Annotated in this window: 38 protein-coding genes and 1 pseudogene (1 of these 39 cut by a window edge); 7 read left to right on the top strand and 32 right to left on the bottom strand. The window is 39.2% G+C overall.

Annotated features, from left to right (window positions below):
- The 12 genes from V7164_RS01475 to V7164_RS01420 form a co-directional block, all read right to left on the bottom strand.
- Positions 1 to 88: the start of a glycosyltransferase gene (locus V7164_RS01475; RefSeq protein WP_335353286.1), read on the bottom strand. It extends 995 nt beyond the left edge of the window; only the first 88 of its 1,083 coding nucleotides appear in the window; its start codon is at positions 86 to 88; its stop codon lies beyond the left edge, outside the window.
- Positions 89 to 123: 35 nt separating this feature from the next.
- Complete coding sequence (locus V7164_RS01470) at positions 124 to 1,230, bottom strand: glycosyltransferase (RefSeq protein ID WP_335353285.1); 1,107 nt, start codon at positions 1,228 to 1,230, stop codon at positions 124 to 126.
- 342 nt (positions 1,231 to 1,572) lie between these two features.
- Positions 1,573 to 2,949 (bottom strand): O-antigen polymerase, encoded by a 1,377-nt coding sequence (locus V7164_RS01465; protein ID WP_335353284.1) that lies wholly within the window; start codon positions 2,947 to 2,949, stop codon positions 1,573 to 1,575.
- A 10-nt stretch (positions 2,950 to 2,959) separates the two neighbouring features.
- On the bottom strand, positions 2,960 to 4,018 hold the full coding sequence (gene wecB / locus V7164_RS01460; RefSeq protein ID WP_335353283.1) for a non-hydrolyzing UDP-N-acetylglucosamine 2-epimerase: 1,059 nt from the start codon (positions 4,016 to 4,018) through the stop codon (positions 2,960 to 2,962).
- Positions 4,015 to 5,607, bottom strand: a complete 1,593-nt coding sequence (locus V7164_RS01455; RefSeq protein WP_335353282.1) for an asparagine synthase C-terminal domain-containing protein — start codon at positions 5,605 to 5,607, stop codon at positions 4,015 to 4,017. Before V7164_RS01455 ends, wecB begins: the two co-directional genes overlap by 4 nt.
- Positions 5,608 to 5,626: 19 nt before the next feature.
- Entirely contained in the window at positions 5,627 to 7,051 is a 1,425-nt protein-coding gene (locus tag V7164_RS01450; RefSeq protein WP_335353281.1) for a lipopolysaccharide biosynthesis protein, read from the bottom strand.
- A gap of 1 nt (position 7,052) precedes the next feature.
- Complete coding sequence (locus tag V7164_RS01445; RefSeq protein WP_335353280.1) at positions 7,053 to 7,784, bottom strand: acyltransferase; 732 nt, start codon at positions 7,782 to 7,784, stop codon at positions 7,053 to 7,055.
- Positions 7,785 to 8,016: 232 nt separating this feature from the next.
- Positions 8,017 to 9,330, bottom strand: a complete 1,314-nt coding sequence (locus tag V7164_RS01440; protein ID WP_335353279.1) for a nucleotide sugar dehydrogenase — start codon at positions 9,328 to 9,330, stop codon at positions 8,017 to 8,019.
- Between the two features lie 61 nt (positions 9,331 to 9,391).
- A complete protein-coding gene (locus V7164_RS01435) occupies positions 9,392 to 10,402 on the bottom strand; it encodes a Gfo/Idh/MocA family protein (protein WP_335344507.1) in 1,011 nt (336 codons plus the stop codon).
- Positions 10,395 to 11,138 (bottom strand): hypothetical protein, encoded by a 744-nt coding sequence (locus V7164_RS01430; protein WP_335353278.1) that lies wholly within the window; start codon positions 11,136 to 11,138, stop codon positions 10,395 to 10,397. The genes V7164_RS01435 and V7164_RS01430 overlap by 8 nt, the downstream gene beginning before the upstream one ends.
- 157 nt (positions 11,139 to 11,295) lie before the next feature.
- Entirely contained in the window at positions 11,296 to 12,408 is a 1,113-nt protein-coding gene (locus tag V7164_RS01425) for a DegT/DnrJ/EryC1/StrS family aminotransferase (RefSeq protein ID WP_335353277.1), read from the bottom strand.
- 149 nt (positions 12,409 to 12,557) lie between these two features.
- Positions 12,558 to 13,616 carry a glycosyltransferase family 4 protein gene (locus tag V7164_RS01420; protein WP_335353276.1) on the bottom strand — a complete coding sequence of 353 codons (1,059 nt, stop codon included), beginning with the start codon at positions 13,614 to 13,616 and terminating at the stop codon, positions 12,558 to 12,560.
- A gap of 380 nt (positions 13,617 to 13,996) precedes the next feature.
- On the opposite strand from V7164_RS01420, the gene secA2 reads away from it, so the two are divergent.
- Positions 13,997 to 16,351 (top strand): accessory Sec system translocase SecA2, encoded by a 2,355-nt coding sequence (secA2, locus tag V7164_RS01415; protein WP_335353275.1) that lies wholly within the window; start codon positions 13,997 to 13,999, stop codon positions 16,349 to 16,351.
- 85 nt (positions 16,352 to 16,436) lie between these two features.
- Positions 16,437 to 17,279: an accessory Sec system S-layer assembly protein gene (locus V7164_RS01410; RefSeq protein ID WP_335353274.1), complete on the top strand. Its 843-nt coding sequence runs from the start codon at positions 16,437 to 16,439 to the stop codon at positions 17,277 to 17,279.
- 173 nt (positions 17,280 to 17,452) lie between these two features.
- Here the strand turns inward: V7164_RS01410 and V7164_RS01405 are convergent, their stop codons facing one another.
- From V7164_RS01405 to V7164_RS01315, 19 genes and pseudogenes are all read right to left on the bottom strand, one after another.
- Positions 17,453 to 18,184, bottom strand: coding sequence for a C40 family peptidase (locus V7164_RS01405; RefSeq protein ID WP_335344501.1), 732 nt, complete (start codon positions 18,182 to 18,184; stop codon positions 17,453 to 17,455).
- A 408-nt stretch (positions 18,185 to 18,592) separates the two neighbouring features.
- Positions 18,593 to 19,000: a hypothetical protein gene (locus tag V7164_RS01400; RefSeq protein WP_335344500.1), complete on the bottom strand. Its 408-nt coding sequence runs from the start codon at positions 18,998 to 19,000 to the stop codon at positions 18,593 to 18,595.
- 293 nt (positions 19,001 to 19,293) lie between these two features.
- Complete coding sequence (locus V7164_RS01395) at positions 19,294 to 21,768, bottom strand: phosphodiester glycosidase family protein (RefSeq protein WP_335353273.1); 2,475 nt, start codon at positions 21,766 to 21,768, stop codon at positions 19,294 to 19,296.
- A gap of 279 nt (positions 21,769 to 22,047) precedes the next feature.
- Positions 22,048 to 22,626 carry an anthrax toxin lethal factor-related metalloendopeptidase gene (locus V7164_RS01390; RefSeq protein ID WP_335353295.1) on the bottom strand — a complete coding sequence of 193 codons (579 nt, stop codon included), beginning with the start codon at positions 22,624 to 22,626 and terminating at the stop codon, positions 22,048 to 22,050.
- Positions 22,624 to 22,902, bottom strand: a pseudogene (locus V7164_RS01385) (bifunctional 2',3'-cyclic-nucleotide 2'-phosphodiesterase/3'-nucleotidase); the annotation flags it as partial. The pseudogene V7164_RS01385 and the gene V7164_RS01390, both read right to left, overlap by 3 nt.
- 470 nt (positions 22,903 to 23,372) lie before the next feature.
- Positions 23,373 to 26,834, bottom strand: a complete 3,462-nt coding sequence (locus V7164_RS01380; protein WP_335353272.1) for a S8 family peptidase — start codon at positions 26,832 to 26,834, stop codon at positions 23,373 to 23,375.
- 100 nt (positions 26,835 to 26,934) lie between these two features.
- Positions 26,935 to 28,134: an efflux RND transporter periplasmic adaptor subunit gene (locus tag V7164_RS01375; protein ID WP_335353271.1), complete on the bottom strand. Its 1,200-nt coding sequence runs from the start codon at positions 28,132 to 28,134 to the stop codon at positions 26,935 to 26,937.
- A 16-nt stretch (positions 28,135 to 28,150) separates the two neighbouring features.
- Positions 28,151 to 28,813, bottom strand: a complete 663-nt coding sequence (locus V7164_RS01370; RefSeq protein ID WP_335353270.1) for a hypothetical protein — start codon at positions 28,811 to 28,813, stop codon at positions 28,151 to 28,153.
- A gap of 301 nt (positions 28,814 to 29,114) precedes the next feature.
- Positions 29,115 to 30,254 (bottom strand): glucosaminidase domain-containing protein, encoded by a 1,140-nt coding sequence (locus V7164_RS01365; RefSeq protein ID WP_335353269.1) that lies wholly within the window; start codon positions 30,252 to 30,254, stop codon positions 29,115 to 29,117.
- Positions 30,255 to 30,440: 186 nt separating this feature from the next.
- Positions 30,441 to 32,306: a bifunctional metallophosphatase/5'-nucleotidase gene (locus V7164_RS01360; RefSeq protein ID WP_335353268.1), complete on the bottom strand. Its 1,866-nt coding sequence runs from the start codon at positions 32,304 to 32,306 to the stop codon at positions 30,441 to 30,443.
- Positions 32,307 to 32,494: 188 nt separating this feature from the next.
- A complete protein-coding gene (locus V7164_RS01355) occupies positions 32,495 to 34,750 on the bottom strand; it encodes a YncE family protein (RefSeq protein ID WP_335353267.1) in 2,256 nt (751 codons plus the stop codon).
- Positions 34,751 to 35,081: 331 nt separating this feature from the next.
- Positions 35,082 to 36,701, bottom strand: coding sequence for a right-handed parallel beta-helix repeat-containing protein (locus tag V7164_RS01350; protein ID WP_335344492.1), 1,620 nt, complete (start codon positions 36,699 to 36,701; stop codon positions 35,082 to 35,084).
- Between the two features lie 455 nt (positions 36,702 to 37,156).
- Positions 37,157 to 39,100, bottom strand: coding sequence for a WD40 repeat domain-containing protein (locus V7164_RS01345; protein ID WP_335353266.1), 1,944 nt, complete (start codon positions 39,098 to 39,100; stop codon positions 37,157 to 37,159).
- A 134-nt stretch (positions 39,101 to 39,234) separates the two neighbouring features.
- Positions 39,235 to 41,142 (bottom strand): N-acetylmuramoyl-L-alanine amidase, encoded by a 1,908-nt coding sequence (locus V7164_RS01340; protein ID WP_335353265.1) that lies wholly within the window; start codon positions 41,140 to 41,142, stop codon positions 39,235 to 39,237.
- Positions 41,143 to 41,332: 190 nt separating this feature from the next.
- Positions 41,333 to 41,689 carry a hypothetical protein gene (locus V7164_RS01335; protein WP_335353264.1) on the bottom strand — a complete coding sequence of 119 codons (357 nt, stop codon included), beginning with the start codon at positions 41,687 to 41,689 and terminating at the stop codon, positions 41,333 to 41,335.
- Positions 41,690 to 41,776: 87 nt separating this feature from the next.
- The gene (locus tag V7164_RS01330; protein WP_335353263.1) at positions 41,777 to 42,907 is read right to left on the bottom strand and encodes a plasmid pRiA4b ORF-3 family protein; all 1,131 of its coding nucleotides are present in this window, start codon (positions 42,905 to 42,907) and stop codon (positions 41,777 to 41,779) included.
- A gap of 284 nt (positions 42,908 to 43,191) precedes the next feature.
- Positions 43,192 to 45,006 (bottom strand): ABC transporter substrate-binding protein, encoded by a 1,815-nt coding sequence (locus V7164_RS01325; protein ID WP_335345204.1) that lies wholly within the window; start codon positions 45,004 to 45,006, stop codon positions 43,192 to 43,194.
- A gap of 27 nt (positions 45,007 to 45,033) precedes the next feature.
- Complete coding sequence (locus V7164_RS01320) at positions 45,034 to 46,548, bottom strand: ABC transporter permease (protein WP_335353262.1); 1,515 nt, start codon at positions 46,546 to 46,548, stop codon at positions 45,034 to 45,036.
- 16 nt (positions 46,549 to 46,564) lie between these two features.
- Positions 46,565 to 47,941, bottom strand: coding sequence for an ABC transporter permease (locus V7164_RS01315; RefSeq protein WP_438824697.1), 1,377 nt, complete (start codon positions 47,939 to 47,941; stop codon positions 46,565 to 46,567).
- A gap of 462 nt (positions 47,942 to 48,403) precedes the next feature.
- On the opposite strand from V7164_RS01315, the gene V7164_RS01310 reads away from it, so the two are divergent.
- Complete coding sequence (locus tag V7164_RS01310) at positions 48,404 to 50,110, top strand: ABC transporter ATP-binding protein (protein WP_438824696.1); 1,707 nt, start codon at positions 48,404 to 48,406, stop codon at positions 50,108 to 50,110.
- Positions 50,111 to 50,283: 173 nt separating this feature from the next.
- Here the strand turns inward: V7164_RS01310 and V7164_RS01305 are convergent, their stop codons facing one another.
- Positions 50,284 to 50,790, bottom strand: a complete 507-nt coding sequence (locus tag V7164_RS01305; protein WP_335345208.1) for a hypothetical protein — start codon at positions 50,788 to 50,790, stop codon at positions 50,284 to 50,286.
- A 394-nt stretch (positions 50,791 to 51,184) separates the two neighbouring features.
- On the opposite strand from V7164_RS01305, the gene V7164_RS01300 reads away from it, so the two are divergent.
- The 4 genes from V7164_RS01300 to V7164_RS01285 all read left to right on the top strand — a co-directional run bounded on the left by V7164_RS01300 (position 51,185) and on the right by V7164_RS01285 (position 57,376).
- Entirely contained in the window at positions 51,185 to 53,746 is a 2,562-nt protein-coding gene (locus tag V7164_RS01300) for an Ig-like domain-containing protein (protein ID WP_335353260.1), read from the top strand.
- Positions 53,747 to 53,910: 164 nt separating this feature from the next.
- Positions 53,911 to 54,462, top strand: coding sequence for a signal peptidase I (locus V7164_RS01295; RefSeq protein ID WP_335353259.1), 552 nt, complete (start codon positions 53,911 to 53,913; stop codon positions 54,460 to 54,462).
- 109 nt (positions 54,463 to 54,571) lie between these two features.
- Positions 54,572 to 55,765, top strand: coding sequence for a hypothetical protein (locus tag V7164_RS01290; protein ID WP_335345212.1), 1,194 nt, complete (start codon positions 54,572 to 54,574; stop codon positions 55,763 to 55,765).
- A gap of 339 nt (positions 55,766 to 56,104) precedes the next feature.
- Positions 56,105 to 57,376, top strand: coding sequence for an erythromycin esterase family protein (locus V7164_RS01285; RefSeq protein ID WP_335353258.1), 1,272 nt, complete (start codon positions 56,105 to 56,107; stop codon positions 57,374 to 57,376).
- The last annotated feature ends 295 nt before the right edge of the window (positions 57,377 to 57,671 follow it).

The following is a 57,671-nucleotide window of genomic DNA, read 5'->3' as shown; positions in this document are numbered from 1 at the left end:
CCTTAACCTCTATCCCGTTATTTTTATAAAATAAGGCCCACTTATGCGTGTGTATCGACCTGCTTGGAGCCAAAATTAATACTTTCATAAATCCTCCTGTAAATGCGCTTCAGCGCCTCGAAACTACTCTTTTACTAAGGCATTCTTAATTTTTTCCACCCTAGCAGTCCATGAATGCTTTTGCAAAAAGGTGTTTTGAATGTTTTCCCGATATCCTGTAGCCTTAAGGGCCATCTCTTTAATGGCTCTTGCCATATCCTCGGGCTTATCCTCGCAAATAATTCCGTACCCATCTGACTCTATTATCTCTCTTTGCGCCTGACAATATGTGGCGATCACTGGCAGTTCATTAGAGAGATACTCAACAAGCTTAACAGGAACAGCGAAATCATTGTACGTGCTCCGATATCTAGGAATAAAGGCAAAATCCATTTCACGATAAAGATCATTTAATGCTTCGCCGCTTACATGCTGAATGGTTACATCCATCTCTTGCAGGCGAGCCTTTTTCTCTTCGGGCAATTGTTTGTATTCATCCTCACGGCAAACAATCGTCAATTCGGACACTTTTTCCTGCTTGTTCGCAATTTCTAGTGCATCAAGCAGCAAAAATAATCCGTAATCTTCATTATTAATACCGCCGACATAAAGACCTTGCGCGAACTGAGTATCCTTTTCCTTCTTCACTACGTCCACTTTTTTGCCGCCTGGCGGTAGGGATATTTTCTCTCTTTGAATGTCAACATACTTCCCCATCGCATCGCTAGGCAAGAAAATAACTTGGCAATACTTATTGTAAAACCTTTCCTCCATACGATAAATGGTTTGCATAACCGGCTTTTTAACACCTTTTAACGGATAAAGCTCATCAAACTTCCAATATACATCACGATAGAAAACGCCAACAGGGACTTGACGCTGCTTTAAATAACTCATCACCTTTTTATCAATAAACGGCTTTTTCGGAATATGCCCTTTATCTGTCAGCCAAAAAGGAATCGTTTGATTTTCCATATAGCAAAACCAAACATTTTCAAGCTTCCCTTCTGCCTTCCATTGTTCAAAAAGGGTTTCCCGCGCAGAAGAATTTCCTGCCAAAAGCAGAATTTCGACATTCTCCTTCGCTCCCCATTCCTGAAACGCCTTATACATTTCCTTAGGTCGAAGCTTGGAACCGCTATTCGCATTTTCAGCTATTTCAAAAGGATAATAAAGCAAAACTGATTTCATTATATGTTCTCCTTATCGTTCGTCGCCTGCTTTTCAAGTGTGCTTTAGATAAACCCCATGGAAAAATGGGGGTATCACCATAGCGTGGTCCTTTAACTGGGTTTAAAGGACACAAAGTGAGAATAACCGCCATTGCGTGTCCTTTAACTTGGGTTTAAAGGACACATAATGTGAATAACCGCCATTGCATGTCCTTTAACTTAGGTTTAAAGGACACATAATGTGGATAACCGCCATTGCATGTCCTTTAACTTGGTTATAAAGGACATAAAGAGGTGATAAACGCCAAACCGTGTCCTTTAACTACACTTTAAAGCAAGTTCGCCCAACCAGAATTTTACATTAAGACTTAACAGACCCTCTTTTTGAAAAGTAAGCGAACAAATCCAAACGAAGTCTAATAAACAATAGAATTCCCGCGAATAAGCAAGTGATAAAAATCCAAATGGGATTGAATAGAAAATCCGTAAATCCACCTACTAATGTCCGCGGAATATTAATGGAAAAATAAATAAACAGGCATAAAAAGACAGGATTTTTTGGCAGTCTGATAAAAATGATATAGATAAGCTGAACGAGAACTCCTACGTAAATCGTGCCTAGGATAATCCCCAAATATCCGAAATTCGCATAAGCTTCAGCAATAAATAACGTATTCAGCACTCCGCCAGTCCCATCTTCAATCCGATTCGGGAAAGCATTGGCCATCACCAATCTCGCGGAACGGACCTGCTCTATATCAAACCTTTCGATAATAATGGATGGAAGGCTCCTGCCATTAAGAAATGGGATGGAATGGCCAAAAAGATCCAAATGCAAGAAAGTAGGCGAAATTTGAGCAAGAATAATTCGTCCGATTGGTCCGGATGAATAGTTAAGAAAACTGTCCAGATCATTTACACCTTGGATAAAGACATACATAACAACAATGACTGCTGCTCCACTAATCGTGTAGCCTACTATTTTCTGCCACTTTAACACTAGTTTGCCAACATACAGTCTGACAAATATAAACATAATGATGTAGAAAATAATCGGTGATTTCGATAAGTCATATACGCTAATCACTATTGCACTTACAAAAAGGGCGAAGAATAAAAAGATCCATTTCAAATGCCTTGTTTTTACCGCATATACATACGCAATTAACGATAGAAGCGGTGTCAAAGCAATCGCGAAAATATTTCTTATTAATACATTCCCACCAAAGTTCCTTGCTGCTTCAATCCGCTGTAACCCTAATTCCGAAAGATTCCCTTTTAAAAGGGAGATGATCGGTACTTGATTCGTCTTTAAAAGCGTATAGGCAACGGCCAGCATACAAATCATCGAGAGGCCTAGAAATAACAAGTAAAATTCATTTTTTTGATTAAACGTTTCTTCAATTGGTTTTTTCAAATAGTCATTGAATTCCTTTTTTGCATCAAACCCAGCCAGCTTGCTGACAAGAAACATCGTAAGCGGCAGCATAATCATGACAAAGGATACCGCTCCGAAGCCGATATAGCGATAAACATCATGATCAAGCTTGTTAATCATATAATAATGATCGATGTCTAAAGCAATCAGCAGGCTTCCGATATAACAGGAAACAAACAAGGAGTAATAAAAGATTAATGAATTTAAATTGGGTTTCGTAAAGGAAAGGCTCCCAGACACGCTAGAAAATAGTTTGATGGAAACAATTAATACGATCACCCATATCGTGAAAGCCAACATTCGTCAGCACCTACTTTTTGTTAAGAAGTTCAACAATTTTTTCTGAAGCCTGACCATCACCGAACACTTTTTTATATTCAGGATGAACCTCTTTTTGAACGGCAGCTAAGATTTTTTCAGTATCTGTGCCTGTAAGGATATTGGCTTCCCCTGTTAAGGTCTCTACCCATTCCGTTTGCTCACGGATTGTCACACAAGGTACTTGCATGAAATAGGCTTCCTTCTGAACGCCGCCAGAATCGGTTACAATTTTCTTCGCATTAGCTTCTAAAGTTAACATATCTAAATAGCCAACAGGATCAATGACTTTTAAGTTTGTAACATCTTCGAGATTTAAACCATAGTCAGCCAATTTATGTTTCGTTCTTGGATGAATTGGCCACACCTTAACCTCTTCAATTTTCGAAAAGGCTTCTAAAATATTTTTCATATTTTGCAGATCATCGGTGTTTTCTGCTCTGTGAATCGTAATTAAATGATAATTTTTCGAAGTTAATCCAGCTTCCTCAAGGATATTTGATTTTTCCTTCGCTAGCTCACGGTTATACAGAACAGCATCATACATCACATCCCCGATGTTAAACACATTGCGGGTAATATTTTCGTTTGTTAAATTTTCAACCGCTGTATCTGTTGGGCAGAATAGGAATTCTGAAACATGATCCGTCATAATGCGGTTAATTTCTTCCGGCATTTTCTTATTAAAGCTTCTTAGTCCAGCTTCAATATGAACAACAGGAACGTGCAATTTAGCAGCCACAAGTGCGCCCGCTAGCGTAGAGTTCGTATCCCCATAAACCATTAAATAATCTGGCTTCTCGCTCAATACGATTTCTTCAATTTTCGCAAGCATTTCACCTGTTTGCTTGCCATGGTTACCAGATCCGACACCAAGATGATAATCCGGCTTTGGAATATGAAGCTCTTCGAAGAAAATATCAGACATATTTGCATCATAGTGCTGACCTGTATGAATGATTTTCTCATCCATATGCTTTCTTAAAACCCTTGATACCGGTGCTGCTTTAATAAATTGTGGCCTTGCGCCAAGAATCGTTAATATTTTCATTTAAATTCACCTTTCAAGCTTTGAATATAGTCTTTTGCTAAAAATGAATTAATATTATAAGGCTGTGAATATTTGTATCCATTATGTTTGAAAGACAAAGCCATCACGTACTCAGGATAAGTCTTATAAATTCCATACCATTCCATAGGCTCTGTATAGTATTGCTGGTAAAGCTTTTTCTTGTTATAGAGCTTTTTCGCGGTATTATAGAAGACACCATATTTCTGTTTTAAAGATGTCTCCTTCCCAACTGGCTTTACAGGCTCAGGGAAATAATCCGGATACATTTTGTTCAATGTGTAATCATATAAGTACTTCTTGAAGCGATATTCAACAGGGACTGTTTTGAAAAACTCCATTAACCGGTCATCCCATAACGGAATATCCCATCCCTTTTCGTAAAACTCATACACGCGAATAGAGTTGATAATAAACTTTGCCTGCCGCTCTCGCCAATCCCAGTATTCAAATAGGGCGCTTGCCTGCTCATTTGTTTGATACGGAAGGTCTTTAAACGACCTTTTCATTTCAGCTATAACGTCTGTGGCAGATGAGTGAAGCCCTTGTCCCATTTCCCATAACTTGTGATGCTTATTAAGGTTAAACTGCACAACATCGTCAGCCGTAAATTCACGGTCCACCGTGATTTCATAGGCTAAGTGGCTACCTGCTACAAAGTCGCCGGAATGTCCTGGAATGAAGACATAATCTGCATCCTGTTTCGTAACGATCTCCCTTACTGCCGGCCAATCCTGAAGATGGGCCATGGACGAACCATTCACAGCAAAATCAACATAGTCCTTCCATTCCTGAGAATGATACCAGCGATGCCAATCATCCTTTTTGTACTCAATAAAGTCCCACTTTAATCCAAGTCGCTTGGCGATATCACGGCTTACCTGTGCTTCTTTATTTTCCCTTTTTCCATATGTGAAGGAAGCAATATGTTCAATCCCATATTCCTTCAGCAAAATGGCAATAATCCGCGAATCATATCCGCCGCTCAATGGCAAAATCGGAACCTTATTAATCAAACGTTTGATTAAATCGTTGAATACCTCATGGAAAACCGCCTGAAGCTCTTCACTGAATTGCTCTAGCTCCTTGTTTTCAGGATGGTGGTAAAATTGGTAGTATTCATGATTATCGACTGTTCCCGCTTCATCGATTTGAAGATAAGAGCCGGCTTCAATTTGATATACCTCTTCATAAAGCGTTTTTTCATTCGCGGTAAACCCTGTAAGAATGAACTCTTTTGCAGCGGTCTTCTGGAGCATCCGATCTTGCTGATGAGCAATTTTATCTGTCACAATCCAGCGAGATCCTTCTTTATAGTAGAAAAGCGGAATACTGCGCTTCCGATCGACAATCGCTGTTATTCCATTTTGGTCAGCTTGAATAAAAACAAACTCCCCAATTAAATCTTGTAAATGTTTTTCAAAAAAGTTTGCCTCTAGGATATCTTGAATATTATCCTGATGATAATATTTTCCCTGATAAATCACATAGCCGCCAAAATAAGCATGGCCAAAGGGAACTGAAATTTCTTTTATGAGCCTGTTATTGGTAATTCTAACTTCATAGAACAAACGGATCACCTATTTTACATTAAATTGCCCTTGATCTTTTTTTCAATAAATCTTTGTCCACCCGCGATAACAGGATGGCAACGATAAATCCAAGCCAAGCAAAAATGATATTGAGATCAGGGATGCTGCTCTCTTGAATATAGACAATCGCGATCACAGCTAATAGAGAGGTTATGAATAAAAAAGTCATTTTGCCAAATGAAACAGGCACATGGTATAGCTTTTGGCTTTTAAAGAAAATATACGTAATGGCCACGATATAGGAAATCAAATAAGCCGCAACGCTTCCCCAAATCGAAAACGATGGGATTAATACTATGTTTAAAATAATATTCACAACGGCTGCCATTCCAAACGCGTACGAAATAATTTTCGTTTGTTTCGTAAAGAAAATGCCAACTGAAATAATCATATAGAAAAAATTCAGGAAGGTAACAGCCGACAAAATCGCAACATACTGATAGGCTTCATGATATTCGCTGCTTAACATGCGAATAATCCACGGCATAAGTGTGGCAACCATTAAAACACCAATGGTTCCTACTAACAGGATACCATAGTAGAGCTTCGCAAATAAAACGGGACTGTCCTTTTTGTCCTTTAGTGACATTGAAAAAGGTCTCCAAGCCATTTGCACACCGCTCGTAAGTAGCGTTATTAAAGAAGCAAACTTTACCGCTGACCCGTAAATACCTACTTCGTGAAAAGAAGTAAACTTTTCTAATAGAAGTGAATTCGCGTTGACGATCACCCAGAATGCGAGAGATGCCGGAACAAGCGGTGCCGCATAGATTAAGATTTCCTTTAATAGCTTTTTATTAAAGGTAAATTTAATGAATTTCAATAAAGGCTTGATTAACAGCACAGCAACGATGGCTACACTGATCAGCCGTCCATATAAAATGCCATCGATTGTAGGGCTGACATAAGCTAAAAATCCGTAGGAAAAGACTGCAATTAAGAGCATTTTCAATATCGTAAAGATAACGACCTTTTTTGTAAAAAAGTCGTACCGAAGAACCGTTAAGATTAAGGCGATGACGGTATCCAAGGCCATAACCCCAATGGCAATGTAGAGCAAATTATAGAGGGCGGCATCATCTAAAAGCAGTTGAGCCAGCCATTGGCCGCCGATAAGAAAGACGATAGCAATAATAAGAACAATCAGGAGTCTAAAGGTCATGACGGACCTAACATAATCAAGCTTCTTCTTTTTATCCTCCGATTCGAAGTAATAAAAAGCGAGAGCCGAATCGGTGCCAAAGATGACTAAGAAGGTAAGCATCGAGGTAATCCGATCCAAATAATCTATTACCCCATATTCCGCAGGGGCAAGAAAAGAAGTATAGATAGGAAGCATGATAAAGGCAATCAGCTTCGTACCAACGTTCATAAATGCGTAAAGGAGCGAATCCGCTCCTAAACGCTTAATTTGGGCGAACACCCTATAATAGCTCCCGCTCGTCTACCATTTTGGTGAACTTAGCAGGAACTCCTTTAATCAATGTCTTAGGCTCTGTATCCTTCGTGACTAATGCACCTGCAGCCACAAATGTTTCTTCTGCCACTGTGATTCCAGGCAGGATAATGGAGGCTCCGCCAACACGAGCTCCTTTTTTCACATGGGCGCCCTTGATCTTATCAAAGCGCTCTTCCGTTCTGCCCATAAAATTGTCATTTGTCGTTGTTACGCATGGAGCAATGAATACTTGCTCTTCAAGAGTCGTGTAAGCTGTAATATAAGAGTTAGATTGAATTTTTGTCCGGTCGCCAATCTTCACATAATTCTCTACGGTTACCCCTCTGCCCACAATGACAAGGTTACCGATTTCGACATTTTCTCTAACGCTTGCAAGGTCCGCAATCAGCGTGCTCGAACCAATTTTGGCGCCGCGATAGATCACGCAATTCGCCCCAATTGTCACTTCTTCCCCGATTTCCAGTGCCGGGATTGAAGCCGAAAGCTTAACCGTACTAGTCTTAGCAGGCTTTGGCGGCTTCCCAACAACTGCACCATCGGCAATTGTCGTGTTGTCGCCAATGATTGTACCTTCGTGAATCGTTACACGGTTACCGATGATGACATCTTTACCGATTTTCACATCTTTTTCAATGACCGAAAAATGTCCAACTTGAACGGATGGATCTACTTGAGCGGAAGGATCAATATAATTCATATTCGAAAGTCTCCCTTTACCTTTTATAATATGAGTTGCGGATATATCACTGAAGTGGCGGATATCTATGCCAATGTTGCGGATATAACGCTAGAGTCGCGGATATCTACACTAATGTCGCGGATATATCGCTAGAGTGGCGGATATCTATGCCAATGTCGCGAATATATCGCTAGAGTGGCGGATATCTACGCCAATGTCGCGGATATATCGCTAGGGTGGCGGATATCTATTACAATTTAATATACTTATTTGGCTTTTCAATACCTTTCAATGCATTACGCGTATCAAAAATGACTTTGCTCTCTTGAGCAATCATGCTGTAATCGAAATCAGTGTGATCGGTCGTTACTAATACGAGATCTGCCTCGTTTAATAGCTCTTTAGACAGCTCGACTGTTTCAACTTGCTGATCACATGATCTGAATGATTTTACGTATGGATCAACCACAGTATAATCAGCGCCATGGTGCTCTAATTGCTCAACAATTTTAAGAACTGGTGATTCACGAACATCGTCAATGTCCTTTTTGTAAGCTACACCAAGGACAGCTACTTTTGCACCGCGAAGAGCTTTACCGTCTTCATTTAGAACTTGCATTGAACGTGTAATGACGTATTCTGGCATGCTGTTATTAATTTCGCCTGCAAGCTCGATTAATTTTGTATGGTAATTATATTCGCGCGCTTTCCATGTTAAATAGAATGGGTCGATTGGGATACAGTGACCGCCTAAACCAGGACCTGGGTAGAATGCCATGAATCCGTAAGGCTTTGTTTTCGCTGCATCAATTACTTCCCATACATCGATGCCCATTTTATCACATAAAATCGCCATTTCATTCGCTAAGGCAATGTTAATGTGGCGGAACGTGTTTTCAAAGATTTTCTCCATTTCAGCAATAGCTGGAGAAGATACTTCGTGTACATCCCCTTCAAGGACATTTCGATAAAGGGCAGCTGCCACTTTCGTACAATTTTCGGTAATACCGCCTACAACCTTTGGGGTATTCTTCGTTTTAAATTGCTTGTTACCTGGGTCAACACGCTCTGGTGAATACGCAACAAACACAGTTTCTCCAACTTTAAAGCCTTTCTCTTCAAGAGTTGGCTTTACAATTTCCTCTGTTGTTCCTGGGTAAGTTGTGGACTCTAATACAACAAGCATGCCTTCATGTGCATATTTCGCAATCTCTTTAGATGAGCTTTTCACATAAGAAGTATCCGGCTGCTGATAAATATCAAGTGGTGTTGGCACGCAAATAGCTACAGCATCAACCTCTTGAATTCGAGCGTAATCAGTAGTAGCTTCCAAATGACCGTTCTTGATCATATCCGCTAAATCTTGATCCACAACGTCTCCAATATAGTTAATTCCCATATTTACTTGCTCAACACGCGCTGCCTGCACATCAAAACCGATTACTTTATAGCCGGCTTTTGCTTTTTCAACTGCTAGCGGCAGACCAACATAACCTAGTCCGACTACTCCAATGACAGCTTCTTTCTTTTCAATTTTATTTAATAATGATGTATATACGTCCATCTTTATTTCTCCTTTTAGAGCAGATTACGGGCAGCAAGGCTGCCACTTAATGAAGTTTCACTTATAGAACGACTTTTTTCCCTGTTTCGGCTGATTCTAAAATGGCCAGTATTAATTTTACAGGAGCAAGACCGTCTTCGCCAGTTACAATTGGATTACGATTTTCTTGCACAGCAAGCACCATATCTTCGATGATGCATTGATGCCCTGGCTTCCCAAATGGATCTGCTTTAATTTCATTTTTTATTTTGTCCGCATCCTCTTCAGATACTCCCTCAATGTCCCATGTTTCAATGAAATTAGCATTTCGACCGCTAATTTTCACAGATGCAGTTTCGCCGAAAATCGCAAGGGACTCTTCCAAGTTTTTCGGATAAATGGTTGTCGCTGCTTCAATGACGCCTAGTGCGCCATTTTTAAATTGGACAACAGCCGCCGCAACGTCCTCTGTCTCAATTTTTCGCAGACGGGTTGCTGCCATAGCCTGTACAGATTCAACAGGACCCATTAGCCAAAGCATTAGATCAAGATCATGAATGGCCTGATTCATTAGAACACCGCCATCAAACTCCTTCGTTCCTCTCCATTCAGCCTGATCATAATAAGCTTGATTACGATTCCATCGAACTGTTGCATTTGCATGGCTTAGTTTCCCGAAAGCACCTGCATCCATTTGCTCTCTTAACTTCTGAATCGCTGGTCTGAAACGGTTTGGATGAACGACAGCTAACTTCACACCGTGGTCATTCGCGTATTGAATCATATCTTCAGCATCCTGAAGCTTTAATGACATCGGCTTTTCTACAATAATATGCCTTCCGTTTTCTGCCACAATTTTCGTCAATCTAGCATGCAGGCCGGATGGGACACAAATATTGACTACATGAATTTCCGGGTTTTCTTCTAGCATTTTTTGAAGATCGGTATACTTTTTCACATTCGGATTGTCCATTTCCAAACGTGCTGGATTCGTATCGCAAATAGCAAATAAATTTGCATTCTCTGCTTTTTCAATTGCCTCAATATGTTTGTTTGCTATATGCCCCATTCCTACGATGGCAAAATTAATCATGTTTGTAATACCTCCGGGCCTCGTTAATATAGTTCCAAAGCATAAGGATTAGAAAAGTTGCAAAAACCCCCAAAATTAGACCTGCTAATGAAAACTCCAATTTATAGGTGTCCATTGTCTTCACGTCTTGACTAACAATGGAAGGCGGCTCGAAAAAGGTTAAATCAGTGCCCATTTTTTGTATTGAAGCTGCAGTTGCAGATGCTTCAAATTCTGTGTATTCAAGTAAACTAGTAATATTTGACGTTTCATCAATTGTCAGGTTATTGCTTTCTAATTTCGCGCTGCTTGATTCTAATACACCTTCAAGTGCAGCAAACTTTTTTTCATTAAGTTTTATTCCCTCTTCTGTCGCTTTATATCTTAGGTCAAAGTTTTCCACAAGCGCCTTTTCAACACCCGCCGTCATCTTTTGAAGATCCTGCTCAAGGCGTTCTTTGTTATCATCGTAAATTTTAATTTTTATATAGCTTTCACTTGATACATAAGTATCAATGACACCATGGACATCCTTGCCAAAATCAGCCTCAATACTGACCGGATTCGTTAACGCCTTTAATTTTATAGATCCAGTAAAAACCGTTGCACTCCCTACATATTTTCCCTCTTTAGGAATTAAATATGAGCCACCGAATCCTAATAAGGTAAAAATCAGAGGAATAATTAAAAAGAAAACCTTCTTTTTCCAAAAGAATACGAGGTATTCATATAATACAAACCTTTTCTGTTCTGCCAACAGGACCACCATTCCTTTTAAAATTTATCAATATTCTTTGATTCCCAGCTAAAAATGTTCCAACCGATCTCTATGAGTTAGAAGAAAGCCGGGAATTAGCCAGCCTTACTGGCAAGTAAAGAAACGCCCCCTTTTCGGCGACGTTTCATTCGGTTTTTTATTTGTTGTAAAACTCCTTGATTTTAGCTACAACATATTCCTGCTGCTCCTGTTTTAGTTCTGGGAACATTGGAAGTGATAACGCTTCTTTTGCAGCCTTTTCGGATTCAGGCAGATCTCCTTCTTGGTAACCTAAATCTTTAAATACAGGCTGAACATGAAGCGGAAGCGGGTAGTAAATCATCGTTTGTACGCCTTGTTCTTTTAAAAACGCTTGAAGCTCATCACGTTTTTCTACACGGATCGTATACTGATGGAAAACATGGTAATTTCCTTCTTTTACGACTGGAGTTTTTACAAGATCACCTAATTGATCATTAAGTAGCTGTGTATAGACAGCCGCTTTTTCTCTTCTAAGCTCGCTCCATTTATTTAAATGAGGAAACTTCACATTTAGGACAGCCGCTTGAAGCTCATCTAGACGGCTATTATAGCCTAATACATGATGGTAATATTTCGGTTTGCTTCCGTGCACGCGGATGACACGGCAATTCTCAGCTACTTGATCGTCACTTGTCACGATCATTCCAGCATCACCGTAAGCACCAAGATTTTTTGTCGGGAAGAAGCTGTATGTAGCAGCAGTTCCTAATTCACCGACCGTCTTTCCATTTTGTTTTGCGCCAATCGCTTGGGCAGCATCTTCGATAATGGCCAGATTATGCTTGTCCGCAATTTTGCGAAGCTCTTCCATATCTGCCATTTGTCCATATAAATGAACTGGAATAATCGCTTTTGTCTTGTCTGTAATAGCTTGCTCTACCTTCGCAGGATCGATATTAAATGTAACCGGGTCAATATCTACATATACAGGTGTCGCACCTGCACGAACAATAGATCCGCCTGTAGCAAAGAATGTGAATGGAGTAGTGATGACTTCATCACCAGACTTGATACCTGCAGCCTGAAGAGCAATATGTATCGCATCACTGCCATTTGCACAGCCAATCCCATGACTAACATTACTAAATTCAGCTACATCAGCCTCGAGCTTTTTAACGTTATCACCCAAAATAAATCGGGAAGAACTCATAACCTGGTCTAAGGCTGTTAACATTTCTTCTTTTAATTCTTGATACTGTTCACTTAAATCTAACATTGGAATGTTCATACTCATTTCCTCCAGCTTTCTAGATGAAATACTAAATTATATTATCACATAATAGACGATATGCAGACAAATTTCGTTACTGTTTTTTGACACTTTTCGATTTTTCTTTTCAAAAAAAGCCGTTTGCGGGCGTCCACAAACGGCCTATCCTATTGTCGTCCAGTAACCTTACGATACATTTTAATAACAGGCTGATACTTTTCATGGACTAAACCAATCGCTTCAGCCAGCAGTTCAAAAATTAGCAGCAGGCCGAAGATGAGGAAAATACTAACCCAAAGTGTTGCTGTTGAGAATAGTATGGCACTTACGCTGAAAACAATTCCGAAACCGTAAATACATAATACGGTTTTTCTATGAGATAGCCCTAATGCAAGCAGACGATGGTGCAAATGTGATTTGTCTGGCGCAGAAATCGGCTTTTTATTGACAATCCTTCTAATGATTGCATAAGTTGTATCGAAAACAGGAACACCTAATATGATGATTGGAACAATAAAGCTAAATAACGTTACACTTTTGTATAGTCCAAGCAAAGAAAGGACGGAAATCGAATAGCCCAAAAATAAGGCTCCCGTATCTCCCATGAAGATCTTTGCCGGATGAAAATTATGGAACAAGAAGCCTAACGTACTGCCTAGTAAGATAAGCGATAGCATTAAGATCATCGGTTTCCCTGCAATTCCAGCCATAAAAGCAATTGTACCAATTACAATGGCTGAAATTCCGGCAGAAAGACCATCAAGTCCATCAATTAAATTAATCGCATTCGTGATGGCCACAATCCAAAAAACTGTAATTGGATAGGTCCATAATCCAAGATCATACGTTCCGAAAAACGGGATCGTTAAATGATCAATAGTTAAGCCGCTTCCCACAACAGCACCAGCAGCAAGAAGCTGGCCAAGAAGCTTATACTTTGCTGATAATTCATATTTATCATCAAGAATGCCGGTAATCACAATAATAATGGCACCAACTGTAATTCCGGTAATTTTTTCATTGTATAGCCCACCGACAAAATAGCCTGCAACTACCCCTCCAAATATGGCCAAACCGCCAAGTCTAGGCATAATTTTTGAATGCACTTTCCTTTTGTTCGGTTTGTCTATAGCGCCAATCTTAATGGCTAATTTTATGACAAGGGGCGTTATCAGTAAGGATGTAACTATAGCCGCTAGAAAGGCAGCGATAAATTTTATCTCCAATAGTATCACCTTGTATTCGTAGTAATCCTGCTAGAGGCAAGTATTATCCCTCGAAAAAGCAAGTTTTATTCTATACCAATTCAGATTAATCCTAACATATATACAAAAGAATTCAATTAATTTCATTTTTACAAATATTACAGAATAGCAACATTTGATAACTTTACTATATTATCACCTTTTTCATAAAAAAGTCTTTATAACATTTCGCCCTAAAATGGCATTATCCTCTAAAATTGACGACTATTCTCGAAAAAGGTTTCAAATAATAGAGAATAATAGAATCTGTAAAAATTTAACTGCCGTTTTTCGACCAAATTATATTATACTACATTATATGTTATAATTTAGCTAGAAAAAAAGTTTTAGGAGAGAACAACATGCTATCTTTAATGAAGCGAGTATTTAATGAAGATTCTGCCGAACTAAAACGTCTATATAAACATGTTGCAAACATTAATGAATTAGAGGCGAATGTCTCAAAACTCAGTGATGAAGAACTTAAAGAAGCTACGCAATACTTTAAAGAGAAAATTGCGTCAGGCGTTTCGATATTCAATTTAAAAGAAGAAGCCTTTGCAATTGTCCGTGAAGCATCCAAACGCGTTCTCAACCTTCGTCATTATGATGTGCAATTACTCGGGGGACTTGTCCTCTTAGATGGCGGCATTGCTCAAATGGCAACAGGTGAAGGAAAAACACTTGTCGCAACACTTCCAAGTTACTTAAAAGCACTTGAAGGAAAAGGCGTTCATGTGATCACCGCCAATGAATATTTAGCAAATCGTGACTTTGAGCAAATGGGAAAAGTTTTTAAATTCCTTGGACTAACAGTTGGTTTAAACATTTCCCAAATATCAGAATCCGAGAAGAAAGATGCCTATAATGCAGACATTACATACGGAACAGGCACGGAGTTCGGATTTGATTATTTACGGGACAACATGGTCACACGTCTTGAAGATCAAGTGCAGCGACCATTACATTATGCAATTGTCGATGAAATCGATAGTATTTTAATAGATGAGGCTAGAACGCCATTAATTATTGCTAGTAAATCTGATATTGCTACCGAACTCTTTCAAATTACTTCTGAAATTGTCAGAGACTTTGAAGATAGCAATCACTATGAATTTTACCCTGAAACGAAGCAAATCGTATTGGCTGATAATGGAGCGAATGTATTCGAGGAGGCTTTCGGAATAGAGAACCTTTATGATGCTGAGCACCGCGAACTGCTTCATAACATTATGCAGTCATTAAGAGCCCATGTGGTCATGCGCAAGGACGTAGACTACATTGTTAAAAAAGATGAAGTGATGCTTGTTGATCAATATACAGGCAGAATTATGGAAGGCCGTACATTCAGCGATGGACTTCATCAGGCAATTGAAGCAAAAGAAGGCGTAACGATTAAGGAAGAAAATCAAACACAAGCTTCGATTACCGTTCAAAATTACTTTAGAATGTACACGACCCTCTCTGGCATGACGGGCAGTGCGATTCCTGCGAAGCAAGAGTTCTGGGAAACGTATAATTTAAGGGTTGTCGCGATTCCAACGAATAAACCGAATGCTCGCCAAGATGAAGAACCATTAGTCTATAATGATTACGAATCGAAAGTGAAGAAGATTGTTGAAGAAGTTAGCAAGCATAATAAACTGGGACGCCCAGTCTTAATTGGAACATCATCGATTGAACAATCTGAGCGTTTATCTTCTTATTTAAAGAAAGCAGATATTAAGCATAAGATTTTGAATGCCAAAACCGAAGAAGACGAAGCCCTTATTATTTCTCAAGCTGGGCAAAAAAATAAAGTGATGCTTTCCACGAATATGGCTGGACGCGGAACCGATATTCTTCTTGGAGAAGGGGTACGGGAATTAGGCGGTCTTCAAATTATCGGAACTGAACTTCATGAAAGTGCACGGATTGATATGCAGCTAAGAGGACGTGCAGGCCGTCAAGGTGATCCCGGCTCCACTCAATTTATTATTTCTATAGAAGATGATATTTTCCATAGCTATGATAAAGAGGAAATGGACAGATGGAAGAAAAAAATGAAGTTCGATGAAACTGGTCTTGTCCAGTCACCAAACCCTGTTAAATTCGTTAAGAAGGTGCAGGAAACGGTTGAAGGTGCGCATTTCTCATCTAGAAACCATTTATTGAAGCTCGATGACATTGTTGACGAACAAAGAAAAATCATTTATAAGAAGCGCAATGATTTACTTACGATTTCTAATTTTAATGAACTGCTGAAGGAATCGCTAAATAATCATGTACAAAAACTCCTTGAAAAATATTGTCCAGAACATGTAATAGAGGAGGATTGGCCAACTGAAAGTCTTTATGAAGAGCTAACACTTGTTTTCGGAACTCCTCCTTTCCCAGCTTCCGAATTAAAAGGAGCCGAAAAGCAAGTCATCCAAGGCAAAGTAGACGAGCTAATTAAAAATCAGCTAGAGTTATTAGATAAGCTTGAGGCTAACGAAGATTTCCAAGTTCAAATCAAGAATATGTACTTGCAGACTTTAGATCACTCATGGATTGTCCATATGGAAATGCTGTTCCATATGAGAGAAGATATCGGCGTTCGCGGCTATGGACAGGAAGATCCTTACCGATTATATGCTCGTGAAGCGTACGATGAATTCTTGTACTTCTTAGCGGAATTGGATGCCCAAATTGCTAAGCAGGCAAAATTGTATATTCACCATTTTTTAGCTGAGTAAATACAGCCATACTAGCGGTGACCTCCATTGGGGCCACCGCACCATTCATTTTTATACAAAATACTATTTTAAAGGTGGCTTTTTAATGGGAAAAGAAAATAAAACGGCAGAAGGTATTAAAACGAAGCTATCCTACCACCCTGATTGGGATTTAACCGTTCAAGAGAAATATGTATTTCAATATAATCATCAAAAGCTTTCACGCCTTCAGCCGAACCAGCTATCAGTAAGCGGAATCAATCTATATGAATATGATGATGGCTTTGTGGTAACGGCTTTCTTAAGCAGCTCACTGCCACAAGCAATTTCTTTTGAAGTGATTGACCTCGTACTCGTTAATGAAAATAATGAACCACTAGCGAGAAAAGGCTTTGAAATGGACCTATTTGGGGAACTCCCTCCAAACACAAGCAGACCATGGAGATTCCTATTCGAGAATGACAATAAATTAGTAGAGGAAATTCCGAAAAAAGGCTGGAAGCTCGTATTTGAATTAAAGAAAAAGCAAGTAAACGAGCTCGCTCTTGATTTAGAGGATAGCTGGAAAGAAACATTAAGCGATGAGCAAAAATCAAAGCTTGAAGAGATTAATAAAAACCTTCCGCCGCTTCGGGATGGAGAAGTTAATTTCATGGGGCTAGAGGCTAATATGGTTGAAGGAAAAGGGCTGGCCGTTACATTACTTATTCGCAATGCCAGCAACCGCAGTATTTTCATTGAAAACATCCCTCTTGCATTTGAGGATGCGTCTCAGGAAGTGGTAGCGCAAGCAGGCTTCCAGCTAGATAATTTAGAAGTTAAGAGTCAAACATGCAAGCCATGGACATTTGTTTTCCCAGAGTCCTCTATCACAAAGGAGAACTTGGATTTGTCTAAATGGAAAGCGTATGTTCCACAATCAGCAAAAGTGGATGTGAAGCAATCATAAAGGATGATAATATCCGCCTATTTTTAAAGCGCCATGTCAGTGGCGCTTTTTTCTTTCGATCTGTTAACTCTAAAAACCGTCATATGCGCGCAAGTTTTCTTACCGAAAACCGTACACATAATCACTAACGTTAAAAAGAGGTCTGAAGCAGCATAGCTTCAGACCTCTCATTATTATTTACTAGCATCTAGTGCGTGGTATTCAATATGTGTTTTCATATCTGTAATAAAGGTTCCACCTAGGCCGTACTGCCCGCCGTGGTTTGAATCATATGTATAGACGCGGAACTTATCCCCTGGCTGAAGCACGCGAACCATTTCCAGTTCATTATTCTTATCGCGCTTCCAAAGATTAATCGGCTTCTTAATTTCAACGACACCGATTTGGTTTTCCTTTAGATCAAGACCCATGAACTTTCCATCTGCCGGTGGAGCTGGCGGAGACTCAAGGTCTACGAATCTTTTAGCACCTGCGTAACGATTCTTCCAATACTTTTCTGTATTTAAATTACTAATTTTGATACCATTTGTTGAATCTGCATGAATAAACTGGTTATCACCAATATAGATGCCTGAATGTGAGACACGAGATCCAACTGTTATAAAGAAAACAGCATCCCCAGGAACGAGGTCTTCTTTATCCACAGCAGTACCTGCATGATATTGATCAGTTGAGATTCTTGGCAGATCTACACCAAAGTGGCTGTACACATAGGATAAAAATCCTGAGCAATCAAAACCGCTTGTAGAATCTCCGCCATAAACATAAGGTATTCCTATGAATTTTTTACTATATTCAATTATATTAGTATTTGTATTTTGTTCTGCTGCACTTGCTTGACTAACCCCGAAAAAGGTAGGAAATAGCAATGAGGCTGTGATGATGACTTTCGCTAATTTTTTCATGTTGGCCCCCTGAATTCAAGAAAATTGTCATATCTTATCGTTTACTAATATGATTTTACATTATTTTCTGTCATTTTTACGTTTCAATTCTATTAAATAATAGTCGTTATATTACAATCATGTTACAAAAAAGACTATTTTACTAGGATAAGAGNNTAGGTAATATAATTGACAATTTTTTTCATGAATATTGCTTGACAGGGTAAAAGTGTTGAAGAGACAAGCTTAAGAGATTAAATGTGCGAGGATCAGTTGGAAATTGTTATGAGACTGCACGGGTTGAGATGGGGATATAGTCGGGGGTAATCATGTTTATTCGACAGGATAAGCGGGCTGTTGGAAAGTGTTTAAATATCCTACCCTTAAACCCCGACAAAAACAGGAAAACCTTCTTGATACCAAGAAGGTTTAGGAAAAATCCGGCCAATTTTTTTGAAATTGGTCTCCTTTAATTTTTACAAGTGTTTTATATCGGAAAGGCATTAAATCGCTTGCATCTTTATTAATAAACTCTAGAGCGAGCTCTAAAGGAATGAGATGAAATTGATCCTCTACTTCAGAAAGAAAGAAAGCGTCCTTGATTTTTCCACTTTTCTTCGTGTCAATCAGTAAAAAAGCTGGATAATAGCTGCCATCATTAGCTTCGAGAATTGCCTTTGCCGTTACAAACCCTTTCGGCTCTTGCTCAATATCATCATTTGCTGTTTTATCTAAAGTTTTCTGAGCCCAGCCTTGTCGCTTATATCCCCCAATAATTTTCGGAGGATCCTTTTCAAACTGTTTTTTAATTTGATCGTATTCAGAACTAAATGACATTCTTTTCCCTCCAACGAAAAGGGTCTTTAAGGATTTTCCTAAAACTAGGAACAAAATTAAGATTGCATGTACTAGCGTATCATATCATAAATGACAAATCAAACAGATGTCTATAACAATTTTTAGCACAGTCAGAATTTTATAACTCCCCATACATTTATATCTTGTATGCTTCCCCATTAAACCGCTTAAATTACTATTGTTTTTTTATTAAATAAAAGGGGCTTTTCTCTGCAAAAACATTGAACAGCCAGCATGTTCTGCATTGAGAAAATTTGCCCCTTTAAAAATGATTACTTGTAAACAGCTTGAATCTGATCAATATAGATGATTCCACTATTTTTATTAGCGTCATCTACTTCCATATAACGGACTGGTACGTCAATGATTAGTGGCGTTTTGATCACTTGCGGAACAACTGCCTCCACATACTTCCAGCCTGTCCAATCTAAATTCTTCGTAAAATCAAGTTGGATTTCTTTATTATCCGCATCTTTCAGCTGCATTCTTAACCAATGTCCTTGGCCATCTCCGTACACCCACATACCTATTTTCTTAGGGGCACCTTTAATGGCAAGTGGTTTGACTGCATCAACATAAGCACCAGAGGTACCTGTTGTTCCTGAAAAATCATAGCTTAGCTTGATTGAATTTTTCCCAGTTTTGACAATAGAAGTTTCATTTTCAATTTTCACATTGTTGTATCTGGCACCTGAGGCTTTGTAATTAGCGATGCCACCCTCGAATCCTTCAAGCAGAATCGGTTCAGGTGTTCCTACAGTAACATTCACTTTTACAGAAACAGCTCCGTGACTGATCGTAATGGTGCCTGTTCCTTCCGTAGCGCCAGCTTTAAATTCACCTTTATTATTAATGGTGCCAATATTTGGTGTGACACTCCATTTAAATAAATTTGGATCAGTAATGACCGTTTTTCCTTTATAAATTCCTTTTGGCTGGATCGTATAAACGTTATTTTTCTCAACGATTATATCCTTCTCATCAACATGTATACTTTCCAGTGTATTGATTATATTAAGCTTAACCTTGCTGCTGATATTGCCAGCTGAAACAGCAATTTCACTTTGAGTCAGAGATGTTCCTACTGTATAGCTTCCATCTGCATGTTTCTTTAATGCTGGTGATGAAAAAGCGATTGGCTGTGTGACCGGTACCGCATTATAGAACTGATCTATTCCTTTTACGGTAATGCCTAAGTCCTTATATGTAGCCCCTGCAAAGAGTGTAACGTCAGCCGGGTTAACGACAAGCTGATGAAGCGGTCCTTTTAACCATTGGCTAATAAAAAGTAATGCATTTGAAACCGAACGTGGTGGTCCATCCGAAGGCTTGTTGACAACAGAGACTTTATCATCCCCATGGTCCCTTGTTACTAGGGTGGATGAGCCGCCCCCATCAAAAGTAAATGCATGAATAGCGCCAAGATCCTTCATAACTGACGCCATTTCCTGTAAAGTCAGACCTGTACTTTGCGTACTGCGTCCATCAACAACAGCTGTAACGATTCCGCCATCTGCTTTAATTCCAATGGCTGATCTAGGGTGAACACCTGGAACATCTTGGGGAACAATAGCACCATTTTTCACAAGATGGTAACGTCCGCTAATTGCCTCTGTTACATCATTCCATTCACTTGGAGAAAACTGAGCCGTAACCTCGACCTTGTCTCCTTCATTGACAGTTTGTAAAAAGTCGCTGGCAAAATGATGTCCTGATAAAACAAATTCGCCATCATTTAAGGATTCATTTCCAACTTTACTTACAACCTTTGACACCGTACCTGTTAAAACACTATGCCCATTCAACTGACCAGCATCAATTTTCACAACAACCTCTGTGCCAAGTTCATTCGTTCTTGTCGAGCTAGCAAAAGAAGGTGTGTAGAGTACAAGATGACTCGCTGATCTTGTACGGTTCACTGAATTAATTTTATATGGCTCTTGTCCATTTATTTGGACCGAAAGTGAAAGTTCCGGACTCCCAATGATCGGTTTCCCGGCACTCGTTAACCCAAAAACAGCTAGCTGATTAATAGGTGTTTGACTTGTTGAAACGATATTTCCTTTTTGAATCATCAAGTCAATCGGGTGGCCATTTTTATCAAAATAATCTCCGTTGATGCCCGCAACAACATGCTTACCTTCCGATTGTGCCTTGTTTGCTTGACTCGCAACGGTTTCAAACCCAAATAATTGCCCATTGGCTAATGCTGTTTCCAAGCTTATCTTTTCTGTTTTCCCATCATATTCAACGGTAAAAATCTTCTGTTTCCCACGGTTACTATCGACTGAAAGCTGTGTTTCCGTTACCCCAGGAGCAATTTTCTTCGATTTCTGCTCGGTTACGGCTCCGATCGAAAGCTTTCCGATAGGCTTAGTTGGAGTAGTTCCGCCATAAGCTGCTTCAAGCTCAGCAAGCTTTTTCTTAGATGGTGTACGATAATCCACATAGCCTGCTATTTTCGTAATATAATAGCCTCCGCCAAGTCCATACTGACCCCCATGAAGATTGTCATAGCGATAGACCCGATATTGCTCGCCAGGCTTTAATATACGAGTAAAAACCAGTTTATTTCCATCTCGTTTCCATAGGTTAATAGGCTTAAGAACTTTAATTTTACCTACTTGCCCTTTAACCATTAGCAGGCCGTCCCAATATACCTTAGGTTCGCTTGCCTGAGCCGGAGATTGAAGTCCAAAAATCAATGCTGCCACAACTGCTAAGTTAATAATCCACTTTTTCCCCATTTTTCCTCTCCTTCATTATACTATTCTATTATTATATGACATTTTCCCAAAAAAATGGACAATTAACTACATAAAACGACTATTGGACTATGATATTGTTGGTTTTTGCTAATTTTGGCGAAAGATCTTAATTGTTGGCATTCAAACCGCCTAATGTAAGCATGTGAACGGGTTTTATTCGGGACGAATAACATGGAGAGCAGGTATACATTAGGCTTTAATCAATAAAATATAGCTTTTGGTAAAATAAAAACCCCTCGATCAGTCGAGGGGAGCATACTATTTAATAATTTCTATAAGTTTATAGGTTTTCGGTGCAAGAGTCTGCAGTCTTTTTCTTTCATCTTTGTCACGATAATACATGGCAAAGCATTCTGCGAAATACTCTTCTGGATATAGAGTGAAATATTCTTCATTTGGGAATAGCCTTTTCTTTTCTAAATTCCAAATGGCACTGAATTCGGCTGAAGAGGATAAATGATTTTTTAGTATATTATCTATGGTGTGGGCTAGTTCATGTAACTCAAGATTAACAGAGCCATGTCCATTCCCTTTTTCACTATATCCAACTCTAACGACAACCGTTTTATTTCCTCCAATGCCAGGAACATCATCCCAAGTCTTATTCAAATTCTCCCAACCTCGTGGAATGACTCCCTTTAAGTAGGCATATTCTTTTGTTTCTGTTATGGGCCCATTCACAAGCAGAATCCGAATATTTTGCTGAAGCAGCTGGACTAAAACAGACTCAGGCAGAGCTTGCAGGCGTCCTTTTATTTGATTAACAGCAGTTGAGTCATAAGAATCCTGCGGTAAAACAATCAGCGTTTCGACTAAGCATTGTTGATTGCATTCCAGTAATTTTCTTTTTGATATAGAGGGAGTTTCATAGATTACATGATCAGGTACTTTAGTAATATAGTAATCTCCGCCTACTCCATACTGACCGCCATAGAGGTCATCCATTCGATAGACCCGGTAGACTTCCCCTTGCTGAAGAATTCTTTCAAATTGCAAGCCGTTTTCCGTTCTTTTCCATAGATTAATGGGCTTCACTACAGTGACACGGCCAATTTGCCCTTTTTTTAACTCCACCCCATCCCAGTATACGGTTGCAGCCTGTGATTTCTCAGGGCTTATTGAAATAAATAGAATCATTGCAGCAAAAACAAATAAAAGCCTTCTCACAAACATCCCCCCTACTAGCCTTATTTTAACGTAAACGAAGACGGCATCATAGCCCTTTTGGATTTGTTAGTAAAACCTTGTGAATTTTTTGCTAATTGCAGTGACTTGCGAGCTATTTTGCAGTTGTTGGTTTAACCTCTTTAATTTTTTGTGAAATTTTGGACCTTTTCTGTCACTATTCTTGGTTAATCGTGCAAATTACACGATAATTGACAATTCAAGCTAGTTAATAGGCGAATTCTTGCAATTTATCGACCAATTCTAGTGATTTGTCAGCAATTTTAGTTGTTTATCAGCCAATTCACATTTTCACGACCATCTCCGCCAAACTTTCAGCCAACCCACATCTATCTATCCAGCAGCCCCTACAAAAATTAAAGCCAGCCCACTATTCAAAATGAGCTGGCCCTGATTACTTATTTATAAACATTCAAAGTATATGGAGTTAACGTAGCATTGCCGTTCACGTCACGAACCTTAATGTGATAGGTGCCTTTTGTTAAGTTAAAGTTAAGAACTTCGTTATCTCCTTCTGGGTAGTAATCGGCTGTGGCAACGAGCTTGCCATCTTTATATAGAGAGATGACGCCATCAATCTCTATGCCGGATTGAAGCTCAATTTTACCTTTAGTCGCTTTATCTAGCTTTAATACATACCAGTCTTCATCTCCGTAAGGGATACCTGCGTTCAAATGACCAACCGCTTGCTGATGCTTGGCTGAAACGGTTTTTAGGGCAATCGGCTTAGATGGAATATTGTTTTTAACAACAGAGCCTTTGTCCTCGTCATTTTTGTTTACAGGATTGATCGATAACACGTACGGGAGAAGCGAGAAGGTATTTGGCCATTCGAAATAGGCAGATACTGAGAAAATATAATTTTTGCCTTTTTCTGTTTTGAAAGAACCAAAGGTCTTACCGGACATGGCTCCTCTATCTAAGTACTGGGCAGTTCTCATTTCTTCATCATCAAGCTTACGGTTTTTGTTCGTATCCTCGTAAACTACAAACATTCCATAGAAAGGACTGAGCAGCTCTTTCGGATATTGAGCCTTGAACTGATCGCTAACTTGCTTTCTTTCCAATGTCATGCCATAAATTTCGTCATGCTTGCTTTCAAAATAGAAATTATCCTGGTCATATGGCATGGAGAAGTTTCCTTCAATCACATTTGCCGGGAGGTTCTTTACCTCTTCCATTTTGTCATTATCCTCATATTTATCCTGAGGATTTTTCACAGTTAGCTTAGACGTAAACTTATATGGATCAAAAGAAATGGCCCCATTATAATAGTTTGTATTTGCTTTAATATAGTAGGTTTCATTCTTTTTGAATCCAGTGAATAAACGGCTTTCCAAGCGGCCATTCATCCAGAAGGAATATTCATTTGATGTAATCTGCTCCATATAGGAGAACTCTTTTCCATCACGATCTTTCTCTGTTCTTACTTGGTAGATTCCAAACATCGGTACAGTTGCATTATTCTCTTCTAAAGAGAATTCGTAAATGCCGTTTTCCTCTGGTGTGACGCTGAACCAGTCCTCATCCTCCAATGTTTGCAAATAACCTGTCGCTTCATCGTTGATATTATAAGGCTGCGCACCATCCTTAATCATCTGAACATAGTCAAATTCTTCTGCGGGCTGTTCCATTAATAGAAGCTCTCTCTGTTTCTCAATTGAGCTGTCTTCGTCCATGATATGCATCATTGGCAATGAATCTTCGTCTGGCGGAAGAACTTTTCCTTGTACCTTCAGCTCGTACGGAATAGCTGATGATTCAGGGGTTTGCTTTTCTTCAATCATTCCCCAGTTAAAGAAAAAGTCGAAAATCCCAAAGTAATTGCTTTCTTTATTTGAGACTTTGATTGAATAGTCCATTCCTGGCTGTGCCAAAAACGATAAGGATTCGCCTTCGCTCTTCCCTTTATTATTGGCATAGAAGTTCGGATCACGCTCGTCTTCCTTCAAAGCAGGAAGTTCGAATTCGATTTCCATTCCTCCTTCTTCAGGCGGAGGCATCTTGAAAATCTCGTAAACACTTAAACTTGTATCAACTCCAGGTATTCCTGACAGGTCAATTTTAATAACCTGCTCTTTCTCAACAGTAAAATTAAAATAATCATTGTCCCCTTCTTCACCAATTAAAGTATACTTTTCTTTTGATGTATCGTATGGAAGCTCGATTTTTATTGGTTCATCGAAAGTAGATTCATCCGCTGGAAGAACTGGGTGCTTTTTAACGGAAAGTGTGTATTTGGATTGCTGCTTATTTGAATCATCATAGCTTCCATTCACATCTTTCACACCAAATGAAAGGGTTCCAGTATAAGGAACTTTATACAATTTCCCTTCTGTCTTTCCGTCCATCACATTGTTCACATCGAGCTTATCTTTGCCCTCTTGTGATTGAAGGTTAAGCATTAATTTGTAATCAAATTGTTTAGACCCTTCTAGAGCAAATTGGATATACTCTCCTTTTTTCACTTCAGCCGAATACCACTTCTCTTCGAATGGCTTCGTAATGGCTCCCTTGACTTCGCTCGTTTTTGCTAAATCTACAGGGGCTGCATTTTCTTCAATTTCCTTATCAGTCCAAGGCTTGCTCGTAAAGGAAGGAAGCTTCTTAATATCAAAGTTAAGCGCAGCGACTGGATTGACAAGTCCATTTCCGTATTTAATATCAAACCCAGGGTCACCAAGGTCTTGTGCTGTATGCTCTAAAATATATTCAACCTGTGATGGTGTTAAGTTTGGATGCTTTGATAAAAGCAGTGAAGCTACTCCTGCCACCATCGGAGAGGCCATCGATGTACCGCTCATTTCACGGAAGCTTGATAATTTCTCAGGTTCATAGATTGGAGCGTATACTTCATCACCAGGTGCGACAATATCTACGGACGGGCCATAACTCGAAAAATTTGAGAGTTTTTTAGATTTATCAACGGAACCGACACTAATAACTCCCTCGTATGCTGCAGGATAACTAACCATTGTATCCCCTGTATTGCCGGCAGCAGCGACAATCGTGATATTTTTCTCTAATGCTTTTTTGACGGCTTCTTCAATTAATGGCGATTTCATTGGTCCGCCTATGCTCATGTTAATTACTTTCACGTTCTTTTCTACCGCATGCAAAATCCCTTGGGCAATCGAATAGTCATAAGCGCCCCAGCTGCGATCAAAAACGTCAATAGGAAGAATCTTCACATTTGGATTCACACCAAAGCCGCCAATTCCATTATTTTTATTACCTGCAATAATCCCAGTCACATGTGTCCCATGATAATCAGGTGTGCCTTGATTCATTGGGTTTACTGCATTATAACTTGGGAGAAGTTTCCCCTTTAATTCCGGATGTTGCGTATCAACCCCTTGGTCAATGACAGCAACCGTTACTGTATTCTTGCCAGCCAGCTTATGGGCTTGATTTAAGTTAAGCAAGTTTATGTGATATTGCTCGTTCACCTTCGGATCGGGCACACTTAATGGCTTGTACATCGCACTTGGATTGACTGAATTCACATGGCTTAGGCCTTTATACTTTTGCATGACCTTTTGCAAATCTTTTTTATTCTTTACCTTTACTACGGCATAATTTAAGGCTGGTATATTTGTAACAAGTGTTCCGCCTGCCATTCTATGCTCTGCAGGAGACAAAGGCTTCGTATATTTAATAATGAATGTATCTTCACTCAAAGCCTTTTCTTTATACTGGTCGAGCTTGCTTTGCAGCTGAGGATTGCTCACTTGAACAGCCGAAACATTCTGTAATTGTTTAGGTGACTCCGCCGATGCTATCGTGGAAGGTCCTAGATTACTAGAAAACAAACCAAGCCCTACAGTAATTGTAAAAGCATTCTTAACCCATTTCTTCATATGATCCCCCTTCTCTTTTATAACCCTATAGTACATATATCTGTAAAAAAATAGCAACAATTACCATGACCAAACTTTTTATGAAATTCGACAACTACCTCTATCTTATTAAAATCCCTTTTACTATATGTTTAAAAATATGCTTTTTTCTCATTTGCTCAATTTCAGACCGCTCTATGTTTGATAGATTCAGAGGTGTCATGATTTTGGGGCCTTCACCTTGTTGTATTGAAGCAGGATTGTTTACGATGAGCTCTCCCTTTTCAACCCCTGATTCGATCTGTAGTTTATTGCCTGACGCGATTCCAGTCTTGATTTCTCGTTTTTCCAGGATTCCGCCTGATGTAATAACCCAGACAAAGGACTTCTTCTTCTGTTTGATGATACTTTGCTTCGGAACCATGATTGCCCCATTTACTTCTTTTGTAATTAATGTGACCTCGACATGGGATCCTTGAAGCAGGTCAGGGACCTCATCATCCATCTGAATTGAAAATGGGTATAGACTTTCCTTTTCTGATTGGACGTGATCTGGTAATTTGTCAGCTTTCGTTAGCATTCCTTTACCATTTATATGTTTAGAAGAAATGACCGCCGGAATCCCCGTTTCAACCTTAACCCTTTCTTCCTCATTTAATAGCCCTTCAATCGTTGGGATAGCAGAACTAATCGTGATCAGCGGGTTATGCAGTCCGATATTGATTTCTTTAATGATTCCTTCAAAATCACTGACAACTGTCATTTCCCCTTCATTCGCTTGTATATCCTGCAGCTCCTGCTCATGCTTATCAGCTGTCTGTCTTAACAGGTCAGCCTGCAATTCTTTTTCATAAATATCCTGCTCGACACTATGTAAAATGGAAAGCCCAACAGCCTTTTCTTCCTCATCAAAATGTAAGGAATCCTTGTAATAGCGGAGCTCAGTTATATGTCTTTCTACTACTTCGATTTGATTTTCAATTTTGGTTTTCTCCGCTTCAATCCTCGCCATATCCGCTTCTAAGTCAGCAGAAATATACTCGTATAGCGGGGTGCCAACTTCAACTGTTTCTCCTTTCTTTACAAAAAACTGCTTAAATACTCCCATTTTTTGATCATAATAATAATGATAGTCTTCCAGAGGGGCCACAATCCCTTTTTTATGTAGAGTTTCCTTGATGTCTTTTTCAACTGCCATTGAATAGCTTTTAATAAAGGCAGAGCGTTCAATTTTTGAATGATCTTTTACTATTAAAAACAAATTACCCGCTACTAATAGGAAAACACCCGCTGCTAAAATCATTTTGATCCGTTTCTTCATCCGTATCACCCCCGCCTTAAATGAGTTTCTCAATCTCAAGATAGGATAACAAGGCAGACACAACCCAAATGAAAAGATGAGCGAGAATGATCGTGAGCAGGACTGTCTTCGGGCTTCTTTCACCCAAACCTTTTAACGCCTTATATTGGAAAAAAATCACCCAAACAGTAAAAAGCGATATATGGGAGAAAAAATATACTAAAATACTGCTGGATGTTAAGTAGGCAGCTATGACGCCAAGGGAAAACGGAGAGGCCTCCGGACCAATCCCAAGCCAAATATTGAATGGCAGTAATATGGCTTTTTCCAATAAAAGAATACAAAGTACAAATTGCTGAACAACGACTATTTTCTTATAAGACATATCGAGAATGGCCCAAAGAATCACAGAAAATCCAAAAAGGACTAGCAATGAAAAGATCATTCCCCATATTAGACGTCCAACTATGGCAAAAAGTTTCTCCATTTCAAATTCTTTCCTGCTTAAATCTGTTATTTCTTTTGTCAGGAAATCCATACCGATACCGAAATAACCGCTAAGCGTAAACAGAATCATACTTATCACGGTTAGCCAAATAGCCTTTTTCCACAACCCTCTTATCGTCTCTGCCCTCATGATTTGATAGGAGAATGTGTTCGGGGCCAGAAGTCCCTTCAATAGGTGCACGTAATAAACCATGGGCGTACCTCCAAATTTTATCTACCTATCATTCTAGCTTACTAGCAGAAATAATTCCCCTAATAACCCCATAGTTTGAAATAATTGGGTAAATAATCACAGGACTATTACTTCTGGTATATTTTGTAGGATTTATTTAGTTTAATTGGGGGAATGTGTCCGATTATATTAATTTGGCAGCAAATCGGGGAGGGTTGTCGGCCTATTTGTGAGGTTTATAGCCAAATCGAGCAGGTTGTCAGCCAATCCATTTTTTAACAAAAAATAAACCACTGGCAAAAGCCCAGTGGTCTCCAATAAATTAATGATTCGTATAAGACTGTTTTTGCTTATCATAGTTTAAATAGTAACCGCCGCCTAGATCCAGCTTATTATCTTGGATCGCATAGACTCTAAATACTTGACCCTTTTTAAGCGTTCTCGCTACACTTCCATTAGAAGCGTAGAGCGGGGTATCCGCAGTGATTTGAATCGTTCCTTTATAAAAAGAAACCCCTGCATTCCTTTGAATATAGTAGCCTCCGCCAACATAATAAGCATTGTTATCAAAGCTAAACACTTTAATGAGCTCACCTGGAATTAACTTTCGATGAACTTTCCCATCTGGGCGGTATAGATTAATATCTTTATTTTTAATATGCAATCTTCCAATATATACACTCATTTTACTGCTGTTGGCGGGAATATAATAATTTCCGCCCAAATTATAGTTGTTTCCTATTGTTCCAAATACTTTATACGAGTACCCTTTTTTCAGCACTTTTGCTACTGCTCCATCAGGACTGATGAGCGGCATATCCGCTTTTAAATAAACGGCAGCAGCTGGGAGCTTGGATGTCCATTGACTGCCTACATTTGGAATTTCCAAGTTAATACTCTTCATCTCTGAAAAAATAGCAAGAATCCGCTCGCCGTAAAATTCTCCCGGCACGGCCCAGCGATTATTCAAATCTGTCCAGTAAGGAGCAATCCCCCTCTTTACATAATCAAAGCGCGGATCGTTTTTTTCTGTAACGAGAGGTTCGTTGTTTGCATAGGCTTTCAAATGCTGAATCTGAGCTCTTACCCCTTCCTCAGGCGTGTTGAAATGAGCCCCTTGTGCACCGCCCCCAACGGCCCCAATCCCGGAGTAGTTATTCTGCTCAGGCAGAACATCCTTCCCATATTGAAAATAGCCTGTTTCCAGAATGGCTTGGGCAAAAGCAATATCCCCGCGAATCCCCTCTTGGCGACCTAAAGATATATATAAATCTGCTAATCTATAAATATCAACAGTCGTTAATTTAGGTTCAGGATACTTTAATAGGACAAAATCACCCATTTGTTTCGCGGTTAAAATGGAGCTGCCGCTAATAGATACCTTTTCTTCAGAAGCTTGTACCGGAGCATATGAGACGAAGCTTAACAGTAAAACAAACAGCAAAACATAAACTTTTTTCATCACTTTCTCCCTTAAAAACTTTTTTTCAGTTCATAGTTACTATCTTACACTTTTGACAGAAGCAGTAAAAGGGAATTGGAGTTTTATTAAAATGGGTAAATTTGGATCATTTATCTTGTTTTTCCATTTACCCTTAAAAAAGTAAAAAGCAGAGAGCCAACTACAGCCTCCGCTTTTTACTAAACTTTACTTATTCAATTCCGCCAATTTCTTCTTAGAAGGTGTTTCATATTTAACAAACCCTTCCATCTTCGTTACATAATGGCCGCCGCCAACTCCGTACTGGCCGAAGTTCTGGCTGTCATAGTTGTATACTCGATATTTTTCACCTGGGTTTAAGACACGAACAAAAGTAAGCTTGTTGTTTGCATCTTTCTTCCATAGATTGATAGGCTTTTCAATGATCACACGGCCAATTTGACCTTTTTTCATTAATAGGCCATCCCAGTAAACTTTTGGAGCTGGTTTTGTTTCTTCTTTTGGTTCTTCTTTTGGTTCTTCTTTTTCAACTGGCTTTGCCACAATACGGGCTTCATATTTCGTGTTAACTGTTCCAAGCTTTTGGATATAAGCAATTAGGGCTTCATCAAGAGCAGGGAACTCATTTTCGATTGGGCTGTCTTTAAAGGAAGTATACTCATCACCGCCTGCAGCCATGAAATCATTTGTTGCAACAACATATTGTTTATTCATATCGACAGGCTGCCCGTTAATTTTCATAGAATGAATACGCTCGCCCACTTTTTGTGCTGTATCAATGGCAAATGTCAGACCGCTAATATGCGGGAAGGCACCTTTGGATTCAGGATATGAATTGACTGCATTTTCAAGACTGGATTTAAGTTGCGCTCCTGTTAACTTCTTCGTAACGATGTAGTTTCCGAACGGCAATACTGTCACGACTTCACCTTTCGTAATATCTCCTTCATCGATGGATGCACGGATACCGCCGCCGTTCATAATTGCTACCTCTGCACCGGTCATATCGACCATCGCATCTGTAATCAGGTTACCGAGGTTCGTTCCGCCTGTACGTACTTGTTCACGTTCGCCGTCAAGCTTCACTGCTGTCTTTCCGATTACTTCTGATAAAATTTCTTCTTGGGCTGCTTGAATATCTTTAATTACCTTCTCCACTTCTGGATCTGGTTTTACATCAGCTGTTTCTTCTTTTTTGATTAATTTTGCTTTTTTGCCAGTTAATTTCTTGCCTTCAAATGTTAACTCAACAACACCAAGATTTTTCGTATATTCACCTGAGCTTACAATTAACGTATCATTTTCACCTTGCAATCCCTCTACAAGAGTAGAGTGGCTGTGACCATCTACAATCAAGTCGATTCCAGGTGCACCTTTTGCTACTTTAATAGATGTATCAGTACTGGACTCATCAATCCCTAAGTGTGTCACAGCAACGATCATATCAACATTTAGACCTTTTAATTCTTTTACCATTGCCTGAGCTTCAACAACCGGATCAGTAAAAGTTAAACCCTCAACATTCTTAGGGTGAGTTTTATAATGTGTTTCTGGAGTGGATAAGCCAAAAATCCCTAGCTTTATGCCATCCACTTCTTTAATAACATAAGGCTTTAATAGCAATGAGCCATCCGCTTTACGAACGTTCGCACTTAAAACTGGGAAAACTACTTTCTTTTCTAATTCTAGCAGTCTCTCATACCCATAGTTAAAATCATGGTTACCTGCAGCCATGCCATCATAGCCAACTTTGTTCATCACTTCCGCAACGCTTTCCCCTTTACTAAGTGTGGCAAAAGTTGTTCCGTGTAAGGTATCTCCCGCATCTAATAAAAGCGTATTCGGATTTTCACTTTCGAATTGCTTAACCAACGTTGAAATCTTTGCAAACCCCATTCCATCACTGCTGCTTTCCACTACGCGGCCATGTGAATCATTCGTATGCAAAATCGTAATTTTCTTTGTGTCCGCACTCGCAGTTCCTTCCGCGTTAACGAGAAACTGTCCTCCAAACCCGGACCAAACTACTAACGATGAAACTAATACAGCAAAACCCTTTTTCAACCTTTGCATGGCTTACCTCCTATTAGTTTTTACTACTTCCATAGTATTATATATGATTATTATTAATTTATGGTAAACCATTTGTAAATTTAGTATTTTCTGCCTATAAATCTGTCTAATTAAACGTTTGATTAATGAAAAAAGTACGCTGAAAGCAGACAAAAAGGCGAATGGAAAAATCCATCCGCCTTTGAAGATTACCATATTTCTTTAACACTATTATATTTTATAAACCTAGTTTGATCTTTATCCAAAATAAACACTTCATTGTTTGCATTCATCGCAGCTGAATGGATTTCTAAGGTGAATTTCTTTTGCTTGGCTAGAGTCGCTTTATCATAATACCCATTAGTCGTAATAATATGATTTTTTCCAACATATAAAATAACCTCATCTAAAATCTTCACACGGTTAGACAAATCTAAATTTATCCGATTCCTTCCTGTGTATAAATAATTCCCGTCAACAAACATTTCAAAAACACCTGGATACGTATCAAAATTCAATTTGTTCTTTTCTTGAAACGTATCGGCATCGAATGCGTAAATAGATCCACCTGAAGTATCATCTTGCATGTAAAGAACGTTTCTGCTTTGGTCAAGCTTTAAATTTGCCCTGTAAATGTTTGCCGCCTCAACAGTTTGTCCATTTCGCCGATCATAGGCAGAAACATAATAATTATTATGACTATAATAGATATAGTTTTTTCCTACCTCTATTTCACTTGGTCTATCAGTTACAGATATATACGAAATCGGCTTAGTTGGGTCTGTACTTGCTACGGCAATACGATGGGAACCCTCTAATGACACATAAATGGAATCTCCATTCACTACAAGCTCCCAAGGCCTCGAACCAATATAAATCTCTTTCTCAACATTCATGGTACTTGCATTTATATAGAATAGTTTATTATCACTGATTGACAAAGCATATATTTTATTAGTTTTCTGATCATATTCCCAATCTGTTATCGCCTTTTCAAATTGAAGTTGCTTATTAAGCCCATTTTGAAAAGCTGGCAAATGAATCGGAAGAATGTTTAATTTTAATTTCCTTAACATCCCCTCTTCACTATTGTAAGCGTATAAATTCATAGAAGAATCAACCGATACTTCTTCATATCGAGAGGTTGGCATTGAGCGGTAAGGGACAAAGGATTCACGGTCATATATGAACGAACCGCCAATCGCATATTTCCCCTTTACTAGACTAACAGGTTCGAAGCCATCCACATACTTTCCGATAATATCCTTCAAATTCGTTGGATTCATTTTGAAACCATCAATAATAAGCTCTCCATTATCCCAAATATTACTTGCATCCCACGATGGCCAAAATCCTGGGCGATAATTATCCTCCGAAAGAATATTATATGTACTTAAATCAATGGCTTTCACATGAGAATTGCTGACATATAATATTTTTTTAATGGGATCAATAGATAGTTTTATATTGGAATTAAATATGTAGTCTTCTGGATTCTCCTTTTTGCTGATGACCTTAACTGTTCTCGATTTCATGTCAAAATCATGAATCTCTGTAGCTCCATTTTTAGGCGCATAGTAAATATGATCATTACTAATAATAAATCGTTGGGCTTGAATCGGCGTACCGTCCAATGCCTCAAGATACTCTGATTTCTCCGTTACCGGGTCAACCGCCCGCATTGGATACCCACCTAGTATGACTTTCCCATTATATAGCTGCATTCCCCATCCTGTATCATAGGAAAATTCCTTTATCATGCTTAAATCCTTTGTTGACAAAACATACAGCTTTTGATAAGCACTTACATATAAATATCCCCTGCTCTCATCTACCAACATTTTATCAAAGTTGAAATTCTTCGGTGCTACTTCCCACTCAGCGAGAGTCACATATCCTTTGCTCAACGTTTTCAAACGATCTAAGAGCGGCTTAATAGCCGTGTTTGGTTTATACTTGATAGAGTCCAGCATCGTCTGAATGCGTTTAGATTTCTCTTCTATTTGCGCTTGACTCTCATTGTTCTTGATTGCTAATTCTAAATTGACAATCTCCTTTTTTAGCCGATCATAGTCCGTTAAAGGGGGTGCCGGTGTGCGGTATACACATGCTTGAGCTTGAAGCTTAGCTTTGCTCGGAGTTTCATATCGAACTCTGCTGTCACGATCAACATAATAACCGCCTCCAACTCCTAGCGTCCCCGGCCGAAAAGAATAAATCCGGAACGTTCCTTTCGGATTCAAGTTGTGACTAATAATTTTCTTATCCCCATTGTAAAAAAACAGCGGCGTACTCTTCACAGTGTGTAGACGTCCAATTTGTCCCTTTTTTAATTCGATTCCATCCCAAAAAACCTTCTTCATGCCTTTATAAGGAGCACACGGGTCTGCTGCTGAAGCAGAATGGCTTTGGAAAATAGGTGTAATCAAAGTAATTGCTAACAGTAAAACAAAGATGCGTTTCACATATACTCCTCCAATAAATCCTATGTATTAGATTCATCTTACCTTACTAAAATTTTAAATTCTTGTGCCAATTATTGGTACAAAATGTAGTTTATATGACAGATCTAATACTTTTTCGCCAATTCTAGTGATATGTCAGCCAATTTTGGTAGGTTATCAGCCAAATATAGTCATTTGTTAGCCAGCTTTCATCTTATCGCCAAAAAAAGCCTACCAATCCATATTAGACTGATAGGCTTATATCTACCTTCAACACTTTTTCAATTTTCCACGTTCATCCTTATTCGTAAAATATGCTTTTCTATATTTTTATAAAGGGATAAAGTCCCTTTTATAAAATATTTGCTATATTTCCACCACTAGATATATTACCTGCTTTATAACCGGTAGTTTGAGCAATTGCAATGGGAGTACCAGCAGAACCCATTCTCACGATATTACCAATGAAATTCACCATTCCGTTGTTAATAGAATATAGACCAATGTTTGATTTAGAATGTTCTAATTTAATAATATTCCCATTCACTTGTCCATCTTCAACATTTGAAACTTGAATACCACGCTGCAATGCTGTAGCACCCTTAGCATCAATAGTGTTATTAGAAATATTTAAAGAATATGATTTTTGAGAAGAAGTAGAAGAACCAACTCTAATACCGTAAAAACTTGTATCCACCGTTCTTGAATCAACACCAATAATTTGGTTTCCAGTAATCGTCAAACCATCAAATACATCTACATCAATAATAGAATCTGTTGCTCCGCAATTTTTCACTAAGTTATCAGAAATAATAGCATTCAATTGAATTTTTTCACGAGAATAACCAGGTCTATACCCGCCAGCCATTATTGCTCCTAAACCTGTTCCATTAGCACTACAGTTTGTTATCTTGTTTCCTTTAATAATAATATCTTGACTTTGTTGTAGGTCATGACCCCATTTAGCAAAAATCCCACAAGCATAAGAATTTTCAATAATATTGTCTGTAAATATCATTCCAATTCCAGTATGACTATCAATCCCTTTTCTTTTGTTATCTCTAAAGATTGAACCTTGGACAATAACATTTTTAGCCTCACTCCAATTAGTTCCTCTCAATGCAATACCATAACCCGGGTCTATAAATCTATGTGAGATTTGAGAATCAGGATGTCCAGCTCTTTCACTTATACAATTCATGATTTGAACTCCATCTACCGCTAAAGCGTGTATGTTGGCATCATAATTATCATGAACATAGCAATTTTGAATAAGAATATCTTTAGAGTCGTTATATCTTAAGTCTTTCGGAACAAAGTTGCCGTTATGACCTATACCAATACCAACATAGTTAAATCCATGAACGTCTAGATTATAAAGTTTAATGTTTTTAGAGCCATTATGAATTAAAATACCATATGAGACGTTTCCAATAAATCCACCATTTCCAAATAATCCCCATGGTCGTCCATTATTGATTGATGCGTGAGTTTTTCTTGTTGAAGTATCTAGGCTGTTATTTTTATAATACCCCCAAAAACCAGAAGTGTAGTATCCACCATTAGCAGTACCTTTTTCTCCATATCCCGTATACCCAACAGAAGTTGTGTCAATTGCTGGAAATTGTCCATAGCCTGCTATTTCCAATCCTTCAACTATTATGTTAGATGATAATTGGATTTCAAGAATACCCTGTGCATGCTGATCAACCCATAGTTTTGCTCCATAGCCAACTATTCGAACATTCTTTTTATTTCTTAACAATAAGCATGGTTGGTCATTATTAGGGTAACCTGTCAAATTCACATTTTTGCTTACTTTATAAATACCTTGATCTATTATGATTGTTCCACCATCAGTTACATGATCAAATGCTTCTTGCAGGTCAAGTGTTAAATCATTTGTTCCATTGGCTGGAAACATTGTGTTAATAACAATTGTAGAACCATTAGATGTATACCGTATCGACATCACAACCACTCCACATAATTAATATCATTATCAAAAGTGAACAAAAGAGTCCTTATAGGCTGCTAACACGCCTGACTTGCCCTCCAGGCATCACCCCTCCTCTTAATGTAAATTCGAAATAATAAAGTTCACTACAACAGTTTATTATAATTTTCTGTCAACGCTAGTGCAGGTACCCTCGTACATAAAATAATATTGTAGATTAATGAGTTGTAAGAGCCCCACTTACAGGTTTTTCTATTTTGCCGTTTCCGTTGCCTTTCATCAGAAATAGTAGTCTCATTTAATGTTAAAAAGGACTTTATCAGTCAATTTGGATGGTTTATCAGCCAATTTTGATAGTTTATCAGCCAAATTAGGCACTTTGTCAGCCAACTTACATTTTATCGTTAAAAAATACGATAAAAGCCTACCAATCTATATTAGACTGATAGGCTTATATCCAGCTTCAACACTTATTCGATTTTCCACAACTCATCCTTATTCGTAAAATAAATAACCCCGTCCAGTCCCTTTGTTAGTCTTTCTGCACCATTTTTATGAAGAATTTCCAATTTAAACGTGCCTGGGTGGACTCTAAATAGTGTATTTTCCACTGTTCCGTAAATATATTGATCATTTCCGATCACCAGCGTGCCATTTCGGAAACGGCCGCTCGTATTTTTGACGACATTAACCGTTTGCGTTTTCTTCTTATGCGGATCATAAGCAAAGAAATTGCCATCTGATAATCCATATACCCTCCCTTTGTCATCTGCTGTCAGAGCATGAATCATTCGGGGCTTCTTAATGCCTAGTGGCAGAATTTCTATTTTTCCGCCAGGAGATTTGCTCTTTAATCGGAAGAAAACCGCATTTTGCTTGCCCTCCAAATCTTTACCGCTAAAAATGGAGGTGCCCCCATATACATAGCCTTGATGGGCAGTTAGGGAAATAATACTTTGATCCTTCACTATATTTCTTCTTACTGACAGGCTATTTTTGCCCGTATCATAAATGGTTAAACTGCCTCCCGCTTCACCATTTCTAGGATGAGTACCGATGTATAAATAGGAGGTTCCCGGTGCACTTGTCATCGTAACCGGCCGGTCCTGTCCGTTGCCAATCGTCTTTAAAGGCTGTACTTTAGGAGTGCCAGACATCATCAACTCATTGATATTCCCGCCAGGATAGACACCCATATAAAATCGGCCATTCACCGCTGCGAAACCTTCCACTTGACCAACCTTTTGGATGGTTGAAAAGGAATCCGCACCCGGCTGATATACACCCATTTTCTCCGAAACATAGCTGCTAATATAAATATTGCCATCCGGACCAGCGGCTAAATTATATATCGGTACCCCAAGAGCCGGAAGAGGAAAACGATCCACCACTAGTTCCTCCTTCCCCAAGTCATAGGTGAAGAAAGTTCCGGTATTTCCTAACAATCCAGTTAAAAACATTTTCGTTCCCTGCTTCACAAAGTCAAGTGAAACCGCCTCTGTCCCCTGCAAGGCCCTTTTGGATGGTGTTATTTTTCCAGTGGATAACTCAAGCTTTTGCAGGTGAAAATCATTAGTAAAATAAACATCCTTCCCGTTCGGAGCCAGTTTCGAAACCCCTCTTGATTTCGCCTTTAGCTCACCCTTGAACTTCAGTGACTTGGCATCAAACATGAGAATCTTATCCTGCTTCTCTAGCTTGGCAAACAACACTCCCCCAGCTTGATCCAGATCATAAATAGAAGAGATGCTCTTCTTATATGAATCAGGCAAAATGGATTTCTTTGTATTTGTTTTTAAATTCCAGGCAATCAAATCGGCATTGGCCCCTACGCCAACAAACATCGTATCGGTGGAAGGATCATATGCAAGACTTCGCCCAATTGTTTTTCCTTTTGATGCTTGTCCCAGATTCTCGAACTTTCCGCCGTTGTATTTGAAAAGCCCGCCCTCATAGGAGGTGCTTCCATAGATATTCCCATTTTTATCAACTTCAATATCATGAATCGAGGTGCTGCCGCTCGTTGCCTTCCCAAGATCCGTCAGCTTTTTTTGATTGGGCTGATATTTATAAAGTTTGTTTGAAGGCGTGCCTCCAATCCAAACCTCACCCTTCCCATCCGTTTGAATGGCCCAGCCACTTGTCGAACCCGCCAAAGGCTTTTGGTCCACCATCGTTTTCGTAAAAATATCAAAAACAACTAACTGGGCTGGCTCCCCTTGTAAAACGATATACATAAGGGCATTCCCATTGGCATCATTTCCGGATGTAGCCGTTATGGCTGTGCTATTTGTAATCGGTTTGCCGATCTTGGTGATTTTTTTAGGAGAACTTGCTGAAACTTTCCCTAATTCAAAAGGGGATAAGATTAAAAATAAACATAAAACGAATAATAGCAACTGCGACTTCTTCATTTCCATTTTCCCTCTTCCATTTGTGATAGTCATATTTTACTATAAAACACGAAGGAGTTACCGACTTTTTCCAATATACTGACTTAATATAAAAAATGCCCCAAAGTTTTCCTCTGGGGCATCCTCTATTTCTATTAATTCACTACATCCACATCACTCTTCTTTACAAATCCCAAACGATGATTAAAGTAGATTTGATAATATTCATCCTGACCTTTTACGACTTGGTTTGTAGAAGGATCATTAAAGATTTTCGCATGGTAGTAATCTGATTGAATCGGTCCAGTTGCGACATAGGATTGGCCTTTTGGAATTTGATAGAGTGGATCTGCAATCCCCCTTGCCGATTCTGCTATCCCTGTCCCATCATAGGCAGATTGTTCTGGATAGGCGGCACCATAGACAGGAATGGAATCTAGCCCTTCTTTAGGAGTAATGAGAATTCCGTTGCCTGGAACGGTATATTTATTATTTGGATTATAGAACCAAGCCTTTTGTCCGCCAAAGTCGATAGCCGTCCAATCACCTTGCTGATCTACTTGATAATAGCTTTGCCCGATTGCTGCCTTGTTGCCCCAATCATTAAGATTGGTCGTTCCTTTTCCTCCGCTTTTATGAAAATGAGGGTCACTAATTAGCGGGGCCTCGAAGCTCGGTTCCGTGTATAAATGAATGAGACTGGAAGATTGAGGTTCCAGTAATTGATTCGCGTATGTGAAGGACGGTTTATTTGTGTTGTAATTTGGTTTGATTGTTACAATACCGCTATGCTTATCTCCTTTGCTCGGGTTAATCGGTTCGCCGAGGAGATTAAAGAAATGGGACCAATCCCAATAGGCGCCTGGATCCCAATGCATCAGTCCTTGTCTGGCAGGAGTCAATCCAGGAATTTCATCATGGCCGATAATATGCTGTCTGTCGATTGGAATATCAAATCTTTCCGCCAAGTATTTTACTAGTTTTGCAGAGGAGCGATACATTTGTTCGGAGTACCATTCTGTTCCCTTGGCGGCAAATCCTTCATGCTCAAAGCCGATGGAATGCATATTGAAGTACCAATTCCCCGCATGCCAAGGAACATCTTCAGGTCTAACCATCTGTGTGATTTTTCCAGTATCGGAATCTAGGATGTAGTGGGCGCTAACAAACGATCTATTTCTAAAATGGTTAATCGCAGATTGTGCGCTGCCTTCAATATCGTGAATGATAATATAGCGGATGTCGAGACCATCGTGTGGACGATTGGCAATATCGTAGTTACCGTAATTGGTAGGGCTGCTGGAGAATTGTTCGTATAAAGCCGGGATGAAGGAGCACTCTAGTCCATTCGGACAGTCCGTACCAGTGAATTTTGCATTGCGTAGAGGGATGGAGTCTGCTGTCGATTTATTAGGTGTGACTGCTTCAGCCTTCATACTAACTTTTTGACCAGTGATTGTTGTTCTTTCGGCACCTTCTTGCATGGTGGCATATACCTCGTCAGCAAATTCTTTGGCGACGGTGTCGAATTCGGATCCGCTGTATTTCACGATGGCTCCATACCAATCAGAAGAATCAGTTGGAATATCTCCTGCTGTTTCACGTGCGTATTCGGCTAGTAAGGCTGCACCGCCGCGGATATTTTGTTCTGCATCACTCTTTAATGCTTCTGGGTCAACTCCTATTAGATTTGCGGCTTCGTCTAGTGTGTTGATTACGGAATTATCCGCACTTTGAGCTCCAGCATCCTCACCCTTTCCATGAGCAAGCTCGTCTCCATCAATCTGAACAAGGTTCATCACCCCATAACCGCCAACCTCGCTATGTCCTTTGTAATGATCCCACCGAGACTGATTGTAGGCGACTGCCATTAAAACATTATGCGGGACTTTAAATTCCTCTGCCGCTTTCTCGAACGCCTGCTGCAAAGCTTCTGAATTCATGGTACTTTCAGCCGCTGCATATTCGTTGGCAGTCGACATGAACCCAGATGGAACAACCAAGCCAGCCGCTAAAGCAACTGTCAAGAGCGTTGCTGAAACTTTACGCATAGAAAACCCCATACCTCTTCCTCCTTTATTTAAAAATATAAGGAAGGAATTCCAGCTTGAGAGTCATATCCCTGCTTGAAATGGGAAAATGATCCAAAGTACATATGGGGTTATTCCTTGCCTAGGTATATGGTGGGAAAAGTTAGCGGACCTATAGTCATGTGTGAATTCTAGTGGATTTTGCAGTATGTCAGAATTTCACCTAATCCCTACTCTCACAAAATATACTATGCTGGATAGTTTTTTGGATTTGCTTTTTCCTGTAAAATAAATCACTTTGATGGACAGGTTTTACTGATTTCACAGATTCCTGTCCAATAAAACTACTTTGATGGACAGGTTTTTCCGTTTTCACAGTTTCCTGTCCAATATAACCACTTTGATGGACAGGTTTCTCCGATTTCACAGATTCCTGTCCAATAAAACTACTTTGATGGACAAGTTTTTCCCATTTCATAGATTCCTGTCCAATAAAACCACTTTGATGGACAGGTTTTTCCGATTTCATAGATTCCTGTCCAATAAAACTACTTTGATGGACAGGTTTTTCCCATTTCATAGATTCCTGTCCAATAAAACACTTTACAAGAACCCTTCTGCCGCCCTTCTAAGTATTCAGTAAGCCATAAAAGATACTAATAACCCATCACATATTTTTAAGTTCTCTATTTACTTCCTCAATATCAAAATCCTTATAGCCCTGCATTTTCCCCCACTCGACTATATGGTTATGGTCAGGGTGCATGGGATCAGCAAGGATTTTTAAAAACTCCTCAAAACCATAGGTCCCTCCAACATCTTCTGGAGGTGTATTGCCTCCTCCTTCAAGGCAAACAGGATAGTTGGCATTATAATTGTCCATTACTTCCTCCACCTCGATATCGTGCTGCCAGTTATCACCGAAGTCGTAATTATATTTCAGCCTCTTGTATGCAGGGATATATTCTGATAACTTAATATCGGTATCAAGCTTCATCTCAACATCATTCCGGTAGGCAAAAGCTTCTTCGTGACTAACCAGATTCACCATTGGTTTAAGCCCCTCCTTATGATGAGCAGAATGATTTGTTGATAAGACATGTTCAGATGGTGCATTACCATAAACATAAAATTCATGGAGATGATAGTTCCGCCATCCGAAGGCTGCCTGAAGAATATGATGCAAATGATTAAAGGTCGTATTTATCGGAACAAGAATTCGTCGCCAAACATTCCTATTTTCCAGCCTAAGTGTGACTTTCAGTTGTACCGCCTTCGTCATAAAAATAGATTCACCAGCAAATTCTTCTAGATCCTTATACATCTCTTCGTTTGGCACAATATATTTATTTTTCCCATCACCCACAAGAAAGCGGCTGACCCGCATACTCATCCTTGTATTGAAGATAGAATCGTTTTCCAGTAGCTCCTCGAAAAAATAAACATTTTCACAAGCCTTATTCATTCTTGCTACAGAGGTACGGTCCTTTGTTTTTGTATAGCTGATTTCCTTAGATTGGGAGAGAAACTTTTCTATTACCTCATCCTTAATTCCCTCTTCCCTAAATGTCTCACGAATTCCTTGTAATATAACTTCATCGAGATTTTTAAATTCCTTCGCTTTTAGTCCGTGCAAAACAACCACATACCTATTTTGATCATTCACAAGTACAATAGTCTTCCTGCGGTTAAGGGTGATTAAATGGGCATGCCATGAAAAAAGTGGTTCTTCCTTTACCTGAATATCAGATTTGATATCAAGTTGGTCTAAAAGTTTCTTTGTACATTGAATGAGCATTTATTGGACTCTCCCTTACAGTTTTCTGCAAATATTAACTTAGATTATACAGGAAACCATTCATTAACTAAAAAAACAGAAACATTGTAGCCTTTCACAATCTCATTTAATGTCAAAAAACACTTTGTCAGCCAAATTGGATGGTTTATCAGCCAATTAACGCCATTTATCAGTCAAATCATGGGGTTTATCAGCCAATTTCCTTTTGTTCCTCAATTAATCGCATCACAGCACAAAAAAAAAACGGATCGGCGCCCACGCACCCATCCGTTTTTCTCTATGCATTATTTACTAGACTGATATTTTTCAAGGAATTCTTTCACTTTAGCAGGATCTGCTTTCAGCTCGAGTCCAGTTTTGACAAGCGGGCTTACTGTGGATACAGCTTTGACCTTCTTGCCATGGTAGTAGCTAAGAATTTCATCTTGGTTAATGGAGTGTAGAATGGCTTTTCTTAAGTCTTCACTCTTGGCCACATCTCGATTAGCTGTGTTGAAAAGCAGGTAAGATACACCGTTGCTTTCCATACTTTGAAGTTTTAACTTGCTGTCGCTCTCAACGGTTTCTTGTTTGTTTTCAGGAATGCCGTATAATACGTAAGTTTCGCCGTTACGTAAGGCAGATAGAGAACTATCTATATCTTTGATGAAGCGAAGTTTAATATTAGCAATCTTTGGCTCGTGCTCTGTTCCTTTCATGTAGCCAGGGTTTTTGTAGAAAATGGCTTCATAATCGTTCTTGTGTGAAAGGATGTATGGGCCGCTTGTGTATAAAGTGTTGTTGTATTTGTCGCCTTCTGTTACTGTGTTTTGGTCTCCATACGGAATATCCTTGTTTACATCAAAGGTTGCTACGTCGTAAGTGTTAATGCTTTCGACTTGCTTTTTAGAAACGATCCCAGCTGATTGGTGTGCTAAATAGTTAAGCACTTGCGGGAAAGGTTCTGTTGTTGTTACTTTTACAACTTGATATTTACCTTCTTTATTGTTCGCTTGTGTTTTATCTGCAACGAGTTCAGTAATTTTAGTATCTAAGCCATTTTCAAGAGCTGCTTTGACAGAGTCGCTGCCGCTAGATTGTTTCACTTGATCAAGTGCATTTAAATCAGTTACAACTTCAACATCCTTAATATGCTCGTGCAAGCTGTATGTGCGGTGATCAGGCACGGAATCTTTATTTTTCGCACGGTCTAAAGAGAAAATAACATCGTCTGCACCAACACGTTCGCCTGTATCAACTGCTTTTTTATCAGTGATTTTCGCAAAATTAATATCATCTCTTAAGATGAAATAATACTCTTCATTACCTTCTGCAATACTATGGTTAAGAGAAAGTGAGCCGTCAGATGTAATTTTGTCATCATCTGTTAAGTTAATTAAACGAACATACATATTTGTATTAATCTGATTGATGGAACCATCATTTCCCTTGATTGGGTCAAGTGATGTTAAAGTCGACATAGTCTGAGACAAAATAAGCGGTTCTGTTGCACGTTTTGATTCATCAATAAAATCAATCGGCTCCCATGCAAGTGCACGAGATTTAGAAAGTCTAACAGATTCAGGCTTTAATACGTCTTTGTTTACTGCCTGTGATTTTAAAGAAATGTACAATGGTGCAATATAAGCCTTGTCAAATACTAGACTCTGTTCCAATTGCTTATACGTTTCTGCATATTCCTCAGGAGTTTGCGTGCTTGCTTTATCAATTAGGTCATCAATTTCAGAATCAGCTAGGATGCTATAATCTCCGCCTGTTTTAAATAGTGAACGGACAGCGTAATCTGGATTTCCTGTTACAGTTGTCCAGCTAGATAATGCTGCATCATAGTTACCTGCATCTTGTTGAGCTTTAAAGCTGCCATAGTCAGGTTGAATATTTAGTTTTACTTTAAATCCATTTTTAACAAGCTGGTCACGGAGAATATTTAGATCTTCCTCCCCGCTACTCATTCCAAGTAATTCGATTTCAACTTGCTCGCTAGCAGTACCGCCAGCTTTAGAATCAGATCCAGCTTTTTCATTAACATCTGATTTAGTTTTCACACATCCTGCCAGCATTAAGACGAAGGCAAGGAGTAGTGGAATCATTTTTTTCATAATCTTTCCTCCTAAAATTTAATTATATTAATCAAGCTTCGGGTCAAGAGCATCCCTAAGCCCATCTCCCAAAAAGTTAAAGGATAAAACGAGAGCAATAATAGCCAGCCCCGGATAGATGGCTAAATACGAATGGGATTCAAGATAGGTACTGCCAATTTTCAATATGTTTCCCCATTCCGGAATATGCGGCTCGACACCTAGGCCCAGATAGCTTAAGCTGCTTGTGGCAATAACCGCACCGCCAATAGTTAGTGTAGATTTCACAATCATAGGGGCAAGTGAATTAGGAACCACATGCTTAAAAATAATTGATAGATTGCTAGATCCGAGTGCACGCGCAGATTCAACATATTCATAGTTTGAAACCATCAGAACGTTGGCACGCATCGTTCTCGCGTACGTTGGAATGGACCCGACACTAAGGGCAATCACAAGGGTCATAGCGTTAGAACCAAAAGCGGCAATAATAACAATCGCCAGTAATATACCTGGAATCGCGTACAATATATCAAGCAAGCGCATAATAATATTGTCCGTGCGGTTTCCATAATAGCCAGAAATCGCTCCTAAGAATCCTCCAATCAAAAATGGAATCGCGGTCGATAATACCCCAACAATGAGAGAAATCCTTGCCCCGAAAACAATTCGAGAAAATAAATCCCTGCCAAAATTGTCTGTTCCAAGCGGATAAGTAAGACTCGGAGCCTGCAGAATAGCACTATAATCGTTATCCACTGCCATGCTATAATCAAAGGTCAAATAACTGCAGATGGAAATCGAAAAAATAAAGATGATAAAAAACAATCCTAGCATAGAGGTCGTATTCGTTGAAATTTTCTCCCAAATTTTATACCACTTACCTATACTAATTTCATTGTTTCTCCATTTTTCTTTTATAAAATGAATGCCTATTACTAGTGCAAAAAGGTTGCCAGTAATAGCAGTCAATACTAAAGGTATACCCAAAAAGAACTTCCATTTTTCCTTGCCACTGCCTCCTTGATCCTTTGCAGTAAAAATAAGGACTGCCAAATAGAATACCGCCGTAATAATTAGGAAGCCCATTGATGGCAGAAAGGTATCAGAGACATAAGGCTTGAAAAGATTCAGTGCTGACACGGCAATAATGAAAAATTGAGTGAGTAGCATGTAAACAGCAAATATATATTCGGGTGATTTTTCTCTTTTAATTAGCTGAAAGGCAAAAGTCGCCACGAATACATTTGCTGTTAAAATACTTAATAGCTGAAAGTATCCTAGAACTCTAGTTGACTTTCGTATTTCGCCAGACTTTTTAAGATCTTGCTTAATTTTCAACGTAATGACGATTTGTACAAGCGTAAACAGCGCATATGCGATAAAAACACCAAACACAAATGGCTTAATGGTATTTACAGAAAAATTAAAGCTGCTATATAGAAAAATAATGGTCAAGGCAAGCGATGTGATCGATGTAAAGCTTGCCTGCCTGTATTCTGGTGAAGTTTTTAGTGCGTGCTGCTTAAAATAGCTTTCATTTTCCCTCATATGAGTAGACATCTTCTATACACCTGCTTTAATATTGTTTCATTTTTGAACGGATCCGCGGGTCAAAAAACGCATACAGAATATCGATCAATAAATTAATTAAAGAAATGGTAATCGCAATGTAGACAACTCCACCCATAATACTCGGGATATCAGGTATAAATTGCTTATCAACAATATAGCTTCCAATTCCGCTAATATTAAATACCTTTTCTGTAACAGCCGCTCCACCAAGCATGCCGCCAAACATGAGGCCAATAACCGTAATAACAGGAATCATCGCATTGCCCACCGCATGCTTCCATAATACTTGGCGTTTATTTAGTCCCTTGGCTTTCGCTGTAATAATATAATCTTCATTAATTACTTCAAGTGTGGCCGAGCGGGTCATCCTAGCGATTGAGGCAGTTAAGCCCGTTCCTAGAACAACTGCAGGCATAATAATGGATAGCCAGTTTTGCGGATTGAAGGTGGCTGGCAGCCATTGTAATTTAATCGAGAAATTTAAGATAAAGATAAGCCCTTGCCAAAAGTTAGGGATTGATAATCCGATAAGAGCAATAAACATAAACGTATAATCAAAGAAAGAATTTGGCCTTGTTGCTGAAATAATTCCGATCGGAATCGAAATAACAATCGCCATGATTAAGGCTATGAGTGTGAGCGTTAACGTGATTGGGAACTTTCTAGCAATACTTGCAGCAACCTCTTCATTACCAGAATAGGAGGCTCCTAAATCAAAGGTGAAAATCCCTTTCATGGCATTCCATAATTGTGTCAGATAAGGTTGATCAAGACCGTAAATCTGATTAAAGGCTGCAATCTGTTCCTTTGTAGCCGTTTCCCCGAGTATATTAGCTGCCGGATCGAAAGGTGAAATATACAAAATACTAAATACGAAAAACGCAACACCTACAATAACGAATATACTCATGACCAATCTTTCAAATATATATTTCAAATAAGGGTTGCTATGTATGAAAATTAAAAGATACATAGGCAATCCGGGTAAAAACGTTAATAATAGAAACAGCGGATGTTTGATGAGCGAATGAAAAATAGATTCATAAGTTAATCTTTCATGCCCTTGCTGTTCTAAGAGCTCAGCTGTTCTTTCAGCCACTATTTTTTGAAACTGTTCTTCAGCCCAAATTGCCGCAAGCTGATGCGTTTTGGCTTCCTCTTGCTTTTGTCCGAAAAACGCTTGTTTCCGTAATATTTGGTCCCTATATTGTTGCTTTAACTGTTCCCTTAGCCCGGACTCAGCAAGTTGGTTCTCTTTTTCCTTAAACAGAGAGGAATATGTATCTCGTTTTCTGTTGTTAAGGTAAATAATAAAAACAATGAGATGCACCGGAAGGCCCAGAATATATATAAGCCATTTATAGGCAGGATGTGGCTGCATTTTCTTGTAAGATTGGCTTAAGGTTTCTGAAAAACTTAAGCTTTTCCTTAATTTATTCGCATCAGCACCCTTGATAACTTCCATGGAGATTTCCTCCTTCCTCGTATATTGCATTATTCCGACCAGTATAGTATATTTTAATTCTAATATTAAAGTCAATATGTAGTTATTATGCAAAAATAGTTATTCTTACTAGAATATGTGGCTGCTTGGCAGAATATATCTATTTTACTGGCTATAGTAGAGTTTATTGTTGATTACCAGCCTTATGCATGCGAACGGATTTTATTCAGGACGAAAACAAGAGAGATTAGGTATGTAAAGGCGGTTTGATCGCCAACAAAATTAATTATCAAACTAAAAACATTCATGTATATAAATAAGCAATTTAAAAACGTTGAATATGGGCAGGTGTGAAGTGTGGAACAAATATTGAAGATAAACAACCTACGAGTATCCTTCATGTCCCGAGATCATGAGTTTGAAGCAGTGCGAGGTGTGAGCTTTGAAGTCAGAAAAGGAGAGACTTTAGGGATTGTAGGGGAATCTGGAAGCGGGAAAAGTGTGACTGCAAGGTCCATTATGCGACTGCTCCCCTCTCCTCCCTCTTTTATGAAAGACGGCGAAATTCTTTTTCAAGGGGAAAATCTTGCGAACAAAACGGAAAAGGAAATGGAACATATTCGCGGTCGCGACATTAGTATGATTTTCCAGGACCCTATGACTTCCCTAAACCCAACCATCCGTATCGGAAAACAAATAGCGGAAAGTCTAATCAAACATCAAAAATTATCGAAAAAAGAAGCGAAGAATCAAGCAATAGAATTATTAAAATTAGTCGGCATTCGCGACAGTGAAACGCGTTATAATCAGTATCCCCATGAATTTTCAGGAGGAATGCGGCAAAGGGTCATGATTGCGATTGCACTCGCCTGCCGTCCAACGCTTCTAATTGCAGATGAACCGACAACTGCACTTGATGTGACCATTCAGGCTCAAATCTTAAACCTGATGAAAAATATGCAAGAACGATTTGGCACATCGATCATCTTAATTACCCATGATCTTGGTGTCGTTGCGGGTATGTGTGATCGGGTTGTCGTCATGAAAAACGGGGAAATTGTAGAGACCGGAACGACTGAGGAAATCTTTGAATCGCCAAAGCATCCTTATACGCTTAAACTGCTAAATGCACTGCCCAAACTTAATGAGAAAAAGAAACCAAAGCCTGCCCCTCTCATCTTGCCTGGCATTGATTCTAGTAAATCATTATTAGAAGTCCATGGCCTTAAGCAATACTTTGATCTAGGCAAGGGAAATGTTCTGAAAGCAGTAGATAATATTAGCTTTCAGATTAAACCGGGCGAAACATTAGGGCTTGTAGGAGAGTCTGGATCTGGCAAGTCTACAACAGGCCGAGCGATTTTGCGGCTTCATGAGCCTACTGGCGGCGAGGTGTTATACCAAGGGATTCCAGTTAATCGGCTTACCCAAAACGAAATGAAAACTATGCGCCGGCATATGCAAATGATTTTCCAGGATCCTTATGCATCACTGAATCCACGCTTTAAGGTTCTAGATATTATTGGGCAGGCACTGGATATTCATAAACTGTCACCTAGTAAAGAGGCACGGAAGAAAAGAGTGGAAGAACTGCTTGATATGGTTGGACTGGAACCATCACACGCCTTGCGCTATCCACATGAATTTTCAGGCGGTCAGCGTCAGCGGATCGGCATTGCCCGTGCCTTAGCTGTAGAGCCGAAATTCATCGTATGTGATGAGCCGCTATCAGCACTAGATGTTTCGATTCAATCACAAGTAGTCACCTTGTTAGAAGATTTACAGCATCGACTTGGCTTAACCTATTTATTTATTGCCCATGATCTTTCAATGGTCAAACATATTAGTGACCGTGTCGCTGTCATGTATCGGGGAAAAATTGTCGAGCTAGCCGAAAGTGAGGAGCTCTACTCCAATCCGCAGCACGCCTATACAAAGTCCCTGCTCTCTGCCATTCCGATTCCCGATCCGAAAATCGAAAGACAGAAAAAGAGAGTCTTGATGGAAGAGCAAACAGATGATGATAAATATCAATTAAGCACATCGGAGCTTGTTGAGGTATCAGATGGCCATTGGGTGGCCATGCCGAAAATTCCAGTGTACTAACCGTCCTGATGGGGGCGGTTTTTTTAATAGTAGTAATTAGAAAGTGGCGTCAAATGGTGAGTTGTTTCCAAAATTTCATGTGGAAACAAAGCACTAGCGAGATCCAAAAATGAGCCTGTCGAGAAAGTCAGGATAAACCGACTTCCTCGACAGGCCCCAAAACAAGTCATTTACTAAAATTCGGATCGTATCACTAAACTAGCATTTATCACATTTTCAATCCCATCAGCAAAATCATAGTCCTCCGCCACATATTCACTCCCATCGGAAGATATCAGCATGACCCAATTGCCTGCTAATACGTTGAGTAGAATTTTGGCCTGTTCAATGGACAGTTTCAATTGAGTAAATTTTCCGGGACTAAAGAGATAATCGCGTTCGGCCTCTAAGCCAAATCGCTCTTTTAGCCAGGTCTGGATGCCGCCATTTGTATTAAACTTCATTAGGTAGCCATTTTTTATAGCTGACTCTAAATCCTCACCATGATTTTCCGCATAGGTAAAAAAATCATCATATTGATAATATTGTTCCTCGGCAACTTTTAACGGAGTGGGATCTCCTTTTACCTTACTGGCAAGCAACACATCATCAGCTACACCAAATCTCCGTGCACGTTCTAGTAAAATAGCCGTTTTTTGTGAAATTTTCGCCCTTTCACTCATAGGAATACCTTCTTTCATTCAATTTTATATACTCCTAGTAAATTATAAAGGAAATATTCAAGTTATTTCACCATTTTCACCTGATTTTAAGGGGGCAGCAGTCTGATTTATTGTTAAAAATGAGTTTGTCAGCCGAATTGAATGGTTTATCAGCCAATTTTAGCACTTTATCAGCCAAATATGGAGGTTTATCAGCCAATCAATGCTATTTGTCAGCCAATTAATCACTTTGTCGCCAATTATGGTGATTTTCAGCCAATTCATAAAAACATCCCCCGCACTCTCACAAAATAGCATCTAATTGCCCTTCCCCATTGCCAACTCTCATGCCTTTTTATCTATTTATCTATCATTAATAATCTTTTAAAATGGGAATATATTTACATTAACCAGCACTAAAGGAGGCAAATGAATGAAGAAAAAGAAAATAATTTATACAGGGAGCGCTTCTATATTAGCTGTTTCTGCAATAATCACAACAAACCCAGCTGAGGCAGCATCCGTTAGCGAAGTGGAAAAGCTCGTGAAGGCGGCAAGGGATGCGGGGACAATTTTAAAATGGGCGATTTCGATTGAAGGAAGCGCAGATGGGAAAACCCGGCCATGGGTTGCCTATAATAACGCAAAAGCGGCCTATGATCAAGCAGTCAAAGCTGCGAACACATTACCGACAGCACAAAAAAATCGGTATTTAGCTGAGCTTGACGAACATGTCAAACTCCACATTAACCGAACGATGTATTATATTGATGCTATTACAGCCGGGGAAAAAATTAAGGCCAAGCAGCAGGCATTAACCCATCAACTAAACTTAAACCTGATTAATGATCAAACGGAATTGGCCTATCACGAGCTTTCAAGAGAAATCCGCAAGCAAGCCATTATGTTAGACCGTGTTTATGGAAAGTCAACACGTGACCTGATCCGCTCCCACTACAAGCAGTCTGCTGAGAAAGTGCGGGACAGCGCGATATATGCGGTTACGGTTAAAATTGAACTTGATTTAGCCCAAAGATCTATAGCAAGCGGCAATTTTTCAAAAGCAGAAACTCATCTCAGTGAAGCTCGAACATACTTGCCATATGTCAGCAATTCAGTTATTAAAAAAACATTAACCGATCGCCTTAATTCCATCTCTGCAACGTTCACCCCAAAAGTCGATAAAGTCAGTGCTGCCGAGCCAAAGCGGATTAAGGTTGTATTCAGCAAAGCGATGTTAGCTGGCACAGGATCAAACGGAGCCGAAAATTTGTCTAACTACTTTGTATCTGGCAGAGCGATTAAAAGCGTCAACCTCTCTGCTGATAAAAAGACAGCCGTTATCGAATTGCACGAACCGCTCTATCCTAATTCTTCTTACACGGTAACAGTGAAGAAAAATATCCAAACAGTCAACTACGAGTCTTTAGGGCAGAACGACTATGTCACCACTTTTACATTCTCTGACAAAATCAAACCAACCATCACGACAGTCAAAACCCAATCTAACGGGAATGTTGAGGTAACTTTTTCCGAGCTAATTGCCTTTAATTCACCTATTGCGATTACAATTGACGGCAAAGCAGTTAAATACAATCAGCTGAACAGTGATACAGACACGATCGTGGTCCCTAAATCTGAGCTTGACCGGATCAGCCTGCGAAAAGGGCGCTCCTATTCAATAGTCGTAACTGGCGCAAGAGATTTAGTGATCAATACCCCAAATACAATGGACACCTATAGAAGCACTTTCCTATATAACCCAGCAGCCGACACCACACCTCCAGAAGTGAAATCTCTACAAGTAAAAGACGAAAAAACATTCACCATTGAATTTACCGAAACACTATCCAGTTTCACAGCGTCCAGCCATCTCATTATCAAAAAAGGCAACACAACGATTAAAACTGCTTCTGTAAAAGATATTTCAGACGGCAGCAAAACTAAATTTGACATTGAATTGCCTGCATCTGTTTATGGAACAAACGAAATATCTGCTAGATTAAACATCTCGGTTAAAGGCTATAAGGATCTGGAAGATAACACCGGAAAGACATATGACCGAACGATTACCATCAACAAGGATTTATCACCGCCGCAATTTGTTCAAGCTGCTTATGATAAAAATAAAAATGAAATTCATCTCACTTTTAATAAAACGTTAAAATCTGGGCTTCCAACTGCCAGCAAAATTAAAGTAACCGACCAAAACAATAAATCCGTACAGGCAACAGTCAGATCAAACGTAGATAACAAAATGATCTTGGATGCAAATGGCCTTTCAGACGGACTCCTAACCATTTCAGTCGCAGAAGGAGCGGTTAAGGACAATACAATTTCCCAAAATAACAATCGCGCCTTTACTACTTCTATTACGAAAAAGTTCGATCAAGATAAGCCAGAGGTTACTTTTTTTGAAACATCTGCAAATGGACAATTCAAGGCGTCATTTAATGAACGTGTCCAAGCACAGTCAGCCACTTCTGCAGCAAATTACCTGTTGAATGGCAGGCCGATTCCCGTTCATTCTGTGTTAACTATAAGCAATGATCTTCAGGAAGTCACTATAACATTTCCGGAAGGCACGATCCCTTCTACAACCAAATACAACATTACAGCAAGCGGCATAAAAGATTTATCCGGCAACACGATGAATCCTTATACAGCCACAATCACTCTGGGCGATAATACGGAACCCGTCTTGACCGGAGCCGTCAAAAAAAATGATAACAAGATTTACCTTACCTTCTCTGAATCTATTTACTTAGAAAACAGCCATTCGGATTTCATTATTATTTTAGATAAAAAGCAAATTCCCTTAGAAAACTACTCGATTACAATAGGGGCCAATCAAAAAGAACTAATCATTCTTCCAGAAAAAGAAACGACCTTTGAAGGTGACAGCCTCACCATTCAAACAGCTGCCAAAACAACAATTAGAGATGAAGCATTTAATACGCTTAAATCCGGTACAACGATTACTGTGAAGCAATAAATAGGTAAAGGATTTGTTCATCATGATGGGCAAATCCTTTTTTATCGAATGATCGTTTCTAATTAAGAACAAATAGTCTTGAAATATTCCGTATAACGAATTATAATAAATTTAGTTGTTCTATAAAAAGAACAAAAGGCATTTCTTATAAAGGCGGTGTACTCATGACAAAAAAAATTTTAAGCTGGACTGGCAATATTTTTCTAGCAATCTTAATTCTTCTTAGTCTTTCCTCAATCTATTCTCTCTATCAATCAAAACAGAATCCTAATTATTTGCCATCTATCCTTGGTTTTAAGGTAATGACCGTATTGACAGGAAGCATGGAACCAAAATTAGAACCTGGTGATTTAGTAGCAGTTAAAGCCGTAGATCCTGAAAAACTAAAAGTAGATGAGATCATTACATACCGTAATAACGAAAACACTTTTGTGACTCATAGAATCATAGATTTAGTCAATCAGGATGGGAAAGTCTTTTTTCAAACGCAAGGAGATGCCAACAATATGGCGGATGAAGGCTTAGTTTCAGCCGAACAAGTAATCGGATCCGTACGCTTCCATATACCAAATGTTGGCTACCTAACAGATTTCATTAAAAGTCCCCCTGGTTTAATCATCATCGCAGCCATTTTCCTCGTTTGTATAGCCATAGGCATTAGTCAAAATTTCTTTTCAACCAATAGAAAAACACCGAAAAGCGAAATAAAAGCTTGAGATTCCTATGGTTTTTATAAAAAAAAACGCCTAATAGGGAGGTGAATCTCTTAAATAGCTAGTTTGGCAAATATCAAACATTACCTATTATCAAAGGAGAGATGAACGAGTGAAGAAGAAGATTGGAATAAGTTTAATTGCAGTCATTTTTGTAGCGATTGCCGTTATGGGGACAGTTGCTTATTTCTCCAAAAGCTTTACAAGTGATAACAACACTGCGACCGCGGCTAGCTTCGAGGTTGAAGCTGTGAACTCAGAAGGGACAACCATCGGAGATGCACAGTTTAATTTAGATGGAAAGCTATATCCAGGAATGAAACCAGTCGAAGTGTATAGCTTCAGCATTAACAAAAACAATACAGAAGTACCCGTACAATATAAAGTGAATTTAAATCCAAGCGGCAATTTATTCCCTGCAGATGGCACGACACCAATTAAACTGACACTGCAAAGAAATATGAACGGCGATTGGACAGATATCAATTACCAAACGGAATTTAAACCAGAAGCAGATGTAGAGAGCTTTAAAATTTTTGCCGAATGGCCACATGGGGACAATGACATTGCGTTCCAAGGGATGACGGGGAATATTAAATTAGAAGTGGTCGCAACTCAGATTGATGATGAGGAAGAGCCAGGCGAGCCTGAACCAGAGCCGGAAGATCCGAATGCAGAAAAAAGTACTGCCCAAATCACTTTGTATAAAGATAGTACCTCTTCCACAAACTTCATTGATTTTACAAACATCACAAATTTTAAACTAAAAAACAAACAGACTAGAAGAGAATATACAGTTGGAACAACACCTTCGAACCAAAGTCATGTTTACAAAATGAGCGAGATCCCAGTTGGCGAATACACGATTCATTTCGATGCACCAGCTGGCGTAAGTGTGAAGGAAATTCAGATTGGCGATGTATATAAAGAAACTATTTATCATGCAGACACTAATCCATTTGTCATTTCAAAAAGAACAAATGGACTATCTAACTATGTGAAAATTGTTTTAAAATCTGAACTAACATTAAAAGAAATCAAACCTTTAGAGGACCTGACAGTTCCTGCAAATATTTCTTACAACGATTTTCTAGCAGCATTGCCAAAAAAGGCAACAATCGTAGACTCTGCGAATCAGGAACATCAAGTCGACTTAAAATGGGATGTTCGTCCGTTTAATTTTGAAGGTTACAAAAAGCCTGGCACTACAACTCTTTGGAGTGAATTCTTTAAATTGCCTGTGAGCGTATCGAATTCGGATCCAGCACAGAGATTGGAAGTTACTTTGAAGGTGAATTTTCAGTAAACCATAATGCAGTATACCCCCATCTCTTCAGATGGGGTTTTTTGGGGGTCAGATAGGCCCCTGTCCCCTCTTCCCTATAAAAAAATGCAAATAAGCTTGCGGTGTACTTTTGATTTTTCGGCTACATATTAATCAATCGTTTAATTAAACTTTTACCAAAAGGTTATTTCGCCTCCCTAATATTCAAACGTTTGATTAGACATTTTTCCTGTTATTCCTACTAATCAAACGTTTGATTAGATCTTTTCAACCTTCATCACCCTACCCTCCACCGTAATAGATCTTAACTTTTAGGAAACAATATCCTAATAATTAGTCAACAGATATCGAGGGATGAAAATGAACGAACAATTAATTCAAGCCATTCAAGAGCATGCACGTCCATTTAATGAACTAGGGGATTTAGACGTTCTTATAAAAAGAATTAACGGTGAAAAGTATGTCCTGCTGGGCGAATCGTCACATGGAACGTCAGAGTTTTATAAAATTCGAGCTGAGCTTACAAAGAGACTCATTGTGGAAAAGGGATTTACCTTTATTGCTGTTGAGGGCGACTGGCCGGCCTGTCAGCAGGTTAACGAGTATATTAAAGGCTGGGACAACACATATTCCCGTGCTAGAGACGTTTTGCAATCGTTTAACCGTTGGCCGACTTGGATGTGGGCGAATGAGGAAATGATTGAGCTGATCGAATGGCTAAGGGACTATAATCGAAAGCAACCTCGGGGTAAACAAGTCGGCTTTTACGGGATTGACCTGTACAGCCTTTGGGAATCGATGGATGAAATAATGAAGTTTTTAGAGGAAACGAACTCCTCAGATATTGAAGCTACCCGAGAGACTTTTGCCTGCTTCGAGCCATTCAATCGACAGCCCGAAAAATATGGCTTATCGGCCGCCTTTTACGGAGAAGACTGTCGGGAGGAAGTCATAAAGCTGTTAACCGAAATCTCTTCAAAAAGAAATACTTATTCAGATCATGAAGAAAGTGGATTAAATCTCGAGGTCAATGCCCTCATCACGGCAAATGCGGAGAATTATTACCGGACGATGATAGTCCATGACAATGAATCGTGGAACATCCGAGACCGCCATATGGTTGAGGTTCTGAATCGAATTATGGCTTTCTTCGGAAATCAGGCAAAGGGAATCGTCTGGGAGCATAATACTCATGTGGGCGATGCCCGAGCCACATATATGGCGGATGCAGGAATGGTGAACGTTGGGCAGCTACTAAGAGAACAAGTAGGCGAGGAAAACATCTTTATTGTTGGCTTTGGCACACATCGCGGTTCCGTGATTGCCGCTCATCGCTGGGGTGATCATTTTAAAAAAATGATGACTCCTCCCGCTAAAGATGGGAGCTGGGAAGATCTGATGTACAAAGCTGGGCCGAAGGATAAAATAATCTTGTTTAATGATGAGAATAGGCATTTATTTAATCAAACGATTGGTCATCGTGCAATTGGCGTGGTTTATAGTCCGGTGAATGAACATTATGGGAATTATGTGCCGTCAAGGATGTCGGAACGATATGATGCGTTTGTTTATGTGAATAGTACGAATGCCCTAAATCCGCTTGGTGTTAAGGAAGGGGCAGGTGTCTTATAGATGGGGCGGTTGGTGGAACAGAGGGACAGGTACATTGTCCCTCCTCCCTTCTTGTCTATGCACCATTTCTTCATTTGAGAACGATAGCAATGAACAAATTCTTCTAACCCTTTATGGTGAGGCCTTTCCATGCGATTTTACCAAAACGAGTGCTATGAAAACTTCATGGTGCGGGTTTTTTATGCGGATATACCAAAACGCTTCCTATGAACCCTGTATGGCTTCCATTTGAGGCACTTTCTTTTCAAAACGCGTTCCATGAACCTCTCATGACTACCGTTTGAGGCACTTTCTT

Source organism: Bacillus sp. JJ1474, assembly GCF_036965225.1.
Classification (GTDB): domain Bacteria; phylum Bacillota; class Bacilli; order Bacillales; family Cytobacillaceae; genus Cytobacillus.
The sequence above is the reverse complement of the archived record's forward strand: the minus strand, read 5'-3'. Positions and strand labels throughout refer to the sequence as shown.

What these genes read in the sequence shown, in the direction of transcription:
- V7164_RS01470 (WP_335353285.1), bottom strand. Translation starts at nt 1,230, where the DNA reads ATGAAATCAGTTTTGCTTTATTATCCTTTTGAAATAGCTGAAAATGCG.
- V7164_RS01465 (WP_335353284.1), bottom strand. Translation starts at nt 2,949, where the DNA reads ATGTTGGCTTTCACGATATGGGTGATCGTATTAATTGTTTCCATCAAA.
- wecB (WP_335353283.1), bottom strand. Translation starts at nt 4,018, where the DNA reads ATGAAAATATTAACGATTCTTGGCGCAAGGCCACAATTTATTAAAGCA.
- V7164_RS01445 (WP_335353280.1), bottom strand. Translation starts at nt 7,784, where the DNA reads ATGAATTATATTGATCCTTCCGCTCAAGTAGATCCATCCGTTCAAGTT.
- V7164_RS01440 (WP_335353279.1), bottom strand. Translation starts at nt 9,330, where the DNA reads ATGGACGTATATACATCATTATTAAATAAAATTGAAAAGAAAGAAGCT.
- V7164_RS01435 (WP_335344507.1), bottom strand. Translation starts at nt 10,402, where the DNA reads ATGATTAATTTTGCCATCGTAGGAATGGGGCATATAGCAAACAAACAT.
- V7164_RS01425 (WP_335353277.1), bottom strand. Translation starts at nt 12,408, where the DNA reads ATGAACATTCCAATGTTAGATTTAAGTGAACAGTATCAAGAATTAAAA.
- secA2 (WP_335353275.1), top strand. Translation starts at nt 13,997, where the DNA reads ATGCTATCTTTAATGAAGCGAGTATTTAATGAAGATTCTGCCGAACTA.
- V7164_RS01410 (WP_335353274.1), top strand. Translation starts at nt 16,437, where the DNA reads ATGGGAAAAGAAAATAAAACGGCAGAAGGTATTAAAACGAAGCTATCC.
- V7164_RS01405 (WP_335344501.1), bottom strand. Translation starts at nt 18,184, where the DNA reads ATGAAAAAATTAGCGAAAGTCATCATCACAGCCTCATTGCTATTTCCT.
- V7164_RS01400 (WP_335344500.1), bottom strand. Translation starts at nt 19,000, where the DNA reads ATGTCATTTAGTTCTGAATACGATCAAATTAAAAAACAGTTTGAAAAG.
- V7164_RS01395 (WP_335353273.1), bottom strand. Translation starts at nt 21,768, where the DNA reads ATGGGGAAAAAGTGGATTATTAACTTAGCAGTTGTGGCAGCATTGATT.
- V7164_RS01380 (WP_335353272.1), bottom strand. Translation starts at nt 26,834, where the DNA reads ATGAAGAAATGGGTTAAGAATGCTTTTACAATTACTGTAGGGCTTGGT.
- V7164_RS01375 (WP_335353271.1), bottom strand. Translation starts at nt 28,134, where the DNA reads ATGAAGAAACGGATCAAAATGATTTTAGCAGCGGGTGTTTTCCTATTA.
- V7164_RS01370 (WP_335353270.1), bottom strand. Translation starts at nt 28,813, where the DNA reads ATGGTTTATTACGTGCACCTATTGAAGGGACTTCTGGCCCCGAACACA.
- V7164_RS01365 (WP_335353269.1), bottom strand. Translation starts at nt 30,254, where the DNA reads ATGAAAAAAGTTTATGTTTTGCTGTTTGTTTTACTGTTAAGCTTCGTC.
- V7164_RS01360 (WP_335353268.1), bottom strand. Translation starts at nt 32,306, where the DNA reads ATGCAAAGGTTGAAAAAGGGTTTTGCTGTATTAGTTTCATCGTTAGTA.
- V7164_RS01350 (WP_335344492.1), bottom strand. Translation starts at nt 36,701, where the DNA reads ATGTCGATACGGTATACATCTAATGGTTCTACAATTGTTATTAACACA.
- V7164_RS01345 (WP_335353266.1), bottom strand. Translation starts at nt 39,100, where the DNA reads ATGAAGAAGTCGCAGTTGCTATTATTCGTTTTATGTTTATTTTTAATC.
- V7164_RS01340 (WP_335353265.1), bottom strand. Translation starts at nt 41,142, where the DNA reads ATGGGGTTTTCTATGCGTAAAGTTTCAGCAACGCTCTTGACAGTTGCT.
- V7164_RS01335 (WP_335353264.1), bottom strand. Translation starts at nt 41,689, where the DNA reads ATGAAATGGGAAAAACCTGTCCATCAAAGTAGTTTTATTGGACAGGAA.
- V7164_RS01330 (WP_335353263.1), bottom strand. Translation starts at nt 42,907, where the DNA reads ATGCTCATTCAATGTACAAAGAAACTTTTAGACCAACTTGATATCAAA.
- V7164_RS01325 (WP_335345204.1), bottom strand. Translation starts at nt 45,006, where the DNA reads ATGAAAAAAATGATTCCACTACTCCTTGCCTTCGTCTTAATGCTGGCA.
- V7164_RS01320 (WP_335353262.1), bottom strand. Translation starts at nt 46,548, where the DNA reads ATGTCTACTCATATGAGGGAAAATGAAAGCTATTTTAAGCAGCACGCA.
- V7164_RS01315 (WP_438824697.1), bottom strand. Translation starts at nt 47,941, where the DNA reads ATGCAGCCACATCCTGCCTATAAATGGCTTATATATATTCTGGGCCTT.
- V7164_RS01310 (WP_438824696.1), top strand. Translation starts at nt 48,404, where the DNA reads ATGTCCCGAGATCATGAGTTTGAAGCAGTGCGAGGTGTGAGCTTTGAA.
- V7164_RS01305 (WP_335345208.1), bottom strand. Translation starts at nt 50,790, where the DNA reads ATGAAAGAAGGTATTCCTATGAGTGAAAGGGCGAAAATTTCACAAAAA.
- V7164_RS01300 (WP_335353260.1), top strand. Translation starts at nt 51,185, where the DNA reads ATGAAGAAAAAGAAAATAATTTATACAGGGAGCGCTTCTATATTAGCT.
- V7164_RS01295 (WP_335353259.1), top strand. Translation starts at nt 53,911, where the DNA reads ATGACAAAAAAAATTTTAAGCTGGACTGGCAATATTTTTCTAGCAATC.
- V7164_RS01285 (WP_335353258.1), top strand. Translation starts at nt 56,105, where the DNA reads ATGAACGAACAATTAATTCAAGCCATTCAAGAGCATGCACGTCCATTT.